This window comes from Paenibacillus praedii (assembly GCF_049725345.1).
Taxonomy (GTDB): domain Bacteria; phylum Bacillota; class Bacilli; order Paenibacillales; family Paenibacillaceae; genus Pristimantibacillus.
The window spans coordinates 1-57,671 of sequence record NZ_JBMWAM010000022.1; the positions used below are offsets into that span (position 1 = coordinate 1).

Genomic DNA, 57,671 nt, shown 5'->3' on the forward strand with positions numbered 1-57,671 from the left:
TAATGGAAAGAGGATCCATTCTTCCATCGGATATTTCACGCCCAATCAATACGAACGTATGTACCGTCCTGCTGTGTAATTTTCTCGATTCTATGTGTCTACTCTATTGACAGAGGTACAGGCAGAATTTACTTGAATAATTTGACGATGACATATTCAATGCGCTGGTAGAGAAGATCACCATTCTCTCGCCAGCGCATTTTATTTTTACTCTGAAAAGCGGGCTGGAGATCGAAGAAATCCTCGACTAATCTCCAGCTCCAAGATAAAATAGCGACAGATGGCATGGAACGTGTCCATGCTGTTTGCTCGTTACAACTCCAAATGACGATGTTTCAGATAATGCTTAACCTCCTTGAACATCCCTATACCCTCTTAACACCTCTCAAATATAACCACTCCTTTTCAGCCGAATGCTGATGTTGAATAGCGTCTTCCCACTCCAATAAAATACCGTGAGCAGATACTTCTGCTGGCCTCCTCATTTGAATGAGTAATTCTACTAGCTTCTCCATTATTCGAATTACCCGATCTTGTTGCTCCGCAGCTGAAAGTAACTTATTTCAACATAGTTCATCAAACTTCAAATTGAAGTTGGAAGGACTGAGGCACATACACCGGCTGTTGTCGTCCGAGTAAGTGAAGAATCAGCTTGGACACGAGAGCCCCAGGCCCAAGTGCCTGACCAACGCTTATGGTCGGGATTTTTCTGCTTTCGATCCATCCGCTAATCTTCTCTGCAGTGGCGTAGGAAGGGAGAATCGAAGAATATTGGGCGGCCGGAAACACTTCTCCCCTCAGTTGTTCAATAGGAGTATCTTCACTAATTCCTATGTATTGTTCAAGTGTTACACCATTGGGGTCGAAGCAAAGCACGGATGTACCAAAGCCGAGGGCTACAGCTGTTATTACCGATTTTTGATGCTTGCGGGCTGCACGATGAAGGGTAACTGAATCAGCAAATGAAAAGTAGTCGATCGCATCAATCACATAATCTGCTTCAGCTACAAAAGACTCCGCATTCTTGGTGGAAATGCCTTCAAGTACTTTTTCGATTCGCAAATTCGGATTAATTTTGAATAAATGCTCAGTGAGGGCTTCTACCTTGTGTTGTCCGACCGTCTGATGATTAGCTGCGCATTGACGGTTTATATTGGAGACATCGAATACATCCAGATCTGCTAGATTTAAGGCGCCAATGCCCATTCTTGCAAGCAGTTCTGCAGAAAATCCGCCGATACATCCACAACCAGCAATTGCGATTCTGCTTGATTGCAAACGATCTATCTCTATTTCGGTCATGATGCCGAGGTTGCGTTCAAATTGCTCGTTCATTATAAGCTCACCTCTACGGAAGGAAGTTCAAATGAAACAAAATACTCGTAAAGGGAAGGTCGCAACTCTTTTAAAGTCGAAAGACACTCTCCAATATCCAACAAGCATGGAATGGATGTAGAGCCTAAGTACACTTTAGGTTCTCCGATAACTTTAAAAGGAAACTTGAACATCCGCAGCATATAATTGTAAACCCTCTCGTCAATACAGCATACCCAGTGGGTCAAACCTTGCTGATAGGAATATTCGATTGCAGATTTAATCAGTCCCAGACCTACATCGTGAGCCTGCATTTTTGTGAATGCACTGATCTCAGCGATTTTGGATGGTTCAATTAGCTTAATTCGTGCACGTTCAATATCATAAATGTTGAAATATCTAATAGTTGGCAGTTCTTGAGGTTGATTCAGTATTAATCGGGTTAGACCTACGACTTGATCCAATAGTTCGGTTTGAGCAATAAAGTACTCTGAAGTTTCCTCATATGGATCGACTTCATTTTTGTTGAAAAAACCTACTTCTTCATAACGTTGATGGTGAAGTTTTACAGCCTTTTCACGCATGTTCCCATTTGCTACTTTGTATACATAATTCATTTGGCTTTTCATAAATCGTCGCCTCCCAAATATATAGTAATAAATATACTATATAATATATTTTCGGTTTAAAGAAGAAGAGTCATAAAGTATAGAAATATCACAAGTCCTGTAGTAGAATCCTCATTATAGTGTTAAAATAGCAATTAATAATTGTCGGTATATTCCGATAAAAAGGCGGGCCTAGTGAACGAAGAGCGACAAAAACTCTTAAGGGAATACTTTCAGCAGCATCAGCAAAGATTGAGTCTAAAAATATTAAAAATTGCTCTTATTTATTTATCTCTAAGCATTATTTGGAATCTGATTTTTTATTGGCTCGATTTGCAATATTCAAGAGCAAACATCTCATATTTGGCTGGATCGTTATTGTTACTATTAGGTGCAATGATTTGGAATCGGTTAAAACCAATTACAACCGCGGCCATGTTGCATGTAGTCCTCTGTTTTGTATTAATTGTGGTTTGTTCCCTGTATTTCGGTTCCGGTTATCACGAGGCCTGGGCATTTTTTCTTACGATTCCGCTTCTAACAGGACTTTATGGAAAAAGAAAAATTATGCTGGGCTACATCGGTCTTGGGCTGGGGATAATGCTTTGGCTGAGCATTCGATATCCTTTAACGAGTAATATTGTTGACTTTATTGACATCTCTAATAGAACTCTACTCTATATCATCATCGCTACGTTCAGTTTTATTCTGGTTGAACAGCTTATCCAGTTGTATAACAATCAAGTGAATACCATTATTGAATCAACTGATAATACTATTGAACAAGTTGTCAAAAGCTTCATTATATCCATTGAAGCCAAAGATGCATATACATTCGGACACAGTGAACGGGTAAGCCGTTACGCCCTGGCTTTAGCACGCCTACTTCCCGAATTTCAAAACGAACAACGTTTGAAGAGACTTAGTTTGGCTGGTCTCTTACATGATATCGGAAAAATCAACATCCCTGAATCTGTACTAACAAAACCCTCAACGCTAACCGAGGAAGAATACGAATTAATCAAGACACATCCTGTTGTCGGAAGCAAAATGGTAGAAAAAATCCACAGTCTGAGTGCATTGAAACCCGGGATATTGTATCACCATGAACGTTGGGACGGTCGAGGATATCCTGCCGGCCTGTATGGGGAAGAAATTCCTTTAGAGTCGAGAATATTGGCCATTGCCGATGCTTTTGATGCTATGACCTCAAGCCGGGCATACCGTCAGGCATTAACCTTTCAAGAAGCCTTCAAGAACCTTTATCTAGGAGGTGGGAATCACTTTGATCCGCACTTGATTAATCATTTGGAAGCTATTCAAATTTCCTGGAGAGTAATCTATAACGAGTATAATACTGGATTTGATGAATTTGAACGAATGACTAATTTGTTGTAAATTTACCTGCGCTAAGAACCCAAAACTTCAGTATGGAATTTTGAAAAAAACTATTATATTCCTTTCACCGTCTCCACACATGTGGAGTGCGTAGTAAGGATATATCGGGAAGATGTAACCAACGATTAAACCCGTGCTATAACAAATAATGCCGTGACAAAAATCGGATAAAAACGTGATAAAATCGGGTAAATCACTGTTTTGTAGCATGAGTTTATTTATGAGGGCATCACAAATCCAGCCCCATAACACAGCCCTAACGTTATGGGTGGCATGATGTAATAAGGGCGTAAATTCCTTATACATCAAGGGTTTCCGCATGAGGAAACGCCGTTTGAGGCTAATTGAAGAAGCTTCTCATCAGTGTGTGCTGATGGGAAGCTTCTTTGACTTGCCATTTGGAGCAGTTGATTCTTCAACAAATTAAACAAATTCAATCATGTTTACTAAACAAGTCATATCATGTTAAAATAAGTTGCAAGCGCTTGCAAAATAAATATTTAACAGTCAGGAGGCAATGATCATGAGGCTACGAAAAGCAATACTCCTCTTCTTGACAATTGTTATTGTATGCATCACAATTTCGATTCAAATTACTCCCCGTGTATCCGCAGCACCAATTAACCTCGCCTACGGCAAAACGGTATTCGTATCCAGTACTGAGAGTCCCAGCTATGCGGCATCCTATGCAGTTGACGCGAACGGGAATACACGATGGTCATCCGCGTATGCGGATCAGCAGTATATTACCGTGGACCTTGGAAGCTTGCAGACGGTATCGAGTGTGAGAATCAACTGGGAAGCCGCTTACGCACGGCAATTTCAAGTGCAGGTTTCTTTGGATAATAGCTCCTGGAGCACGGTTTATTCCAATTACAATGCAACCGGCGACCTGCAAACGATCAATTTCTCGTCTACAACGGCCAGGTATGTAAAAATTTATTTGATCCAGCGTGCATCAAGCTACGGGTTTTCGTTATGGGAGTTTGAGATTTATAATACGAACCCCGATGCGCCCGTAAATTTGGCCTATAACAAAAGCGTCTCCGTTTCTTCAACAGAGAACGGTTCTTATTCGGCCGGCAACGCGGTGGATGCCAATGGCAATACAAGGTGGTCTTCTTCGTATGCCGATAATCAATTCATCACTGTCGACCTGGGCAGCGCGCAGACTGTGTCCCGTGTCGTTCTGAAATGGGAGGCCGCTTATGCAAGGCAATATCAGGTCCAAATATCGAGCAATAATTCAACGTGGACGACGGTTTATTCCAATTACGATGCGGCAGGCGGAAACCAGACGATCGATTTCGCACCTGCTGTTGCGCGGTACGTGAAAGTATATCTGATCCAGCGCGCGACCAGTTACGGTTTCTCGCTGTGGGAGTTCGAGATATACAATAACGGCAATGGAGGAGGCGGAGCAGCGATCGGCGTGCTGGATTATTTGAAAGGAGTAGGCAGGAGCGGAACGATTATCGGTCACCATAATCGGGAGCCTAATTCGAATCCGTCATATTACACGAACCAGATGTATAACATTACGGGCAAGTATCCCGCCTTGTGGAGCGGAGATTTTCTGTTCGCGCAAAGCGACGTCGACCATCGATGGACCATGATCTATGAAGTGGAGAGACAATGGAATAACGGCGCTTTAATAAATATCATGCTTCATGTTACGAATCCGAAGCAGGGGGAAGTCGGCTCCTGGAACGGGGGCGTCGTCAGCGATCTGACGGATGCGGAGTGGAACTCGCTCATCACGAATGGCGGAAGCTTGAACACCGCATGGAAGAACCGGCTTAATACGTATGCCGCTTATTTACAATACCTGGAGGACCGTAATGTGCCGGTGTTATTCAGACCGTTCCACGAGATGAACCAAGGCATCTTCTGGTGGGCCGGCAGACCGGGTCCGAACGGGACAGCTGCATTATACCGGTTAACCCATGATTATTTGGTGAATACGAAGGGGCTCAGCAATCTGATTTGGGTATGGGATATGCAGGATCTAGCTCCTCCATCCGGGCAGACATTTGCTTCCGATTGGGCTTCATATAACCCGGGGAATAGTTACTGGGATGTGTTTGCCGTTGATATTTACGAAGGACTGACGACAGCGAAATATAATGCGGCCATAGCGGTAGCGGGAGATAAACCGATTGCAATCGGAGAGTTCGCCAAGATGCCGACGCCAAGCCAGCTGCAGCAAATGCCTAGGTGGGCTTTCGCCATGGGATGGGCAGAGTGGGTTTATGCTGTCGTGCCGGGTCAAAATAACAATCAACCGTTTAACACGACTGCAGAGATTCAAGCGACCTATAACGCCTCGAATGTCATCACGTTGGATGAGTTGCCCGATTTGCAATAAATGAGAACTAGGCTGCAAGCTTCGTGCTTGCAGCCTTTTTTATACGAGTATACTTTTAATAATTTCAACAAAATTCAATTTTATAAATATGTTTACAAAAAATAATTATACAATTATAATAAAGTTGAAAATGTAAGCGCAAACAGTTGAAAAGACAGAACGAAGCCGCGATTGCATTTATCAACATATTGGGGGATTGGGATCATGAAGCGGAAAATGTCCATTACAGCTTTGCTCGCATTAACGCTTGCCGTGTCGGCCTGCTCGGGCAATTCTGGCGGGAGGATGGGAGACGAGGCGTCAAGCACAAACACGACGCAGGCGGTCAGCGATGATGGAACGAACAAGTCAGTCGAACCGCTAAATATCAGCATGGCGTTGATGGCTGGCTCTAAGACGCCGGACTCCTGGGCGGAGAAGGCGCTTGAAGGGGAGCTTGCGGCGAATCTCGGCCGCGACGTTAATGTGGAGCCGGTGTTCCTGCCGGACTGGTCGGAGCTCAATACGAAGATCAACCTGCTTATGAGCGGCAAGGATACGCGTCCGAACATTCTGTGGACGGGCGATACGAAGGAATATTTGAAATGGGTGGACGCCGGCATTATTCAGGACGTTACGCCGTCTCTGCAGAAATACGGCAAGGAAATTATTAATTACTATACGAAGGACACCTTGTTCTACCATTGGGATTCAAGCGGCAAAATGTATCGTATTCCGGGGGACGTGCCTGAAGCGAGCTATATGACGACCATTATCCGCAAGGACTGGCTGGATAAGCTCGGACTGCAAGTGCCGAAGACGCTCGACGAATATGTAGAGGTGCTGAGAGCGTTCACGAAAAACGATCCGGACGGCAATGGCAAAGACGACACGTATGGCTTGTCCGGCGACAACTACTACCGCTCACTCATTCCATTCTTCTATGCATACGGAGTCGATGTAGAGAATTTTATCAGACAGGAAGACGGCTCCATCAAATTCGGCTCGGTCATGCCTGAAGTGAAGACGGTGCTGGAGCTGCTGCAGACGCTGTATAAGGAAGGCGTTATGGATCCGCGCATGTCGACAGCGGCGAACAGCAGCGACCAGGTGGTTAACGACATTTATGCATCAGGCAAAGCGGGTTCCTTCTATCGCTTCGTCGATTATTTCAACCCAGGCAACACGGCCGCCGTTTCGTTCAAGAAGCTGAACCCGGACGGCGAATACATTTCGATCGACCCCGTCGTCGGTCCAAGCGGCTTCGGCTCCGATCAGCCTGATCCGGGCATCGGCTGGTGTTATCTGGTCATAACGGACACGACGAATGCGGATGATGCGGTGCAGGTGCTCAATACGATGGCGACGCCGGAGACATTCAAGCTGTTCACGTTCGGCAAGGAAGGCGAGCATTACGAAATGAAGGACGGCATCTTCACGCCGACGGTTACGCCGGACGAAGGCAGCAAGCTCGGACTCGGCAACTTCGGCTGGTACATTCAGCGCAAGGATGCCGCGAATATCAAGAACACGCCTGAAGTTACTGCGCTGTTCGAAAGCAAAAAAGCGACTTCGCAGCCGATGCGCGACAAAATCGTAGTATTCAAGGCGCTGGACAGACCGGAATGGGACAAATATTCGGCGGATATCAGGAAAGAGCGCGACGAAACGTTCTGGTCGATTATTACGGGCAAGAAACCGGCGAGCGCATTCGACGAATTTGTAGCCAAATACGAGAAGATGGGCGGCAAACAAATCGACGAGGAAGCTGCGGGACTGCTCAGCAAGCAGGATGAGGAGCACAAGCAATACGAAGCTTGGTATAGCGAGAATATCGAACCGTTCAAATAAACGCGGCTTAAAGTAGCCGCCAAGCCAATTTATCGAGAGGGTGAATCGGAATGGAGGCATCCACAGAAACGACGGCTGCTGCACATTCATCGAGCGTTGCCTCCGGAAGGACGTTATGGAAGGACCTGGTTAGGGATCGTTATTTATATTTGCTGCTCCTGCCAGGCCTTCTTCTTATCCTTCTGTTCCGCTACGCGCCGATGTACGGCATCGTCATTGCGTTTCAAGATTTTAACATATTCAAAGGAGTAAGAGGGAGTGAATGGGTCGGCTTCGACCAATTCGTCCGCTTGTTCAATTCCCCGGATTTCTACGAAATATTGCGGAATACGATTCTAATCAGCTTATACAAACTGGCGGCGTCGTTCTCAATTCCGATTATATTATCGCTTCTGCTTAACGAGCTGAAGCATGTCGGGTTCAAGCGAATCACGCAATCGATTATTTATTTGCCCCATTTTGTATCTTGGGTTATCTTCTCGGGCATTATCATTTCGTTCTTGAATCCGGTCGACGGCCTGTTTAATATGATCGCGTCGCAGTTCGGCGGATCCAAAATCGATTATTTGGGCAACTCCGCCTATTTCCGCTCCATTCTGGTACTGAGCGACATTTACAAAGAAGTGGGCTGGGGCACGATCATCTATCTGGCGGCCATCTCCGGCGTCAATGCCGATCTGTACGAAGCGGCGCGCATTGACGGTGCGAACAAGGGAAGACAAATGTGGCATGTGACATTGCCAGCCATTCGGCCTGTTATTATTATTCTCGTCATTCTAAGCCTGGCGAACATTCTGGAGGCGGGATTCCAGCAGGTGTTCCTGCTGTACAGCCCGCTGGTATACGATGTCGGGGACATTATCGATACGTATGTGTACCGGGTCGGCATACAGGAGGCGAATTATAGCTATGCGACGGCAGTCGGATTGTTTAAGTCGCTTGTGGCGATGGTGCTCATCGTGAGCGTTAACAAGCTGGTGAAGATGACCGGCCAAGACGGTTTATGGTAAGGGGGCCCGGATATGGGACTGACAATGGGCGAAAAGGTGTTTTCCGTAGTCAACTATTTGTTTTTTATCGTATTGATACTCGTCATGATCTATCCGTTCTGGTACATGATTATGGGCTCGCTGAGTGACCCGGTCTATGTTGCGGACGGCGGCTTCTTCCTGAAGCCGGCGGGCTTCTCGCTTTCGGCGTACGAAGCGGTGCTGAAGAACGTGTCCATTCTGACCGGCTTCAGGGTGACGCTCATTTCCACCATCGGCGGTACGGTGATCGGTACGTTCCTGACGGCGACAACGGCATATGCCATTTCGAAAAAAAGGCTGCGGGGCCGCATGTTTTTTGCGTTCCTCGTCTTGTTTACCATGATGTTCAACGGCGGGTTGATACCTTCCTACCTGCTGATCAAAGAGCTGAACATGATCGATACGTATTGGGCGCTTATCTTGCCTTCGGCCATTGGGGCTTGGAATATTTTCGTCATGCAAAGCTTCTTCCGGGGTATTCCCGACGAGCTTGAGGAGGCAGCTAAGATTGATGGCGCAAGCGATCTGACCGTCTTCTTCCGTATCGTGCTGCCGTTGTCGAAGCCGGTGCTCGCCACAATCGGCCTGTTTATCGCAGTGTGGTATTGGAACGATTTCTTTTCGTCGGTACTATATGTGTCGGAGAAGGATATGTGGCAGCTGCAGATGGTCCTGAAGGACCTCATCAGCAATACCTCCAACGCCATTGCGCAGGCGGGCATATCGATAAGCTATCAAAGCGAAGTGAATGAATTTACGATCAAGATGGCTTCCATCATTATATCCAGCATTCCGATCCTGCTCGTCTATCCTTTCCTTCAGAAGCATTTCGTAAAAGGAGCTTTGGTTGGTTCGGTAAAGGGGTAAGCGGAAGCGAGAGCAAAAATGAAGAAGGAGGACAATACAGTGTACAAAAAGAAAATATCGCTGCTTGCGATTGCCGCGCTGCTGCTGCAGATGCTGGCGGCTGGCGGCGTCAATGCGGCGAATGAGCCGGATAACAGCGGCTGGATGTCGATCTTGAACGGCTACGTTACAGTCGACCCCGTAGCCAAGGATAAGCTGCTGGAGGGCGGCGGGGAATATCGCTTTGCCTCTCTCAACTATCCAGGCGGGGTAGCGGACACACCGTTCGCGCAAGAGGATGCGATTCGCACCATTGCCGCGATGGGCGGCAAGGTCACACGGGTGTACGTGCTGTCCGTGAAGAGGTACGACAACTCCAACGCGGGTACCGCTCATGTGCAGGGGCCGGATAGCAGCGGCGTCATGCAATTTAATGAAGAAAGCTTCCGCAAGCTCGATCATCTTCTGGCGGTTGCGAATCAATTCGGCGTGCGCGTCATTCTGCCGTTCGTCGATCAATGGCAGTGGACGGGAGGAATCGAAAGCTACGCCGCGTTCCGGGGTTACCCGATCAGCGGCGACGCGGCGAACGATCCTGATGCTTGGAATTTCTATACGGATGAAGAAATCAAATCCGATTTCAAGCAAGTCATCCATTATACGATGAACCGTATCAACTCGTATACGGGCGTACCGTACAAGGACGATCCCGCCATTCTGGCATGGGAGACCGGCAACGAGCTTGGCGGCTATCATCAGGATCGTTTCCCGCAGGCGTGGACAACCGAGATGGCGGCGTATATCAAGTCGCAGCAGCCCAAGCAGCTGGTGCTCGACGGACGTTTCGCGATTCATCCGGACTCGCTGACCGATCCTAATATCGATATCGTAGGCAATCACTTCTACACGGGCAATTTCATCGACAAGGTGAACGCGGACCGGGCGTTGTCGGCGGGCAAGAAGCCTTACATCCTCGGTGAATTCGGTCTCTATACGAAGGCTGCTCCCGTCGACGGGCTGTTTAACGCGGCGCTGCAGAACGGAGCGAGCGGAGCGCTCATCTGGAGCCTGCGACCGCATAAGGACGACGGCGGCTTCTACTGGCATGACGAGGACCCAGGCAATTGGTCTTCGTATCACTGGCCCGGCTTCTCCTCGGGCGACTGGTATGACGAAACCAATATCATTCGCACCGTCTACAAATACGCGCATTACATGAACGCGAACGATCCTGACAAAACGACGGCAGTACCTCCGATCAAGGCTCCGGAGACGGCGCCGGTGCTGTTCCCGATCGAATCGGTAGGACATATCAAGTGGCGCGGCTCGGTAGGAGCGGCAGGCTATGAGGTGCAGCGTTCGGAGAACGGAACGGACTGGCTCATCGTCGCGGAGAGCTTCTCTGACGGCGGCCGCGCGGGCACGCCTGCCTTCCATGACGAGAAGGCGATTACAGGCGTGACGTACCAATATCGGGTCAGAGGCGTTAACGAAAGCGGCCATTCCGAGTGGTCGAACGTCGTGCAGACAACGGCGAGCCATATCGTTACCGACGAGCTGAGCCTGCAGTACAATGATGTGGAGAAACGGAAGGTTTACGCTTACGATCATTCCGCTAATCTGACAACACAAGCGGACTTCTGGAACGAGCTAGGCATCGGCTATAAGGCTTTTGTGTCCGGCAATGATTTTGGTTATTTGACGTACGGCTCTCCGGTACCGATCCATAAGCTGACGGTGAAGACGCTCGGAACCGGCATACCGCAATTTGCGGCGTCGGCGAGCAACGGCAGCTTTGCTTCAGTCGCAGAGTCCAGTATCAGCGTGACCGACGATGCGGAAGGCAAGGTGTACATGCTGTCGAATCTGCCGGAAGGCACGCGGTTCGTGAAGCTGCTTATTCCAGGCCAATCCTCGCTGCGGATCGACCGTGTTGATCTGGAATACCTGTACGCAGGGGAAGGACATATGCCGCTGGAACCGATCCAGCGCAGCGGCTTTATCGTGGACAGCGAATTTGACAGTCTGCCGGACGACATTAGCGGAAATCTGGGGCTGATGGATAACGGACTGGCTTCCTCAGACGAAGCTGGCGGCTACGTGCTGTACCGTACGGGAGGCGATATGAATTCGTACCGCGTTGTGAGCCATGAGGCGGGCGAAGCGGCTCCGCTGCAATTCGCCGTATCTCTTGACGGCGTCCACTACACTGACACGACGCCTGCGGTTCAGCGCAATGTCGGCGGAGAAGGAAGCGGCATTGCCATTTATTCCGATTTTGCAGTGAAGGCGGGCACACGTTACTTGAAAGTGTTGTTTCCGGCCGCGACCGATGGGCCGGCCGTCTCCCGAGTGGAGCTTGGCTACGGCGTCAATATGATTCCGCTGACCGACAAACCTCCCGTCAACGTGCTGGAAGATGCGGAGTATTATTTTGGCAAGGATGAGGAATTGAAAGCTTCCTACACGCGCAATACGAACGGCGATGTCATCGTGCCGTCTATTACTACCGAATTCAAGAGCAACGGCAGCTACGGCATGAAGCTGGATTATGCGTTCGGTTCGAACTACTACGCGGGTCTGACGAAGGCGCTGGATCACGCCGATCTATCCTCCTTTGACGCCCTGCAGGCATGGGTGAAGCCCGACGGCTCCGGCAATAAGCTGACCTTCCAGTTCCGCCTTGCCGACGGTTCCGTCTGGGAAGCGGTCAAGCTCTTGCAGGGGACGGAAGGAAAAACGATTCAAATCAAATTTGAGGAGTTCTTGCAGCCTTCCTGGGATACGAAGGTAGACGATATGGATATAAGCGATGTGCAGGAATTTTCCTTGTATGTGAGCTCGGATTCGGATGCAACCGCGAACGCTGGCGCCGTCTATCTGGACAATATTCGCGTCGCGAGCTCCACGAAGCTGGACAACTACGAAAGCTACGGCGGATACGACACGCTGGTGCAGAAGGCATACAGCCGCAATACCGGCGGCGGACGATTCGACGTGTCGCTGACGGGAGAATTTAAGCTGGAAGGCTCCTACGGACTAAAACTGGACTACGATGTGGCCGCAGCGGGTTATGCAGGCGCCACGCTTAGTCCGAACTATTTGAATCTGAACGGCTACGACGGTTTCTCGATGTGGTTCAAGCCTGACGATTCGCGTAACAAGCTGGTTATTCAATTTACGACGGAGGACGGCAAGTACTGGGAGACGTCGACGACGATTAAAGGAACGGATATGCGACTCATGTATGTGCCTTTCTCGAAATTCAGGCATCCGGGCTGGTACGGCGGCGATCCGAACGCGACGCCGGACATAAGCAAAAACATTATTGCGTTCTCGATCTATATTAATAAAGACGAAGGCGTTACGCGGCAGACATCGGGCACCGTGTATATCGACGAGATTAACGGGGCGAACTTCGAAGACCGTCTGGGGAGTGCGGAAGTTGCCATTACAACCGATGCCGGATCTGCGGTCACATCGTTCCCTTACACCGTTAACGGTACAGGGCCTGAAAATGAATATGTGGCGCTTTCCGTTGGCAAGCAGAAGTTCTATGCATCTGTTAACGGAGAAGGTGTATGGTCGTATAATATTCCACGCATGGTGAACGGCGAAGAACGAATCATTACGGCGGCGATCGAGCTGTACGACGAAACGGCGCTTGCTTCCGACTCCATCACGGTGAACGTGAACGTGCCGGGCAATACGTATCAGGAGGAGACGGAAGGCGGCGGAGGCGAGGAGCCGCCGGTCGATACAACGAATTATGCCGTCAACGGCGGATTTGAAACCGTCACGCAGGAAGGGGTATGGCCGCTGCTGCCGCAAGGCTGGAGCCATGTCGACGCCGACGGGGCTGCCGTCACAGACGGCAAGGTGAAGCTGGAGGGCAATGCACGGACGGGTGCATACAAGCTCGTGCATTACAACGGCGGACCTTATGAAGCCGTGACCTTGCAGACCGTCACCGGACTGCGGGAGGGGATCTATGAAGTGATTGCTTGGACGCAGTCCAAGGCAGGCAATCCGCAACTCGCGGAGATGACGGTTTCCTCGGGTGACGGAGAACCGCTCGTCGAGACGGTCGAACCGGGCGAAAGCACCTGGGTGAAGCAGACGATTACGAATATTGAAGTCAAGAACGGGACGTTGACGATTGCGTTCCGCTCGAAAAGCACGGCCGGAGACTTCTGGATTGGCGTAGACGATGTTGCGTTGAACCGGATTGGCGATATTAATTATGCCGCGAACGGCAGCTTCGAGAGCTTCACGGCCGATGCGGTTAGCGGAGCGCTGCTAGCGGATCATTGGCTCAGCCGCAATGCCGCGCGTGAGCTTGTAACGGACGGTACGGCGAAGGTAGAAGCTTCAGCATCGAGCCGCACCGGAGGTTACCAGCTGGCGCATTGGAACGAGGCAGCTTACGTTGTGACAACCTCGCAGGAGGTAACCGGGCTGCAGGACGGCGTATACGAGCTTAGCGCGTGGACGCGTTCCAAGGGCGGACAGCACAAGGCTGAGCTGACGGCGTCCGGCTACGATGGAACAACGTTGTCCGATGCCATTGAAGCGGGTGAGTCGACTTGGGTGAAGCAGAAAATTAGCGGCATCCAGGTGACGGAAGGCAAGCTTGTGATCGGCCTTCACTCCGATTCGCCGGGAGGCAGATGGATCGTGGTAGACGATGTCGAGCTGGTGCGTACCGGCGATCTGCCGGATGGCGGCAGTGACAACGGTGGCGGTAACAATGGCGGTGACAACGGTGGCGGTAACAATGGCGGTGACAACGGTGGCGGTAACAATGGCGGTAACAATGGTGGTAACAATGGTGGTAACAATGGTGTTGGCGGCGGTACTGCTGAGCCAGGTACAACGAGCGGGTTGAAAGTGTACACGAAGGAGCAGCTTCAAGCCGAGTTGCAGGCTAACGGATTAACGCTGTCGGCGAACGAGGCCGGCGTGCAGATTCCGGCCGATATTGCCGGACTTGCAGGTAATAGCGGGCTGACTATACAAGCGTCCAACGCCGAGCTTGTCATTCCGAGCGCGGTGCTGAAGCAGCTAGGGGGACTGGTGCCGTCAAGCGAGCTTGACGCAGCGAAGATTGACATCACAATGGAGATGCTGCCGAGTGAGGATTTCAGCGCGCTGCTGAATATGGCGGGCAACAAACACGGAGCGGCTATAGCGGCAGCAGGCTTTGTCTACGAGTTCAGTCTTTCCGTTCGGACATCCGCGGGGAATATCGTTAAGCTGTCTGATATGGCTGAGCCTGTTACCGTTAAGCTTTTGACAGACGATGCAGGAACTGGCATCTTTAGGGGCATCTATTACATTAGCGATGACGGGAATGTCGAATATGCCGGCAGTAGAATGGAAGACGGCTATGTAATCGCCGCAGTTCGGCATTTCAGCAAATACGGGGTGCTCAGCTATAACAAATTATTTAGTGATCTCCCGTCCAACCATTGGGCGAGCGCTGCCGTTAAGACGCTTGCGGCGAAAGGCATTGTTCAGGGTGTGACAAGCACAGAATTCCGTCCTGACGACAATGTAACGAGAGCCCAGTTTACGGCGATGCTGGCACGGGCGCTTGGCCTTCAAGCTTCGGGCCTATCCGGCTTCACCGATGTGGCGGCGGACAGTTGGTACGCGGAAGCCGTTGCAGCGGCGGCGGAGCATGGCATTGTTCAAGGACGCAGTCTGACCGAATTTGCGCCGTACGCCAACATTACGCGCGAGGAGATGGCCGTAATGCTGGTTCGATCCTATGAGCTGCTTGGCGAAGGACACGGTGCTTCGGGTACAACGCCGAACAGCGAATCGGCTCCTTTCAACGACAGTGCGCAAGTTAACGCATGGGCGAAGGACGCGGTGAATGCCGCTTACGCGCTTGGGCTAATTCGGGGGGATGAGAAGGGCGGCTTTAAGCCGCAAGGACTTGCAGCTAGAGCGCACAGTGCGCAGGTTATCCATCGGTTGACAGAGTAGGTTTTGAAGGAAGGAGTTGCCGATTATAATGCGGCAGCTCCTTTTTTTGTGAAGGCGAAACAAGGATAAGCTGCGCCTTATCTCCTGTAATTGGGGTTCTCGGAATGAAACTTGCTGTGCTGTCAAAAACACGGCTGCAGAAGATTCATTTTATCCTATATGCAATCATTGAGCTGGATTAAAAAGGGTTATCCTATTTGTTTTATTTAAAAATCAGCGACTTTTCCCTGTACACAGTTGAAATTTGTTTAATTTTTTTATATTGTATAAATAACTAACGTTAATGAAACGGCAATTCGAAATGTTCCATGCAAGCTGCAAGAGCTGCGCTGCCGCCTGGCAGCAGAGAAGAGATGGAGGATGTAAGGATGAACAAGGTTACACTTCAGATGATAGCGGATCGGCTTCATGTATCGAAGGCGCTCGTATCCAAAGCGTTGTCGGGAGATAGCGCCGTTAACGAAGGAACGAAGGAGACGATTTGGAAAACGGCGGAGGAGATGGGGTATCGGTTCAAGAAGGCAAGAAAATTCGGCATGGAAGTGACGAGCGGCATGATGGCGGTTATTATGCCGAGGGCTTACCTGGACGATATGGAATATTGGGGCAATGTCATTCAGGGGATCGAGAAGGAGCTGCTGGAGCATAATTTCAGCATGCTGCTGTCGAGCATTGACATCTCGCTGCCGCCCAAAGAAGGTTTGCTGCCCACAATCGAAGATCAAAGAGTGAACGGCGCTATCGTCATGGGCCATCTGCCCAAAAACTATATCGAGGCGCTGAAGGACAAGCATTTCCCTTTTATTATGCTGGACGCGAACCTGCATGATCCCGAGCTTGATCACGTGCTTGCAAACAATTATCTAGGAGCATACGAGGCGACTGTATATTTGATGAAGCAGGGGCACAGCCATCTTGCATTTGTCGGGGACCCGGACACTTCATGGAGCTTCAAGGAGCGCTTCCGCGGCTTCCGCGAGGCGGTGACGGATTTTGCCAAGGAGTGCGGACACCCGATATGGGCGAAGCAGATCGGAGGCATCGGGGTGTCGGGTACAGGCATGTATACGAATCCCGAGTTGGATAAAGACATTCAGGATAGCGTCAAGCAAAGTAATCCGGTTACGGGCATGTTTTGCGCCAACGATTTGACGGCGTTTGAGACGATCAAACGGCTTGGCGAGCTTGGACTGAATTGCCCGAATGACGTATCGATTGTCGGATTCGACGATACAACGCTTGCGAAGCTGCTGCGCCCGAACCTGACGACGGTAAAGGTGCCAAAGGCGGCAATAGGCGCCCGTGCGGCGGAGCTCATATTAAGACGTATCCGCCATCCGCAGATTACTCCAGGGCTGGTCATGCTCTCCACTGAGCTGGTGGAGAGGGAGTCTGTCCGCCAGCTATCCGCGGTCAAAGCGCAAGTCTGAGCTCGTTCTGCTTTGTTTCAGACCTATATGGCAAGCCAACAAGTCGAGTCGGGCGGCACAGCGCCCATGCGCTCGACTTTTTTATTTCACCGCCTGTTTAAAATAGGAAATGTTGGAGCAGTAAGTGCCGTTGATGTCCGTTAGTCGCAGTTCTCTGGTGCATAAGGAAATGGCCTGCTTACAAGCAGCTTAACGCTCGATTGATAATCTGGCAAAAGACAAGCCGCTCGTATTCGAGCGGTTTTTTGGCGTGCTGAACGACTAGACCGCAAGCGAGCGACCCTTAGCGCTCTAAGCCCAACTCTTCGTATCCCGCGTCCGCGCTGGTAAGAAAGGCCACAACACACATGAAGTTGAATTTAATTGCAATTTTATTGAATTTAATTTTTTTATTTAAAATTTAATTAGTTGAAAGAAAAGTTTCATTATGTTAATATAACGTTGCAAGGCATTCATCATTAATACAAGGGGGATTTACGATGAGAAAGTCTATGTTGACGATGCTTAGCATCGTGATGCTAGCTCTGACGCTGGCGGCATGCGGCGGCAATGACAAAAACAATGGAGGAACCGGCAACGGAGGGCAATCGGCTCCTACTGCGTCGAACGGCGAAGCGGGCGGCGATGAGATCGGCGGCACGATTACATTCCTCACCAACCGGACGGACATGATCGATAAGGAATATGTCGACTATGCCAAACGGTTCAAAGAAAAGTATCCAAACGCCGAAGTGAAATTTGAAGCGGTAACGGATCTCGACAAAACGACGAAAATTCGTATAGCATCCGGCGAATTCCCGGATGTTGTACTGATCCCAACGATTCCGAATTCCGAATTATCCAATTATTTCGCCCCGCTTGACGATCTTGGGTTGAATGACCGTATCTTCTTCAGAGATTACAAGGCCTATGACGGCAAAGTATACGGCATCTCGGCCGGAGCGACGACAACCGGCATTGTATACAACAAAAAAGCGTTCGCCGATGCGGGCATTACCGAAATCCCGACTACGCTGGACGAATTCTATGCCGCAGCCGAGAAGTTGAAAGCAAATGGCGTTGTGCCGCTGGCTTCCAACTTCAAGGATCAATGGCCGCTTTATCCATGGGCTTCCGAGGTGCCTAGCTCCATTGCCGGCAACGCCAATCTGAATAATGAGCGCGTCGATACGGATGCCCCATATCAGTTGGACAATCCGTACGGTCAAGCACTGACGATTATCCGCACCATGTTTGAGAAAGGTTACCTGGAGCCGGACGTCAACTCTACCAACTGGGAGCAATCCAAGAAGGACGTTGCAAGCGGCAAATTCGCAATGTATATGCTCGGCAACTGGGTCATCCCGCAAGTTGCGGATAGCGGTACAACAAGCGACAACGTCGGTTTCTTCCCGTTCCCTTACGACAATTCAGGCAAGGTGAACGTAATGCTGGCTCCGGACTGGGGCTACGGCGTCAATAAAGACAGCAAAAATCTTGCAACAGCGAAAGCGTTTGTGAAATGGATGCTGGAGGAATCCGGCTTCGACGCCTTCGCCGGCTTTATTCCGGTGCTGAAAGATAAAGAAGCGCAAGTGCCGCAGCTGGCCGAATTCAACAGCTTTAACCCGACGTATATCGAAGCTCTATCGGACAACGAAACAGCAACCGAAATCGTGAACAAGGCGCAAATTACGAAGGAAGCGGTAGTGCAGGAATTTGTTCTTACGAAGGACCCGCAATCGGTGCTGGACAAGTACAATGCTGCCTGGGCGAAAGCGAAAAGCGCAGTCGTAAAATAAGCCGTCTTTCCGACAGCAAGATCGTATCTTAGATAATGAGGGAAGTGGATTATCAGGGAGAATGCGCCGGATAATCCACTTTTGTTCAAAGGGGCCCCTCTCAAGCGGCAAGAAACGGAATGGAGTGGATGTATGAATAATTTGTCTTACCACGCGCAGCGCAAACTTATATTGGCAGCGTTCCTGGCGGTCCCGCTCGCGCTTCTATGTCTATTTACCTTTTACCCGGCGATCCGGTTATTGTTTCAGAGCTTCACCGACTGGGACGGCATAAGCGCCTCCAGCGAATGGCTTGGTTTCGATAATTACAAGGAAATTTTTACAAATCCGTCCTTATTCGGCGTATTTATCCATCAAATTCCGTATGTCATTATCGGCGTGATCCAGAATGTGGTCGCGATTCTGTTTGCGGTTATACTGAATTCGAAAATAAGAGGACGAAACGTCTTCCGCGTCATGCTGTTTCTTCCGTTTATTATGAACGCGGTTGCCGTCGCCTTTATGTTCCAATATGTGTTCGACACGACGAACGGCTCGCTCAATGCACTGCTCGGCTTCCTTGGTCTAGAGTCGCTGCAGCAGAGCTGGCTTGGCAATACTTCGATCGTGAATTATACGCTTGCGTCCATCGGCTTCTGGCGGTTTATGGGTTACAACATGGTTATTTATCTTGGCGCGCTGCAGTCGATTCCAAGCGATATGTACGAAGCGGCGAAAATCGACGGCTCGAACCGATTCCAGACGCTGTGGTACTTGACGCTGCCGAACCTGACGAAAATTATTCAGCTCAACATGTTCCTCACATTAAGCGGCGCATTGTCCGTATTCGATTTGCCGTTTGTGCTGACGAAAGGCGGTCCTGCAGGAGCGAGCGAAACGTTCCTGATGAAGACGATCGAAACGGCGTTCCAATTCAACAATTTTGGACTGGCGTCGGCGATGAGCGTCGTTTTGCTGGCTTTTACCGCCATTATTTTGGGCATTCAGAATCTCGTTCTGAACCGGAAAGGGGACTAACGAAGGTATGCAGACAAAAAGATGGGACCCGGTCCATTTGCTGAAATATTTCATGCTGGCCGTGGCGGCATTCGTGGTGTTGTTCCCGCCCTATGTCGTGTTCGTAAACGCGTTCAAAACGGAGAACGAAGGCGGGGCAAGCCCGTTCGCGCTTCCGGAAAGCTTCCTGAATTTCGACAACTTCGCTGCGGTGATGGAGCGGGCCAGTATTGTGCAGGCGTTCTCTAATACGTTCATCATCGTCGTTGTGTCGTTAATCGGTAACGTTATTTTGGGTACGATGGTCGCATATGCGCTGGGGCGGATCGAGTTTAGAGGGAAAAATGTCATTCTCGGCGCTTTCCTAGTCGCTACGATCATTCCGACTATTACGACGCAGGTTGTCGTGTTTTCGCTCATTCAGTCCATGGGCCTGTACAATTCGTTGTCCGCTCCGATCCTGCTGTTTATCGGCGCGGATGTCATTCAGATTTATATTTACTTGCAATTTATCCGCAATATCCCGTACGAGCTCGACGAAAGCGGCATGATGGACGGGGCGAGCCTATTCCGCATTTACCGAAGCATTATTTTCCCGTTGCTCGGCCCTGCGACGGCGACGCTTGTTATTCTGAAGACAATTAATATATACAACGAGCTTTATATCCCGTTTCTGTATATGCCTAAGCAGGAGCTGGTTGTCGTGTCGACGTCGATCATGCGCTTCGCGGGCAATAATCAGGCGCAATGGGGCAATATATGCGCGGCCATTTTAATCATTATGATCCCAATGACGCTGATCTATTTGTTCCTGCAGAAGTATATCTTTTCGGGCGTTATGAACGGCGCGGTGAAAGGGTAGGCGCAATGCAAGGCCGGTCGCTGCAAGTCCGGAATCAATACAAAATTAAACAGCAAGGATGGATAGAGATGGCTAACATAACCTCATCTTTTGTGACAAGAGAGAAATCTAGACTGCTGCTGGACGGCAAGCCGTTTCGATTCGCAGGACCGAATATTTATTGGCTTGGCCTCGACGAGAATGTGAACGGGGTAGATTGGCCGACGCCTTTCCGGGTAATAGACGCGCTCGATACGGCGGTGGAGATGGGGGCGAATGTGGTGCGCTCTCATACGATCGGTGCATCACAGGGCAGTCCCAAGTCGATTATGCCGGAGCCCGGCGTATTTAACGAGGAAGCGCTTCGCAAAGTGGATTTCGCTATCCACGAGGCGGGCAAGCGGGGGCTCAGGCTTATTATTCCATTCGTCTGCAACTGGGATTATTATCATGGCGGACGGCTGACGTTCACCAGATGGCAAGGCTCCGAGGACCCGCTGGATTTTTATACTAATCCGGAATGTATCGCCTTGTTCAAGCGATATATGAAGATGCTGGTCAACCGGGTCAATACATACAGCGGCATTGCATACAAAGACGATCCGGCAATCATGGCATGGGAGCTCGGCAACGAGCTGAACGATTCGCCTGCGGATTGGGTGCGGAACATTACCGATTATATCAAAAGCATAGACGGGAACCATCTTGTCGCCCACGGCAAGCAGTTTGGTCTGGACCGCGACAAGCTGGAGATAGCCAGTCTTGACATTCTCGATGTACATTATTATCCGGCCAATGCCGAGAAGACCATTGCAGACGCGCGGGAGGTTGAGGCCGCCGGAAAGGTGTATATCCAGGGAGAATACGGCTGGCCGGACGCCGACTTGGCATCATTTACAGCTGCCGCAGAAGCGGAGCCCGCCGTGTCCGGTACGCTGTTCTGGTCGTTGTTCTCGCATGGCGACAGCGGCGGTTATGTCCAGCATTACGACGGTTTTTCCGTACATTATCCGGGTACCGGCGTCAATGACGATCTCGCGGAGCGGATCGGCCGATTGCGTTCTCACCTCTACAGGATGAGAGGGCTGTCGGTGCCGGAGCATTCCGTCCCTGCGGAGCCGGCGATCATCCGGGCAGAAGGAGAAATTTCGTTTCGCGGCGCCGTAGGCGGAGCTTATTATACGGTGGAGCGGGCCACAGAGAGCGAGGAAGGACCGTGGGTGATTGTTTACGACCGGCGTCCGGCGGATCATGCCGAATATTGGATCGACCCGTCCCGTATCCATTCAAAACCTGCGTTTTACCGCATCAAGGCGCATAATCCGGTCGGCATTGCCGGCAAATACTCCTCCGTATACCGTTCGGAGCCGTTCTGATTCGCAACGCGCGCCGTGAGCTGGCATCCGTGCTTCTAAGAGGGTGAATCAGAGGGCGATGGACTCATTCGTGTTATTGGGCATATTTTTGTCGATGTTTGGCGCGGGCTTGCTGCTAGGTTTCGTAGGTGCGGGCGGATCGGGTTCTAATCGAAAGGGGAAGAGGAATATGGCTTTTATGCAAGTGGAGTTCTATTCCAATACGCTGTCGCTTGCCAGCACCATTCAAGTCATAGCGCCCGTGCGGCCTAATCCGATAAACACGGCTCGTGGTGAGGCGGAAGAAAGTGGAAGGCCAGCCGCTTATCCAGTGCTGTACCTGCTGCATGGCGGGTCCGACAACCACACGAGCTGGCACCGATTCAGTTCGATCGAGCGGTATGCGGCAGACAAGGACATCATCGTCGTTATGCCGTCGGTACAATACAGCTTTTATGCCGATCAGAAATTCGGCTTTCCGTATTTCACTTATTTGACCGAAGAGTTGCCCGCAGTCGTCAAGGGGCTGTTCCATGCGTCGGACCGGCGAGAGGATACGTTTGCGGCAGGCTTGTCTATGGGCGGCTACGGTGCCTTCAAGCTTGGTATACGTTGCCCTGGCCGGTTCGCGGCCGTGGCAAGCTTGTCCGGCAGTCTCGACCAGTGCGACCGGCTTGGCCCTTCGCCTACTATTCAAAACCAAATGATGCTGCAAATGGCGCATTATACGTTCGGCTCCGCATCGGAATATAAGGGTAGCGGAAACGATCTCGCATATGTGCTTGAGAATCATTTGCGAGCGGGCGTGACGTTGCCGAAATTTTATCAAGCCTGCGGGACTTTGGATCATAATTTCGGCATGAACGAGAGCTTCTACCGGCAATTCAATGGACGGCTTGATCTGACCTATTCGGTCGACGAGGGCAGAGGACATGAATGGAATTATTGGGATGAGCAGATTCGCCTCGTTCTGGATTGGCTGCCGATTAATGGAGGAGATGGTAAGTAATCTGTTTGGACGATTGAAGGGAGACAGGCGGAGTGGAGGGGAAGAATGTAATCGTTATAGGAGCCGATCACTCGTTCGCGGACAGGATGTGCCGGATATGGCTGGACGAAGGCAGAGTGGTACTGGCCGCCATGACCGGCAGCGGGTTGGCTTCGCAAGTCGATAGTAAGCATCGGATACGGTTCGATCCGCTTGAGGAACAATCCGTCCAAGAGATGGCCATGAAAGCAAGCGAAGTGATGGAGCGGATCGATATGGCGGTGTGTTGCTTCTACAGGCGAAAGGAATCTCGGCTGCGGGACGGAATCGATAGCCGCGATGTGATGGAGATGTACGACTACAATGCGCTGGCGCCGCTGCGCGCGATTGAAGCGCTCTTGCCTCACATGACCGGAGGATGCAAACGAATCGGATTTCTGTCCGATGTGCGCGGTAGCGTGACCGAACCAAGAGGGGCCCGGCATATCGGGTACGATATGTCACTTGCAGCGAGACAAATGTCGATTAAAATAATGTCCAATGCATTGTTCAGCGAGGGGTATACTTTCAGAATTGCGCTGATGGACATGGAGAGGGAGAATGCAATGCCGGAGGATGAACTGGCTAGAACGGTATGCCGCCGCTTGTCCGACTTTGCCGATCAGGAGGCGTTAAAACTATTCATAGCGGAATAACATCATCTCGAACGATTCCCTTGGTTTCGTACAAAAGCAGTAAGGAAGGTGAACAGGCATGTACACGGCATTCGTAACCGGAGCGGATCGGGGCTTGGGGCTGTCATTGTCGGCGCAACTGCTGATGAAAGGCTGGCGCGTCATTGCAGGCCGTTACTTGGAGGATTGGCATCAGCTGACAGAATTAGCCGCTTGCTACCCGGACCGGACAGTCGTTGTCCCGCTCGATATCGGCTCCGACATTTCTGTGAGAGAAGCCGCGAAGCTTGCTGCGAAGGAGACTGATGCCGTCGATCTTGTTATTCACAATGCAGCCGTATCGACTCGGCTCAAGGATCTGGACATTGTTGGCGGGCTGGATTATGAAGATATGATGAGAATGTATAATGTTAACGCCGTGGGAATGCTTCGTGTGACCGAAGCATTCCTGTTCTTGACGGATGCAGGCTCCATGAAGCGGCAGTGCATCGTCTCGTCCGAGGCGGGCAGCATCGAACGTTGCGAACGCCGGGCATGGTATGGGTATTGCATGTCGAAGGCAGCGCTTAATATGGGAGCATTGCGTCTGTACGAGCAGCTGCGGCCGCAAGGCTACACCTTCCGGCTCTTTCATCCGGGGTGGATGAAAACGTATATGTCCGGAGTCAAGAATGAGGACGGGGAGTTGGAAGCTGACGAAGTGGCGGAAGCGGCCGTGCGTTTTTTTGTTGAGCCGAGAGAAGCGGACGACCGTTTAATGATGATGGATTGGTCGGGAAAGGAATGGCCGTGGTGAGACCTTCTTCTCTCATCCATTTAAGAACTGGCCGAACCTCCAGCTCAGTCCCTTGCCGCCTGGCTGCCTCCGCGAGTCGGGCAGCGCCCTCAATGTTATCGAAGCCGAATGAGAGCGCTGTTAGGCGCGTGCGTATTTTACCTTATTGCCCATACGCATTTATCCCTGAAACATAAGATAAGATGTACCTTTACACAAAGGAGTTGAAAAAATGAGCTATGGAGTAGCTGGAGCCGGCGGAGGAAACTACGGACCTAATCCGGTGGCAGGAGTTGCTGCAGGAAACTGCGCGCCTTATCCGGTGGCAGGTGTCGGAACTGGACCATGCGGAGGCGGAATATTCCCAAGCCTGGGTGTTATTTTGGTCCTTTTCATTCTGCTTGTCATCGTATCCCGTTCATGGTGGTAAACTTGAACGAAGCTTACTTGTAGATTGGAACAATTGCGTTTCCACTTTTTTAAATGAGCACTCACAAAATCCCCGAGCGCGCTTGGGGATTTTTGTGATGAATGAACGTAATAGTTACGATATAATAGAAACAAGCAGCAAGCTGCTTAATAGATGTACATATAGGAGAATACGCGATGAATAAGACACAACAAATTATCCCGGTGCATCTGCTGTCGGGATTTCTGGGAAGCGGCAAGACGACTCTACTTCAGCGGCTGCTTGATTACTATAAAGCGAGCGGGAAGAAGCCGGCCGTTATTATGAATGAGCTGGGCGATATTAATCTGGACGGACAGCTGCTGGGCAATGCGGTGCCGATGGCGGAAATGCTGAGCGGCTGCATCTGCTGCACGATACGCGGTGATTTGGGAATGGAAATAAGCATGCTTATAGATCAGCATCAGCCCGATGTTATTTTTATTGAGTCGACAGGCGCAGCCAATCCGATGGAGACGCTTGATGGGGTATTGGAAGCGGCCATGTATAAGCCGGTAGACCTTCACAGCGTCATCACTGTCGTGGATGGACCGGAGCTGCTGGAACGCGGCCGAACCGGCAAGGGCCGCACCTTTAAGCTGATGCAAGAGCAAATTCGCTGCGCTTCGATTTTACTGCTCAATAAGGTGGATAAGCTGGAGCCGGAGCAGCTTGTCGAGTCGCAGCAGCAGCTGCGGGAGCTGAATGCCCATGCCCGGATTATCGCTACCGTACGCTGTGCGATAGATGACTGGAGTCTATTGGAGGATGACGGGACTCGAGCGCTCCAGCATAGGGTGGCTCATGCTCCTGGCGGCGATGAGCCTGAGAGTCTTGGGCAAAGCGGCGCCGGTCATCATCATAGCCATGATCATGTCATGGCTGTTACTCATTATTGGCGCAATCCTGTGAACAGCGAGGATTTTGAGGCGCTGCTGAACCGGCTGCCGGATAACGTCTACCGGGCGAAAGGGATCGTAACTTTTAGCGACACGAGAAGCCGGTTTTTGTTTCAATATGCATATAGGGAATCGGACTTGATGAAGATCGAGCCGCAAGGCCCTGTGAATGATGTAGCCGTATTTATTGGAGAGCGTTTCTCTAAGGAGTGGCTGCTGCGGGAGCTTATGCTGGTGGAGAAAGCGGGGCTTGCGGAGCTGAAATAACGGCAAGACAAATAAAGGCCGCACCGCAGGTCAGTGTCGAATTTTGCTGACAGCATGTCTATTCGCGCAGCTGCATGGGTAAAATAATCCAGATGAGGCCAGCGCCTCTGCACGAAGACGCAATAGAAAGGTGTGACAGCAGATGTTACGAAATTGGTGTGCGGCGGTTGCAGCGCTTACGGTGCTAACAGTACTGTTCACGGCTTCCCCCGTTTTGGCGACTCAGCCGGAAACGGATTTACGCGAAGCCTTATACGTCGTGCAGCACCCGAAACCATCAGATGAGGACAGTTTGGACAAGCATCATAAGGGTAAAATGACGCGTAAGGATTTCGAAGCGTACCGACTCCAGAAGCTGAAGGAGATTGCGGCATACTTCGGGATCCAAACGGACGGCAAGTCAGCCGAGCAGTTGAAGAAGGAAGTAGAGGCTGCGAAGCTGGCGAATAAAGACAGATGGGAAGCATTCAAGGCGGAGTATAAAGTAAAGCGGCTGCAGCATCTGCGGAAAATTGCCGAAGAGCATGGCATCAAGACAGAAGGCAAGACGGGGGAGCAGCTGCGCGAGGAGCTCTACCGCCTGCACGGCTCAAAAGGAAAACGTCCGCATCGCCTGGAGGATCACGATCGGGCGGGCGAAGACGACGGGAAGCAGCAAACCAAAGAAAAGCAGAATCAAGTATAGAATGCGAGAGGAGGAGCCGCGCATTATTCGCGAGCACAATTGTGACGACATGCAGGGCTATCTGTACAGCCCGCCGGTGCCGGCCCCCTTTTCGTACAAATTTTTATGGAGCACCATGCCGTTGGCAGTTGATCAATATTACGTCCCTCCTTTTGGGCAGGAGGAGACGTTTTTTTATTTTCAGAAAAATATATTTTTTGCCTTACGGTGTTGCAAAATGACAGGACTCGTCGTGGACAATCGTCTCCGGCTCGATAAATCTTTTATCTTGTATGAGTTTCAGCTGTCTGATACACTGTTATTATTTAGTAAAATTATTAACTAAACATGGAGAGTGGAATGGCGACCATAAAAGATATTGCGCTTGAGGCGGGCGTGTCGGCGGCTACCGTATCGCGTGTGCTGAACAATGATGCTACGCTGGCCGTCAGCGAGGAGACGAGAGTACGCATATTTAGTATTGCCGAGCAGCTTCAATATAAGCCTGCGAGATTGCGAAGATTGAAGAAGGAAGAAGAACTCTCGCGCCAGCAAATCGGCTTGTTGATGTGGTTAACGCTGGAGGATGAGTATAGCGATCCTTATTTCTCCTCGATTCGTAGAGGCGTCGAGCTGCGCTGCGAGGAGCTTGGAATCAGCATATCGAAGGTGCTGCGCGGGAACAGCCGTGCGGAGCTGCAGCCGTTTCACGAGCTGGACGGCTTAATTGTGGTGGGCTCAATTGATGACTGCGATGTCGGTGCGCTTTACGAGCGGTCTAATCGGATCGTATTTGTAAATCACTCGAATGAGCTGGATGAGTTTGATACGGTGAAACTGCATTTTGAGCAGGCTACGCATGCGGTTATAGCCCATCTCAGGCAGCTGGGACATGATCGGATCGGCTACATAGGCGGAAATGACTACATTCACCGGCTTAATCGGCAGGAAGAGGATATTGCCGGCAGCGAGCCTCGCCGTTTTTACTTTGAGAAGGAGCTGGGGAGACTCGGAATCTATGAAGAACGGTTTGTTATGCAGGCGGATTGGTCCTCGAACGGAGGGTACGAGTCGATGAAGCGGCTGCTGCAGCTGGATACACGGCCGACGGCGTGTTTTATCGGAAGCGATCCGATGGCGGTCGGGGCCCTGCGGGCCCTTCATGAGCATGGTGTGAAGGTGCCTCAGGAAATGGCAATCGTCGGTTTTGACGACATCGAAATATCGGCTTTCTTGACACCGCCGCTGACAACCGTTCGTGCGCATACAGAGCATATGGGCAGAGCGGCGGTACAACTGCTGCTTGAGCGGATTGAAGGCAGAGAGGCAGCCGTTCATATGACGCTCAATACCACCTTAGTCGTCAGGGAAAGCAGCGGTAGTACAGTGCTCTAGTGTTATAAATGATAAAGAAATCAGGAGGCGTTTATTTTGGCCATATTTTTTGATCAGCAGCGTTCCATATTTCATTTGCAGGCTCGCGATACGAGTTATGTGATTCATATTACGAAAACAGGCTATCCCGCGCATTTATATTGGGGAAAAAAAATCCGCGGTACCCAGCTTGATCGGCTGCTGGAGCTGAAGGAGCGGGCCTCCTTTACGCCGAGCACCGAGCTTGATCAGCTGGAGCTATCGCTCGATACGCTGCCGCAGGAATATCCGGGCTACGGCAATTCCGATTTCCGCATGCCGGCCTATCAAGTGATGCTTCCAAACGGGACGACCGTAACCGACTTGCGTTATGAGTCGCACAACATTATTAACGGCAAGCCCGGGCTTCCGGGACTTCCTGCAACCTATACGGAAAGCGACGATGAGGCGCAGACGCTGGAGCTGATATTGAGAGATGGGCTTACGGGATTGACCGTTGTCCTGTCCTATACCGCTTTTGAAGCTTTTGACGCGATTACGCGCTCCGCCAGGTATATCAATAACGGAGATGCCGTGCTGCAATTGCAGAGGGCATTCAGCTTAAGTCTTGATTTCGCGCATGACAGGTTTGACATGCTTCAGCTTTCAGGGGCGTGGACGCGCGAGCGCTATATTCATAAACGCAAGCTGGAGCCTGGCATGCAATCGGTCGAAAGCCGCAGAGGCTCGAGCAGCCATATGCAAAATCCGTTTGTAGCTTTGCTGTCGGAGGGCGCGACTGAGGACCATGGCGACGTATATGGGGTGAATCTCGTATACAGCGGCAGTTTTGCAGCAGGCGTAGAGGTCGATCAATTTCATACCGCGCGTTTGTTCATCGGCATTAATCCTTTCGATTTTAATTGGAGGCTTGAGGCGGGCGAACAGTTCCAGACGCCGGAAGCGGTTATGGTGCATTCCGAGCACGGGCTCGGCGGAATGTCGCACAGCTTTCATGATCTCTATCGCTCCCGCTTGATACGAGGAACATTCCGCGATCAGACGCGTCCGATTCTCGTAAATAACTGGGAAGCGACTTATTTCAATTTCAATGCGGACAAAATCGAAGCGATCGCCCGGACCGGCCAGGAGCTTGGCATTGAGCTGTTCGTGCTCGATGACGGCTGGTTCGGCAAGCGTGACGATGATACGACCTCGCTCGGCGACTGGTTCGTGGACCGGAGCAAGCTGCCAAGCGGCTTGGAGGATCTGGTCAGCCGGGTTAAGCGGCTGGATATGCAGTTTGGGCTATGGTTCGAGCCGGAAATGATCTCGCCGGAAAGTGAGCTGTACCGTGCTCATCCGGATTGGTGCCTGCATGTCGAGGGGCGCAGGCGCACACAGGCGAGACGCCAGCTCATCCTCGATTTGTCGCGCAAGGATGTTCAGGACTACATTGTGCAGTCGGTATCGGATATTTTATTGAGCGCGCCGATTACTTACGTGAAGTGGGATATGAACCGGAATATGACGGAGATCGGCTCGGCGCTGCTTCCTCCGGAGCGCCAGCGGGAAACGGCGCATCGCTATATGCTCGGCCTATACGATGTGCTCGAGAGAATCACGTCAGCATTCCCTCATGTGCTGTTCGAGAGCTGTTCCGGCGGCGGAGGCCGATTCGACGCAGGTATGCTGTATTACATGCCGCAAACGTGGACGAGCGATAATACGGATGCGGTATCCCGGCTCAAAATTCAATACGGGACCAGCATCGTCTATCCGGTAAGCGCTATGGGCGCGCATGTGTCGGCTGTGCCGAACCATCAGGTTGGCCGGATTACAACGCTTGAGACGCGCGGCAACGTCGCCTTGTCCGGTAACTTCGGCTATGAGCTCGATCTGACCCGCTTTACGGATGAGGAGAAGGAGACAGTCAAAGCCCAGGTTGCGCTGTATAAGGAAGTGCGTCATCTGGTTCAATTCGGTGATTTCTACCGCTTGCTTAGTCCCTTCGAGGGCAATGAAACGGCATGGATGTTCGTCTCCAAGGATCAAGCAGAGGCGTTTGTCGTTTATGTATCCGTTCTTCAGGAGCCGAATCCGAAGCTGAACCGCTTCCGGCTGAAAGGTCTTGACCCGAAGCGGGATTACAAGCTTGAAGGCCAGGAGTCCGTATTCGGCGGCGACGAGCTGTTATACGCGGGACTGGCAGTGCCGCAGTTCCATGGTGATTATGCGAGCAAGGTGTATCGCTTCCGCGCAATGGAATAGCAGCATGATAATACAAAGGCTGCAGCCGGTCAAATGATCGGTTGCAGCCTTTTCTTGTTGCAGCTTGGCAGGATCAGAGTCTGTCATCGCCTACTCTAGTAGTTGTATGTGTTCAATTTATTTTCTGTAATATTCGTCCATTTTACAAAAGAAAAAAACGCTTGCTCTTGACGTATCGTCAAGGGGTATACTTGGTTGCAAAGGGAGATGAGCAGCATGAAGTTAACGAAGTTGATGGATACTGCAGCACAAACGAAATATCCTATTGCTTTTATTACAGGGGCTTCCAGCGGATTTGGACTATTGACAGCTATCGGCTTGGCGAAGGAAGGCTATCACGTCATTGCCACGATGCGAAGCATAAGCAAGAAGGAAGCACTGCTGACGAAAGCAGCTGAGGCCGGCGTATTGAACAACATTGAAACGATGCAGCTAGATGTAACGATTTCCTCTCAGGTGGAGACTGCTGTAGGAGAGGTTATTCAGCGCTGGGGACGGATTGACGTATTGGTCAATAATGCGGGTTATGCTGTAATGGGCGTCGTCGAGGAAATACCGATGGAGGATTGGCGTGCGCAGTTTGAGACGAACTTTTTTGGCATGGTATCCGTTACAAAGGCCGTTCTGCCGCATATGCGCAAGCAGGGACAGGGGAAGATGATTAACATCAGCAGCGGTGCAGGAATCATAGGTTTTTCTAATACGGGACCTTACTCGGCATCCAAGTTTGCGATGGAAGGCTTCAGTGAGGCGCTCCGGCTAGAGCTGCTTTCGTTCAACATTCCGGTCGTGCTCGTTCAGCCGGGAACCTATGATACCGGAATATCTGCTAAGCATGTTTACCATAGCCAACCCCATTCGCCCTATCAAGCGATGATCAATCGATTCAATCAATTCAATAAAAAGTCCGAAGAAAATGCGCCTGATCCGATTCATGTCGCGAATACGATCGTGAAGATTAGCAAGTCGCGCAGGCCTAAGCTCCGTTATACCTGCGGCAGAGATGCACGGATGATTTTCCTCATGAAAAAGTGTCTGCCGTGGCGTTTAATCGAATGGGCTCTCCGAAAGGCTCTTCATTGATCCTATCGGACGACAGCGCATTGCGTCAAAATCACTCAATCGGGGTATAATAATTTGTGGTTTGAATAACGAGAGGAGTGAGCAAAGTATGACGAAGGCAAAGAAGGTAGCTTTTCTGCTGGCAGACGGCTTTGAGGATTCCGAGATGAAGAATCCATTTGATGAAATGGTGAAAAATGGTCATGAGACCGTTATTATTAGCTTAAGCAGCAATGAGGAATTGAAGGGCAAGAAAGGGACCGTGTCCTATAAATCGCATATGGGAATCAAAGAGGCGAATGCAGATGACTATTCCGCAGTGATTATTCCTGGGGGGAAATCTCCTAGCCACCTTATGAATAATGCTGATGTGCAAGCTTTCGTGCGTGAGGCGGACGAAGCCGGCATAACGATCGCAGCCATTTGTCATGGTCCGCAAATTTTAGCGGCAGCGGGTCTGTTGAAAGGGAGAACACTTACATCCTATCCAGGTATTTCCTCTGAGGTTGAAGCGGCAGGAGGGAAGTTCGTGGACAAGGAGGTTGTCGTTGACCGCAATCTCATTACATCCCGCACGCCGGAGGATGAGCCGGCCTTCATTCGGGAGACGATGGATAAGCTGGGCGTAAACGCTTGGTAGTGGTGCATAGGACCAGCGCAGAGCGCTGCCTGCAAGGTACGCTCAATTTGTGTGAATAGCTGTTAAGAAGGGGCGTTCCCGCCAGGTCTGATCAGGCCTGGCGGGAACGCCCCTTTGTATGGCTTGCTTACGCTTAGCCTTTAATAGCGCCCTCTGTCATGCCCTTCTCAATAAAGCGTTGAATGAACAGATAAATAATAAGTACAGGTATAACCGTAAGGGATACGGCGCTGGCCATAAGCCCAAAGTCCGTTCCATACTGTGAGCTGATCTCGTTCAGCAAAGCGACAATCGGTCTTACGCTTTCCTTATTCACGAAGATTAAGGCGGAGAACAAATCGTTATAGGACCATAAGAAGACGAAGATGCTGGCAGATGCGAACACCGGTCTTGCGATCGGCAGAAATATACGGGTAAACATATTGGCACGATTACAGCCGTCGATAAAAGCGGCTTCCTCCAGCTCCTTCGGTATTGTAGCCATATACCCCGCAATAACTAAGATAGCAAAGGTCAGATTACCCGCGGTATGAGGCAAAATCAATCCCCAGTACGTATTAACCAAATTCCATTTAATCAGAATTTCATAAACAGGCACAACCGTAGCGAATGACGGAATCAGCAGGCTTGCCACGAGAATCGAATAGACCGCCGAACGGCCGCGGAATTGAAATCTGGCGATAACATAGGCGGCCAAGCCCCCGATTATCAAGACGAGCAGCACAGCGCTTCCGGACATGATTAGGCTGTTGATATAGCTGCTGCCAATATTGATCCGGTCAAATGCTGTTGTATAATTAGTCATCACAGGCTCCGTCGCGAGCTTGAACGAGTTGTTCATGACATCTCTGGACACCTTGAACGAGTTATTCACAATCCAAAATAAAGGATAAATCGTTGTGAGAGACCACAGTATCAAGCAAGCATACGTAAATATCGTGCTGATTCCGACTCTTTTTTCAGATGTGGGTTTTTGAGCCTTAGGCGCTCTTATTTTGATTTGCTGCATTTCCTTACACCCCTGTAACAGCTTAGTATGAGATCTCTTCTTTTTTCAGCAAGCGGTTGGTAATAAGGGATAATACGACGCCAAACACGACAATGTACACCGCTATAGTGGAACCATATCCGAAGTTTAGATCGACCAGCGCTTTTTTGTACATGTAGGTCCCGAGCACCTCGGTGTCATTCTGCCCTCTTGCCAGAATCCAAATAAAGTCGAATACCTTCAACGTACCGGTAATTGCCAAAATCAGAACAACCTTTATATCGCTTATAATGAGCGGAATCGTCAGATAAAGCGTCTTCTTGATTCCGGTAATGCCTTCAAGCTTTGCCGCTTCGTAGAAATCGGAAGGAATCTTAGACATCGCCGTTAGAAACAGGATGAAGTAGAAGCCGACATAGTGCCACACTGTTGGAACCGCAACCGCGCGCAGAGCGCTGGACTCGCTTAGCCACAATATCTTCTCGTAGCCCAGATTGGACAAGGCCCCATTCAGCAAGCCGAATTGAAAGTTGTATATGAGTACGAACAATAAGGAAATGGCAGCGCCGGATATGACGATCGGGAAAAAAAATACGGTCCGGAAAAAAGCTTTTCCCCATTTGATGCTGTCGACCATCACGGCGAGGATCAATGCAATGCCAACCTGAAAAACGATTACGTACAGCATAATCTCCAGTGTGTTCAACGATGCTGCGCCCAGCATGCTGTCCGTAAACATCCGTTCATAGTTCGCGAACCCGACATATTTTTTCTCGAAAAAGCCGGACGTCCTGTAAAAACTCAAATAGAAGCTTTTGAAAAAAGGATAATACACGAATATAGACATCATTACGGCTGCCGGAAGCAAAAACAAAACGATATACTTCTTATCACCCTTCATACAATCACCTTTGGTGTTAAATTTTTTCTTATGCTGCCGAAATGAATTCGCCGCCCGTGAGACCAGAGGGGCGGCGAGCTTCAGACGGTGTGTTCAAATCTTGTTTTTATTGTTTATTGGTTTGCTCGATTTTTTGGGCTTCCTCAAGCGCTTGAGCCGGCGTTTTCTCGCCCTTTACAACAGCTTGAATGCTCGCACGGATCGTAGTGAATGTTTCTTGATGAACCTTACTGTCTACAGGTGCGCTGATGGATGCCGCTTTAGCGGCCATTGCGAAGCCGTCCAGGGCCACTTGCGCAAGACCTGTCGCTTCTACGTCAGCAGCAGGAGTACCGCCGTTAGCTGAAGCAATTTTCTGAATGGATGCCGGTGAAGTTAAATGCTTAAGAAGAGCTATAGCCATATCCTTCTTGGAAGTATCATCAAACGTTTTTTGTGCCATGTAGAAGCCCGTTCCGAAGCCGCCTACAATGTCCGTGCCGCTGCCTGCTCCGCCAGGAATCGCTGGGAAAGGCAATACGGTCGTTGTTTCCTTCACACCATCGGACATGCCGCCGATGGCCCATGAGCCTTCAAGAATCATAGCTGCAAGACCTTCGGAGTAGTAGTTCGCAGCCATCGAAAGATCGATTGTAGCCGCATCTTGAGGGAATGCGCCTAGATCGTAAAGCTCCTTCATGCCGGCAAGGCCCTTTTCCCAGTTCGGATCAATACCTTCCAGCAAGCCTTTGTTCTGGCCTTCAGGGCCTGCAGCAGCAAGCACGAAATGCTCGATCAGATAGTGCGATTGGTCGAACGGTGCGGAGAGCGGAATGACGCCGTTGTCTGCAAACGTCTTGACTGCAGTTTTCATCTTCTCCCAGTCTGTAGGCAATTCCAGATTATACTTTTCGAACAGTGCTTTATTTACAAACAGTCCTTCATAAAAACCGGTTAATGGAATTGCGTAAATGTTGCCATCTTTCTGTCTTGTCAGCTCAAGCGCGTCCGGAAGGAAACCGTTTTTCCATTCCTGATCCGCTTCCAGCAGCTCGTTCATCGGTACGACCTTGCCGGCATTGACGAAGCCTTCCGCATCAGCGCCGACAAAGTAGAACAGAAGATCAGGCTCGTTGCCGCTATTCATGTCCGTGTTCACCTTCGTTCTGAAGCCGTCGTCATTCGCGGACATGACATCATTTTCAACCGTTACATTCGGATATTGAGCCTTGAAATCGTCGATCGCGGCTTGGAATGCGTCTCTTGCGGCATCCGTTCCGCCGAAGGTAGAGAACACGCGCAGCGATACAGGATCGGCTTCTTTCTCAGGAGGAGCTTCGTTCGTTGCGGATGGTGCGTTGGTTGCATTGCTGTTGTTAGCTTCGTTTCCGCTATTGTTCCCGCCGCTGCAAGCGGCCAGGAGCAGCATCATTACCATCGATAGAGCCATGAGCATTTTAGAACGTTTTAACATTTTCCATAATCCCCCTTATAGTAATAATGATTCAGGCTGTAGCTGTTTGATGCTGATTGTGCTGTCTATTAAATTTTAAGACGCAAATAAATTTCAGTACATCCCATTTCATAGCCCCTCAGGGGTATATATCTCTGAGCGAGAGGGGGATATTTTTATCTGCGAAGGGGTAATTTCATGTGATTTCCATTTGATAAATTAATTTTGAAAATAGCTGTTTCAAATAATGACTACTAGGGTAATAGAATAAGCAGAGGAATAAAGAAGCTTCAAATCGATGCTTTCACTTCAGATGCGACGTCTATTTACAAGTATTGGATACTGTGGTGATGGCGAATTTTCATATAAACGAAGACAAGTTTTCTTAATGAAGCTTGTCTTCTGTTTGTGTTTAAATACCCATTACGGTGAGTGGGATTCAAGTGACAATCGCTGGCAGTCTAAGTTATGATTTGAACGGTTATGGGAGTTAAATTTGCTGATAATGGGTGAGGAGCAGACGATGAAGATCAAGACGAAGTTTATTATTGGCTATACCATCCTGATGACGGTGCTGCTGATCCTGGCTGCCTCCGGGATTACAAACTTGGCTGCTCAATCTAAACAGCTGGAGAATATTCAAGATGAACGCTATGAGAAAATGCTAAAGTCATATGAAGTCAGAGGGAAAATCAATGTGATGGCAGACGGCATATCCAGTGTGCTGATCGTGCCGACTCAGGAGAACCTGGATCGATACATGCCAATCATGACAGAAGCGGCTAAAACCGCTGCTGCAACGTTTGAAGAATTGAAAGCGCAATCCGATTCGGAGATCGAGGATCAAGTGCTGGGCCGCGTGACGAGCACGGGGGAAAAGTACGTGGCCTATGCGGCGGAAGCCATCGAACTGATTAAGCAGGGCAAGTCCGAAGAAGCTATTTCGCTTCGCCAAGAGGAAGGACTGGGATATCATCAAGAGCTGATCAGCAGCGCTAATCAACTGGCGGATTTTCACCGCAAAGCAATGGATCGCTCTCTGCAGCAATCGCTTGATGATAATCGCTCCACGATGATGATTATGAACATTGCTACGTTTTTTGGGCTGTTAATTGGAATCGGGGCCATGCTGTGGAATATGCGAAGTCTAGGGGACGGGCTGGAGAGCATCTCGGTGATGATTAAGGGCTTTGCGCAAGGCACTGTGGATGCCTATACACGTATTATGAATATTCGAAAAGATGAATTTGGTGAAGTGGCGAAGGTCTTCAACGGTTTAGCGGAGGATTTGGAGAAGAAGGCTGAACGAGAGCTGGTATACAATAAACGGATGGAGGATGATTCCTGGGTCAAGTCCAACCTTGCTGCAATTATGATGGACATTCAGAGCGACAATGATCTTAACAGCTTGAGTCGGACCTTCGTCCGTGCGATGACGCCGCTTGCGGGTGCGCAGTTCGGCGCAGTTTATGTTAGAGAAGGCTTTGGCGAGAAGAACTTCTTGAAGCTTAAAGGAGCATTTGCATTTGAAGAAGAGAATAACTTTGATAAGCAGTTCGTATTTGGACAAGGGCTGGTAGGAGAATGCGCGCAGGATGGTCAAGTTATTTTACTGAATGAGATTCCGGAGGATTACATCAGAGTACAATCGGGGATAGGCGATATTGTACCTCAGTACCTGCTGCTCGTGCCGGTAAAATATCAGGAGCAGATGCTTGCCGTAATCGAGCTGGCCTCCATCCGGAAGTTCACAGCGCTGGAGCGCAAACTGCTGGAAGCAACAGCTGACAGCCTTGGTATTGTGCTGAAAAATCTTTTCGGACGAATGAAGGTGGAAGAGCTGCTGCGCGAGTCGCAGGCATTGGGTGAAGAGCTGCAGGCCCAATCCGAGGAGCTGCTGTCGCAACAGGATGAGCTGCGACGATCCAATGAGAGGCTGGAGCATCAGACGAAGCAGTTGAAGAAATCGGAGGAGATGCTGCAGAGTCAGCAGGAAGAACTGGAACAGAGCAATGAGGAGCTTTTACAGAAAACTCATATGCTTGAGCTGCAAATGAAGCAGACTGAACAGAAGAATGAGCAGATCGAGAAGACGAGGGCCACACTTGAGAAGCAGACCGTTCAGCTGGCGCTCTCCTCTAAATACAAATCGGAATTTTTGACCAACATGTCACATGAGCTGCGGACGCCGCTTAACAGCCTGTTGATTCTCTCGCAGATGCTGATGGACAACAAGGAAGGCAATTTATCAGGCAAGCAGGTTGAATTTGCAGGCACAATCTATTCGTCAGGCAACGACTTGCTGAAGCTGATCGATGAAATTCTCGATTTGTCCAAGATTAGCGCAGGAAAAATGGATATGGTGACCGAGCACGTACCGCTGGAAGAGCTGGATCTATACTGCCGCCGGAACTTTACGCCAATCAGTCTGCAGAAGGATGTGACCTTTGAGACGAAGCTTGAGACAGGACTGCCGGAAGAGATCTATACGGACAGCCACCGTGTGAAGCAAATTCTGAAAAATTTATTGTCTAATGCCTTCAAGTTCACCGAGCAGGGCTCGGTTGAATTAACGATACGCAACGCCCGCCCAGGTGAATGGGATTTGCCGGAACACAACAACGCGATCATTGCTTTTGAAGTGAAGGATACAGGGATTGGAATTCCGAAAGAGAAACAGCAGCTTATTTTCGAAGCTTTTCAGCAGGCGGATGGCACGACCAGCCGTATCTATGGCGGGACAGGCCTGGGGCTTGCCATCAGCCGAGAGCTGGCGGCTCTTCTAGGAGGAACGATTAAGCTGGAGAGCGTGGAAGGCAGCGGAAGCACCTTCACGCTCTATCTGCCGGAGTTCCATGTCACAGGCGAACAGTCCTCACGCGAGCTGCACGATAACATTCTCAAGGCAACGGCTTTTCAGGAGGTAGCCTCCTCGGCGCAGAAGCCAGACAATTTCGAAGATAGTCTTCATGTTTCAAGCCGCTCTCAGCCTGTAATTGAGGACGATGCGAACCGGATTGAGCCAACGGATCGGGTTGTGCTCATTATCGAAGACGATGTGAGCTTCGCGAAAGTACTGCTGGATATTGCCCGCTCGCGCGGCTTCAAAGGCATTGTGGCGCTGCAAGGCGATAAGGGCTTGTCCTATGCCAGGACCTATCATCCCGATGCGATCCTGCTGGATATCCAATTGCCGGTCATTGACGGCTGGACAGTGCTGAATCAGCTCAAGCATCATTCAGAGACCCGGCATATCCCGGTGCACGTCATTACCGTGGTGGATGATATTCAGCATGGTCTGTCTATGGGCGCGATTGCTTACCTGAAGAAGCCGATGGACAAGGACAGCCTGGATAAGGTGTTTACTCAGATCGAATTCTTCCTGGAGCACAATCTCAAGCGGCTGCTGATCGTTGAGGATGACGCGGCTCAGCGCAACAGCATCGTGGAGCTGATCGGCTACGACGATATTCTGATCACCGCAGTATCTACGGGCAGAGAAGCGCTGGATCTGCTGAAGGAGCATCGATTTGATTGTATGGTGCTTGATCTGGGTCTTCCGGATATTTCCGGCTTCGAGCTGCTTGACGAGATTCGCAATGATGAGGATATTCAGGATCTTCCCATTATCATCTATACCGGCAGAGACCTGGATGTGAAGGAAGAGCTGCGGCTGAAGAAATATGCGGGCACGATCATCATCAAGGACGTGAAGTCGCCGGAGCGCTTATTGGATGAGACGACGCTGTTCCTGCATCGTGTAGAAGCCAATATGCCGGAAGACAAACGCAATATGCTGCGCAAGCTGCACAGTATCGAGACGATCTTTGAAGGCAAGAACATTCTTATCGTCGATGACGATATCCGCAACGTGTTTGCTCTCTCTAGCGTACTGGAGAGCTACAAGATGAATATTACCTTTGCCGAGAATGGGAAGGAAGCATTGAGTCAGCTGGAGCAGAATTCAAATATAGATTTAGTATTAATGGATGTTATGATGCCGGAGATGGATGGTTATGAAGCGATGCGGGAAATACGCTTGATGTCGAAATACGACAAGCTGCCGATCATAGCTGTGACCGCGAAGGCGATGAAGGACGACCGGGACAAATGCATCGAAGCCGGAGCATCCGATTATATCGCCAAGCCAATCAACACCGAGCAATTGTTGTCCTTGATGAGGGTGTGGTTGTATAAATAAGCTGGATAAGAAACAAGAAGAGGAACGGGAACGGATTGAGATCGAGATGCTGCTGGAGGCGGTATTTCGGCTGTATGGCTATGATTTTCGCAATTATGCCTATGCGTCGGTGCGGAGGAGAATCTGGCACCGAGTTCATGCTGAGCGGCTGTCTACCGTCTCGGGATTGATGGAGAGAATTCTGCATGACCATTCTTGCATGGATCGGCTGTTGTCGGATATGACCATTCATGTAACGGAAATGTTTAGGGATCCGGAAATATTCAAGTCATTCCGTGAGAACGTGGTTCCCGTCCTCCGCACCTATCCCTTCATTCGCATCTGGCATGCCGGATGCTCGACAGGGGAAGAGGTGTATTCTATGGCCATTTTGCTGCAAGAAGAAGGACTTTACGAGAAATCGCGAATTTATGCGACAGATACCAATGCGGATGTCTTGAAGATTGCGAAGGAGGGCGTCTTTCCGATCGACAAAATGAAGCAGTACACCCGCAATTATCAGGAATCGGGGGGGCGCTCTTCATTCTCGCAATATTATACGGCTAAATATGATTCCGTTATCTTTCAAACAGAGCTGAAGCGAAATATTGTATTTGCGCAGCACAATCTGGTTACGGACAGCTCGTTCAATGAGTTCAATGTTATCTTTTGCCGCAATGTGATGATCTACTTCAACAAGCAGCTGCAGGATCATGTTCATGGGCTGCTTTACGACAGCTTGAACATATTCGGCATGCTTGTGCTCGGAACCAAAGAGTCGATTAATTTCACCCGGCATGCGAACGCTTATGAGGAACTTGATAATCTGAACCGACTGTACCGCAAGGTAAGATAATGTGAAAGGCAGTTGAACGGCGGATGAATACGATGGAGACCCCCATTAATATATTATTGGTTGATGATAATCCGGATAATCTACTGGCTCTGGAAGCGGTACTGGATAACAAAAACTATCATTTAATCAAATGTTTGTCGGGCGAGGAAGCGCTTCGAAGCCTGCTCAAAAATGATTATGCTGTCATTGTATTGGATGTCCAGATGCCTGGAATGGATGGCTTCGAGACCGCGCGTCTCATTAAATCGCGGGAGAAGACCAAGGAGATTCCCATTATTTTTATCTCGGCGACCAGAAATGAAACCGAGCATTTTTACACCGGCTATTCCGTAGGTGCGATTGATTATATGCTTAAGCCCTTTGTTCCCCAAATTCTTCGAACGAAGATAGAAGGCTTCGTCAGCTTGTATGTGAGCAACAAGAAGCTGCAATTGCAAACCGAGCTGCTTCATCAGAAGACCAAGGAATTGGAGAAGATGAACAAGGAGCTCATGCGCACCGCTTACAAGCTTAGCAAGACGGAAGCGCAAGCCCGTGTCGTTCGGGAGACCTCTATTGACACGATGATTACCTTTGATGAGAACGGTATGATCCTCACGGTTAATCCGGCTCTCGAGCGAATGTTCTATTACAAGGAAGACGAGGTTGCAGGGAAAAATATTACGATGCTGATCCCCTCCTTCCTTCATATTGACTATAGCCAGGAAGCCAATGTGCCGGAAGCGCTGACCTCTGGGAAGCTGACGGAAGTCTTGCCGCAGCGCAAGGACGGCAGTTCCTTCGACGCAGAAATCCAGATTGGCAAGGCCATGGTGGATGAGGAGCAGATCTATGCCTGCACAATCAGCGATATTACACAGCGCAAGCAGTATGAGCAAGAGATTGTTGCTGCGAAGGAGACAGCAGAGATCGCTTCCCGTGCCAAGACGGAATTTCTTGCTATGGTCAGTCATGAAATCCGTACGCCAATGAATGGCGTGCTGGGCATGACCACGCTGCTGAAGGATACGGAGCTGACGGAGGAGCAGAGTGAATATGCGGACATTATTTACAAGAGTGGGGAAGCTTTGTTGTCGGTAATTAATGATATTCTGGATTATTCGAAAATTGAATCCGGCAAGATGGAGCTTGAGGAAGTACCCTTTCTATTAAAGACGTGTATCGTGGAAACATTTGAATTATTCACGGCAAAATCCAAAGATCTCAATTTGAGAATGAACTATTATACAGATCCCCTGCTGCCGGAATTCATTGAAGGGGATATTACCAAGCTGCGTCAGATATTGATTAATTTAGTTGGCAATGCGGTGAAATTTACGAATGAAGGCGGCATTGACGTTCATGTGAAGCTGATTGCAGACTATGGCTCTTCAATGATGATCGGCTTCTCGGTCAAGGATACCGGAGTCGGGATTCCGAAGGAGAAGCTTCCGTTCCTGTTCGAGCCCTTCTCACAACTGGATTCCTCCATGACCCGCAAGTATGGAGGAACGGGGCTTGGTCTGGCGATTTGCAAAAATCTGATCGAGCTGATGGGAGGGACTATACGCGTAGACACGGATAAAGGCAAAGGGGCAACCTTTATGTTCACCATCCGTGTGAAAGCTCATCAGACATCGCAACACTTTTTAGACTCCGCTAGGGTGATCAATGAGGATGCTGAGGATGCTAATTCTCGCAGGTTGTTCTTTGCAGAGCAGCAGAATGACAGGGAACCAAATGATGAACCCATTGTTGTGGAGTCAATCTCCAGAGAGCAGTGTCGCATTCTGGTGGCAGAGGACAATGTCATTAATCAGAAGCTTTCATTGCGACTGCTAGAGAAGCTCGGATTCACTGCGGATCTCGCCGAGGATGGCAAGCAAGCGCTGGAGATGGCTAAGGGCAAACGCTATGATCTGATCCTGATGGATATTCAAATGCCGGAGATGGATGGTTTGGAAGCGGCTCACCGAATAATAGAGGAGCTTCCAGCTGAGGACCAACCGGCTATTTTGGCAATGACTGCCAATGTGCTGTCCGATGACCGAGAGCGGTGTATGCAGGCAGGTATGAGGGATTTCATTAGTAAGCCGATACGATTCGATACCTTGAAGGAAATGATAGAACGCTACTGCATCAGACGATCAGATCATCCTACACAGTCATCCTCCTGAACAGTGGATTGGCTGTATAGGATGAATATTGCTACTTCTCCAAAAATAAGTGGAGCTCCTGATCAAACTTGTCCGGCTCATCGTAGAGTATGCCGTGTCCGCTTTGTTCGAAGGCGATAAGCGTGGAGCCGTCAATGCCGTTCAACAGCAGCTTTGCGAATTCCGGAGGACAGATCTTATCGCGCATGCCGTGAAAGATTGTCGTCTCCGCTTTAATCTGTTGCATGTCCGACCGCAAGTCCTCGTCTCGAAGCGACTGAAACGTGCGCACAGTACCCCAGGCGGACGCCTCCAGACCTAGCTGCTGGAGCCAGTCCATGAAGGGAGCGCTGATGACGTCGTCTTTATGGCGCGCCAGAAACTGCTCCCCGAAGTCGCGCAGCAGCTGCGGACGATCCTTCAGCACCGCGGCGATTTGGTCATTAGCCGCCTCCATCGTCATCCCGTGAGGATAGTCGTCACGGCTTGTGAAGGATGGCGCGGCCGCGCCAAGCAGCGCAAGCTTGCGCACTGCGTACCCGCCATGACGCGCCATGTACCTGACGGCGATAGCTCCTCCGACAGAGAAGCCGACAAGGGCAATTTGATCGAGGTGCAAATAATCAATAACCGCTCTAACGTCATCGGCCAATCGATCATAGTTGTATCCTTCAGCGGGGGCGCTGGATTTGCCGAAGCCGCGTTGGTCGATTGCGATACACCGGAAGCCTTGTCTGGACAGCTGCGTAAATGGGCGTTCGAACATCCGTCCGTTAAGCGGCCAGCCATGAAGGAACAGGACAGGCTCTCCTGCACCGATATCCTCGACGTACAAGCGAACTTCCTTTTCAACCTCAATATAATGTTCCATAAAATCTCTCCTCTCCTCTCCTCTTCATTCTTTTTCTTACCCTATAAAACCAGTTTTGAAAAAATTCGAATGGCGGACCGGTCGACGGCGAACATATCCTGTTAGGCTGAAGCGGGAAATCATGCAACGTCAGGAGCAGCTCATCGTAATAGGAGGTAGCTAAAGGCATCTTAGAATAAGATTTAGGGGGGATACCAATGATGTCTTGGGTAAGAATGGCTGTCATTCTTGTCATTACTGCCTTTTTGACACGTTTCATACCGTTCTCCGCTTTCTTCGCGAATGTAAATACACTCGTGCACGAGCTGGCACACGCGCTCGTTGCCTTGCTGCTGCAGGGGAGCGTTATGCATATTTATTTGTTCGCCGACCAAAGCGGGGTAACCTATACAGCATTCTCGGAAGGCTGGATGTCGATTCCGATTGCCTTGGCAGGCTATATAGGCGCTTCCTTGTTTGCGGCGGCGCTTTTCATGTTATTTGCACGGGACAGAGAGAGGCTCGGATTGGGTATAATCGCTACCGCTGCATTGCTAGCGCTGGCCTTGTTTGTTCGCAACGGCTATGGCATGGCCTGGTGCGCGGGCTTCGCGGTGCTGACGCTGTTTATTTGTGTGCTCGCCCCGAATTGGCTTCGCCGTGCTTATTATTTGCTGCTGGCGTTCATTTGTTTGGTAGAGTCAGTCATCAGTTCATTTGTACTGCTCTATCTGTCCGTCACCAGTCCCTCTGCCGCTGGTGATGCGGCAGGCTTGAGTGAATCCACTTTCATCCCGGCATTTCTGTGGGCGCTGTTGTTCACAATATTCTCCTTGTGGTGCGCAAAGATGGCATTAGGCCATTTATTTAAGCGTTAACCTAACCCGCTTTTGATAAAACAAAATTAGCACTTTTCCATACGATCAACGGTTCACGATTAGGTCAATCGGTGTATATAGCTTGTAAGCAGTATCATAAGAACATGAGGTGATCGCATGAAAAGAGAACAGCAGAGTATTTCTTTCTTCGGGCTATTGGCGCTAATGGCTTCTGTAATTGTATTGATGGGTTGCGGAGTGGGGAATTTATCCGATGTGAAAGTCGAAGCTGCTGTAAGAAGCGGTACCGGCACTTATACCGGAATGGCGGACAGCCACACCATAGAGGTTATGATGAACGGAGAAGCGAGAACCTATCAGTTGAGTGAAGGATTAAGCGAATTTGTAGAGACGCTGGATACAGATACTCGCATCTGGTTTGATTATACAAGTGTAAAAATGGAATGGGACGATACCGTCATCTTGCAGACACTAACTTCGATTCAAACGACTGATCCAATCCACATTGCCCATCATACAGCAGATTAGACGGGTATCATAATGCTCCTATTTGGCAAGAAACACTATTATGAAAATTCAAATGAGGAAGCCGGCTGTAAGCTCTGCTTGTCATGCTTGTCAAACTAGTCCGCATAATTGGTCAAGTCCCCTCATAGACATGTTATCAGCCAGTAAAAAAACATTGGGATGAGGGGATGATTACATGCGTCGCATGACATGGACCGCGGCAGTTTTATTATGCTTGTCATTAGTGTTAGCCGCTTGCGGAACGAAGGACGCCGAGTCCGTGGTGAAGGATCTTGACCACAAGGTGAGCAGCATGGAGAGCTATAAAGGCAGCGGGACGATGACGCTGCATACCGGTCAGCAGCCACTCGAGTATAAGGTTGAGGTGTCTTTCCAGAAGCCGCAATATTACCGGATCAAGCTTACGAATGAAGAGAAGGATATTACACAAATCGTGCTTCGCAACGATGATGGTGTTTTCGTACTCACGCCGAAGCTGAATAAGGTATTCCGTTTCCAAAGCGATTGGCCGCAAAACCAAGGTCAGGTTTATTTATACCAAACGCTCGTCCAAAGCATAATATTAGATAACTCCCGACAATTCGTTGTAGACGAGAATGCTTATGTATTTGATGTTATGGCCAATTATAATAACGGTTCACTAGCCCGCCAGAAAATTTGGTTGAATAAATCCGACTATAAACCGGTACAGGTTGAAGTGAGCGACACGAACGCCGCTGTTATGGTGCAAGTGAAATTCGACAGCTTTGATTTCGGGCCGAAATTTGATAAGGCGGTATTCGAGACAGAAGCGAACATGAAGGCCGCTCCTTCCAATCCATCGCAGGATAAACCCACGATGACGGTGCCTGAGCAATCGGGCAATGATGCGGCAGCAGGCAATGCTGACGACGACGCAGCAGCCCCGGATAATGAGGCAGCAACGCCGGATGACAGCGCTTCGGCACCAGACAATGATGCGGGTGCAGACGGCAATGAGCAAGCTGGCAACAGCGCCGTAGACGGTGATGGTTCAGCGAATAACAGCAATAATAGCGATACAGACACGGACGAGGATGCTTCAGCAGAAGCGGAAGATCCAGCGGCTAAACCTTTTACAGCGATGAAGCCTTCCTATATGCCTGATGGTGTAGCGGAGCAGGATATGGTCGATATCGTGTTTGGTGGAAACCCGGGTCTAATGATTCGATATGCAGGCGATTACAGCTATACACTTATTCAGACGGAACCGAAAGATCAAGCGGCATCTTTAGGAACAGGCGGTTATATGGTTGACCTGGGCTTCACGATGGGACAGTTCAGCGAAGACCAGCTGACGCTTACTTGGACCTATGAAGGGCATCAATTCCGTTTGACAAGCGCGAATTTGCCGGATTCTGAAATGATCATGGTGGCGCAATCGGTACAGGGCGAAATCGGGAAATAAAGCGGGATAACAACCGAATTTCCAAGACGTACTAGCCATTTCCGGGGCTCCTTTCATTGACAGTCTCAGCAGCAACGTATAACATTATTTCTATTGATGTTTGCTGCTCGGACTTTAATGGTTGCGACAATGAGGAGAAGGTGAAAGGCTTGGATTCGTTTTATCGCCCGACCAGGGTTGAAATATCTTTAGATGCTCTACGACATAATTTACAAGCATTTCGGAATGCAATACCGCAGAATACAAGACTGATGGCCTCGGTGAAAGCAAATGCCTACGGTCATGGCGCGGTGGAGATTGCGCGTGAAGCGGAGCGCTTCGGTGTTGATTATCTAGGCGTCGCTTTTTTAGATGAAGCATTGCAATTGCGCAAGGCAGGCATCCAAACCCCGATTCTCGTGTTAGGCTTCGTAGCTGCGGATGCCCTGTCTGTCGCAAGAGATTATGACATTACGATTAGTTTGTTTCGAGAGGATATCCTCGATGCTGCCTCACGTTTGCAGATTGATGCGAACGGGCGCAAGCTCAAGGCGCATATCAAGATTGATTCAGGCATGGGGCGCTTGGGAATTATTGGCCAGGATGCTGCTATTCATTTTATTAAGCGGGCGATGGCTATGCAGCAGCTTGAGGTTGAGGGAATGTTCACGCATTATGCCCGCGCGGATGAAGCCGACAAGAGCTATACGAAGCTGCAATATAACAGATTTCAGGCCATTGCTGATGAAGTGAAGCAGCAGGGGCTCTTTATCCCCATAGTCCACGCTGCCAACAGCGCGGCGGGTATTGATACACCAGAATGGGCTGGAAGTATGCTGCGGCTCGGAATTAGCATGTATGGTTTATATCCGTCAACGGAAGTTAATCAGCAGCACATTAAGCTAGAGCCGGTAATGTCGCTGAAAACAGAAGTTGTCATGGTCAAAACAGCGCCTGCCGGCTGGGGAATAAGCTATGGCACTCGGTATGTGACCAAAGGTGAAGAGCGCATCGGTACGCTGCCTATTGGTTATGCGGATGGCTACAGCCGTATGCTGACAGGAAAGGCTCATGGACTTGTGCGCGGCGTAAAAACACCGATTCGCGGCACGATTTGCATGGATCAATGCATGATTTCGCTAGATCCAGCGGTTTCGGACGACAATTCATTACCTGTAGTGCCTGGCGAAGAGGTCGTTTTAATTGGTCGCCAAGGCGAAGAGGTTATCACCGTGGAGGAATTGGCTGAGCAGCTTGGGACGATTAACTATGAAATAACGTGCATGGTTGCCGCGCGAGTACCCCGCATATATGTCAATGACGGTCATACGATTGCAGTCAGCAACCTCTTGATCTAGATCAAACGATTGCTGGTATTTTTTTCAACATACAATTTTTCGTAAATGAAGAGGATTTTCGCCAATTATCACGAATGTAGTATGTCAGTTAATCTATAGAGGCTATACATGTGCGCATACAGCATATTTGATATACGGCGATCATAGATATGTTGAAGTATAGTTGCGGCAATATATTGTCATAATGTGTATGAGGGTTGTGGAAAAGTTTTGGGGGTGCGAGTTCGGTGGCCAATGTACAAAATACCAAAAGAATCATGATTAGCTTGCCCGATCATTTGCTGGAGGAGGTCGACGGTATCGTTGCCAAGGAAAATTCCAACCGCAGTGAATTTATTCGGCAAGCCATGAAGCTGTATTTAGTGGAACGGAAAAAGCGTCAAATTCGAGAATCGATGCAGCGTGGGTATATGGAAATGGCGAAAATTAACCTGAACATGGCTTCGGAGGCATTTCAAGCGGAGGCAGAAGCAGACCACACGTTAGGCCGTCTCGTAAGCGGGGTGTAGAGCTTGATTGTAAAACGCGGAGATGTGTTTTTTGCGGATTTGTCGCCAGTCGTCGGATCGGAGCAGGGCGGTGTTCGTCCCGTTCTGGTCATTCAGAATGATATCGGAAACCGTTTCAGTCCGACGGTAATTGTTGCAGCAATCACGGCTCAAATCCAGAAAGCAAAGCTTCCAACCCATGTTGAGATGGATGCGGCTGCACATGGCTTCGATCGCGATTCCGTTGTGCTCCTGGAGCAGATTCGAACCATTGATAAGCAAAGGCTAACCGACAAAATTACACATCTTGATGATGAAACGATGCGCAAGGTCGATGACGCCTTGTTGATCAGCGTCGGCTTAATTGATTTCTAATCGAGGCGGCAGCAAGCTATTTGGTTTCGAGAGTGGTCCGCTCTCTAGACCGGATAGCTTTTTTGTCGACATAAACCGAATTTTGATAAATTTTGAAAAAAAGGATAGACAAACGAATTATGCTTTTGCTATTATGTACTCAATTGATTAAAGTAATTAAATAACTGAGCTCTATTATGCGAAGAACGCACGAAGCAAGCCTTAGATGGCTGCTTGTGCGTTCTTTTTTTATGCTCGGGGAGGAGCAGCGATGAACAGAAGACGTAATGTATTCATTAGTTTAACAGCGGCCATGCTGTCAGGCTGTCTGGTTTATGGCATGTATAAGCTGCAGCGGATGGAGATTGAGCAGCAGGAGACAGTCGCGGTCATTGTGCCGAAGCGTTTTATTGCTGTGGGGGAACGGCTGAAGGAGACAGATTTAGAATATAAAATGGTTCCCCATGCCGCGCTGATGCCGGAGATGATCGTGGACGCCAAGGATGCCGCCGGCAAGGAGACCATTATTCCTTTGGGAAGGAACGAGCCTATCCTTGACTGGAAGGTTAGCCGGTACTATTTACAGCCGAAACGTACAGAATCGACCTTTCAAATTCCGAAGGAATATATTCGTTCGATTTCGAATGGCATAAGAGCCGGCGATAAGGTGCTACTGTACGTATCGGGAGATGCTTCGCCTTCTAAGCGATTATTTGAGAACTTGGTTACTGTCGCTTCGGTAAAATCCTCTGGCAATGTTGAGATCGACAATATCGAAAATCCGAATTTACTGTCGTTGGCTGAAGGTAACAAAGAGCAAATGTATGCTTCGAGACGTGAGGCGAACGGCATGATCGATTACTTGAACCTAAACTTGTCCGAAACGCAATGGTTGGAAATAGACAGTCTGTGTAAGGGCGGGGAGCTAAAACTGGTTGTTGCGTATAGTCCACAATCCTTGGATCTGCTTGTGCAAGAGGAGGTCGAGGAGCCGTGAGCGGAGCTGGCGCCCAACTGACTGCCTTTGTCGGCACTACGCCGAATATCGGTACGACTGCCGCAGCATTTGCGGCTGCCTACCGCATTGCGGAAGCTACCGGTAAATCGATTGGTTACTTATGTCTTAACCTGAAGAGCGCCAAGATTCATCGTTATTTAGGAGTGGATGAGCCGGCTGTTACGCTGGATAAGCTTCGCCCGGAGCTGCGCTCCTGCAATTTGACGCCGGATAAGCTGCGAAGAGCCGCTTATTCTGTACCGAATCAGCCGAATTTGCAAGTGTTGTTCGGAAATTTTATGCGAGATCAAGCGGAGTTTTTCACACCGGATGAGGCAGAGCATTTACTTACGATAGCCGAGCAAACCTTTTCGTTTGTTGTTGTGGATGTAGGAGCTTATTGGGATAATGCGGCAACGATCTGCTCTCTGCGAAGGGCCAGCACACGGGTTCTCCTGACGACGCCAGCGCTTTCCCACTTTGGCGAGGATGGACGTCGCTGGATAAGGCAAGTATCTCCCTTATTCGGTATTACTTCGGAGCAATACGAATCGGTTTTAATTACTCATTCGAATAGAACTGGAGGCTATCAGATGAAGCATATATGCAAGGAATTGGGAACATCAGCGCTCGGGCAGTTTCAATTAAGTGAATCGTTGTTCAGTCAACTCGACAATGGGACGTTTGCGGATTGGCTGCACGCCGATACAGCTGGCAAACGAGCGATGCATGGTCCCGCAAAAGCACTGATGCAGCGGCACGGCCTGCGGGTTATGCCATCGACGATTCAGGTGCAGCCTTGGTATCGCAAGCTAATGACGCATCGCAGCGGGACAAGCTCATGATGGCAAGAGACAGCCGGTTCTCTCCAGCGGAATTCGCTGCGCAGATGCATTCGGAGCAGCTCGAACGGGAGGAGCGTGAGTCGACTGTTAATACGGCCAGTGATGCGAGCAGTGAATTTGCCAGATTGGCAGACGATATTAGAAGCTATTTAAGTGCGCCGCATGGACTGGGTGAGGACGAGCGCAGGCAATACGGCGAGACCTTGAATCGTGCGGTGCTTGGTTATTCGCAGGAGCGGGAGCAGGTGCTTGCTGTCATTACAGACCGCTTGATTCGGCTTCGAATCCACGGCGTGCAAAGCCATCAGCATCCCTATGAATCGCTTGCAGAAGCGTTGTTTGCTGAAGTCATTGGTCTGAATGTTCTTGAGCTGATCCTTGCGGGAAAGGAAAGCCTGGAAGAAATACAGGTAGTTGGCGAGCGGATTTTTGTCGTACAGAACGGCTTTACAGCTCCATCTGTTCACCGCTTTAACCATATACGCGAGGTGGAGCGTATACAGCAAAATCTCGTGCTCTACAACAACGATCGAATCAATCCGCGCAAACGCTGGGCGGAGGTCATGCTGCGCGACGGCTCGCGCGTCACAATGACTGGCTTCGGATTCACATCTTGTCCGACACTGACCATTCGCTTCTATACGGTACGAAGCTTTAGCTTAGAAACTTTGTGCAAGCCAGCTTACCGGACCATTAATAACCGGGTAATGCATATGCTGAAAGCGATATTAGACGCAAAATTCAATATCGTCATTATTGGTCCTACGAATTCAGGAAAAACGAACCTTATGAAAGCTTTAATAGCCGAGCTGCCGGATGAGGAGCGCATTATTACGATCGAGAGCAGATTTGAAATGATGCTTGCGCGTGATTTCCCATGCAAAAATATTGTGGAATACGAAACAGAAGAGGAGGATCCTTACCATCGCTCCGATCAAGCGTTTAAGCTCGCCTTAAGGCAATCTCCGCAGCGTATCATACATGCTGAGATTCGGGATTCGGACGCAAATATTTATGTACGCTCATGTACACGCGGACACTCGGGAAGTATGACGACCGTACACGCCAATAAACTCGAGGATGTCCCTGAAGCCATTACCGATATGTGCATGCTGGATGGGCGAGGCATGAATGCCGAACGGCTGACAAAGCGCATTACCGAATATGTAACGGAGATCGGCATTGAAATGTGCTACCGGAACGGACGGAGAATTGTTTGTCGGATAGGCGAGCTGTACTGGGAAAAGGGGCAGACTGCTGTGAGGGATTGGGCTAGATTCGATGAGAAGCTGGATGATTGGATTTATCCCGTTCAGCCATCCACTAAAGCAGCTGTCAAATTGGCTGAACAGGAGGTCTGATATGAATGGGCTGTCCATGATCGCCGCTATCGCTTTACTATTTTGTTTATTGTTTATAGCGTTCTATTGCTTATTTCTGATTTGGTCGCAGGAGCAGCGCTTAAGAAGAAGGCTTACTTACCGGACAAAGGCCGGGCTGCGCTATCGGGTAAGCGAAAGCTTTAAGCGCTTTGAGCGGCTACATCGCCATTTGTCTGACTTGCTAGAAGCGCTTCAAGTGAAAATGAAGCCTAGCACCTTCGTCTTGGTGTCCGTATTACTTCTTCTAACAGGGATTGCAGCTGGCGGCGTCTTCTTTCAGAGCGTAAAAGGTACGCTGTTGTTCGGGGGGCTGCTCTGCTTACTGCCCTATACCGTGTTAAGAGGAATGCTCGTCCATCGCCGCATGCAGGCACAATTGGATTTTTTGCCTGCCGTAGAGCTATTTTATCAATGCTACCTGGTTACCGGAGAGCGGCAGGTACGTGTGGCGCTGCAGCGGACGGTGGAGGAGCGGCGACTGCTGGGGCCGATGCAATCGGTATTTGAGCAGCTTTACCGCAATCTATCCGTTCGCGGTGACGATGAAGCAAGTCTACGCTTGCTTTCGGCCTCGCTAGGGCATTTATGGGCGGATTATTTTGTTAACATCTTGCGTGTTGCGCTTGTGGAGGGAGTACCTATCACCGACAGCTTGAAAGAGCTGATGAAGGATATGCGCAAGGCAAGGAGAGTGAATGAGCAGGAGAGAAACCGACTGCTGGAAATTCGTGTAGCCAACTTCTCGCCGCTGCTGTTTCTCGCCTTATTTATTGGAATTAATTTTCGTTATAACAAAGACAATGCTTACTATTATTATGTACTCGATCCGCAGGGGCGTGACATGCTGCTTAATGCGATGGTATTCATATTCGCTTCATTTCTAATGGGCTTATGGCTTTCACGTAAAAAAATGTAAAGGGAGGACGAGCATGTACGAAGGGATCGAAATGGGCATCCGTATAGCCTTGACAGCTGGCCAATTTGTATTTGGGGTGGCAGCAATCTATGCGCTCCTTCAGCTGCTGCCGCGGCGTCCGGCCAGGTGGAGACATCTGGCCATAGTAAGCTGGCGAACAAGACAAGCGCCGGATCGCTGGCTGCGGCTGCTTGCGATTTCGAGACAGAGTCCCGTCTTCTTGGAGCGGGAGCTGCTGCTTGCCGGCTGTGGGGTAACGGCCGATGCGGCATGGTATGTAGTGGCAAGAAGAGTTCTCCTAATGTTTGTCACAGCGGCAGTCATAGCGGCTGCTGCATTTTATAATCAGTTGAAAATATTTATCCCGCTTACTTATGCTGGTCCAGGCTTGCTTGTTATGTTGCTGCTGCTTTATTTCGACTTAGTCTGGCTCCGCTCGATACATAGATTCCGCGCTCTGCAAATAACGAAAGAAATTTTCGTGGTCAGCAATCAGCTGCTGTATTTGTCTGAATCCTCGCTGCATATTCATGCGAAGCTGTTTCGGTGCGCCCCGTTTACGAGAGTGCTGCGAGCGGACCTGGAGCGGCTGCTGGCTGAATGGTACCACGATGCGGGCGGAGCGCTGCAGCGCTTCAAGCGGCGAATCGGCACGGATGAGGGGCTCAGCTTTGTGGAGACGCTGGATGCTCTGCGGCTGCATGAAAGCGAGCAATACTATCAGCTGCTGCGGGTGAGGATCGACGATTATAAGGAGAAGATCGAGCTTGCCAAGGAAAGCCGCAAAGAATCGACGTCCTACATTTTATTTGTTATAGCTGGAATTCCTATATTATACACCTTTCAAGTTTTTATTTACCCTTGGGTACGTGAAGGCCAGAAGCTGTTCCAGTCGCTCAGTTAGTAAGCCATATTTTATGGAGGGAGGTGTTAGCATGCGAAATATTTTGATGGCCGTCATGATGCTTGTTGTTGTAATCGTCCTCTTTAACACGATTATCGCTCAGGATACGACAGGCACACGCAGTCAAATCGAATCGCAAGGAACGTCTGCGAATACGAGAATTAGCCAGCTGCTTCCTTAGGCCTCAATGTAATCGTGTGAAAATAATGCGGGAGGTGCTCATTTATGCGCGCAATACTTGTATCGACGCTGCTGCTTATAACTGTCATCATCCTCTATCAAGCGGTAGCGGAAGGCGATGCGGGTATGAAGGGGCAAATTAATGGGGCTGGCAGCGCCATTCGTGAGCATATTAGGGGAATGAGTCCGTGAAGCAGATTTTAATTTTCATCATGTTTGCCGCTCTGCTCTGCTGGCTCATGTTTTCACCCATTTATAAGCATGTGCTGATTGTCAGGCAAGCTGTTCTGCAGCAGGAGGTTAATTATTTGCTGGAGATAGGCGCCAGCGGTAGCTATGGCTATATCAGCAAAGCGATGCAGGAGCAAACCAGAGAGCGATTGGCGCGCTTCGGCATGAAGCCTGATGATATCGTATTCGAGCTTACGACAACGACTGGCGCGGATGCATCCAACCCAAGTGAACCGGTGAGCCGCGGGGTCGGCATAGCGTTAACGATGAGCTATCCGTATGAAGATCTGTTCGAAATCGACCGTCTTATCGGCTTGTCGCCTCCGCCGTCTAGTGAGAGAATGCGGGCATTCGGAATGAAAATGAGCGAATATGTGCCATAAGCTAGGAAGGGGGCGAATCGGTGTACAAGCTGCTGCTCATCGTTGTAATGATGTCGGTGTGGCTCTCGATTCATTTGCTGCAGGTGGAGGAGGAGCTTGCGATGCAAACGTTGTTTCAAGGCAAATACGCGGTTAATCGAGCGGCGCACGCGGCCGCTCAGCAGCTTGACGCCGAGGCGCTAGGGAATGGAGTGACTCAAATTGCGCCGGCCGCGGCAGTCGAAACGGCTGCCCGCTATTTGCAGGAGAATCTGCGACTGGATGATAAAGGGGTACCGCTGCCGGAATCCTTTTTGAAGCAGCCTGTGGAGGTCATGGTCTTTGAAATTATTAATGCGGATAAGACATTCCCTTATACGTATCGTAACGATACATACCGATATAAGGTCACGCTGAAGCGCCCTGGCGTCATCATAATCGCTCATATTGTCTATCCGCGAGCATTTCAAATTATAGATTCTATCGAATGGCATATAAAGGGGGCGGCCGAGCTCGTAACAGGTTGACGAAAAATTGATAAATTGGTGTAATAGGGGAGGGAGTTTGTAAAGCATAGGAGCTGATCATCATTGTCATGAGCATCATACCTGATATTCCTGCTGCGCTTGTCAGGCAGCGTATTGAACGTTTGCAGGAAGTTATGAAGACAGAGCGTCTTGACGCATTTCTTATTACGCAAAATATAGATCTTTATTACTTTACCGGATCGATGCAAAATGGATATCTGTTCGTTCCAAGCACGGGGGAGGCTACTTTTTACGTTCGGCGCAGCTCTCAGCGTGCGAGCCGGGAGACGATAGTTCGGGTTGCTGAGCTAGGCGCTTTTCGTCATTTTGGGCAAACCCTGCTTCATGATTATCCAGCGCTATTTCAGCTTGGGAAAGAGCTGCGGGCTGCCGCCGACCTGGATGTGCTGCCGGCCCAAACCTATTTAAAACTATTAGAGGTGCTTGGAGCGACTGGGCGCTGTGAGCTTATTGATGGCTCTGCGCCTATTCGCAGGCTTAGGATGATTAAAGCCCCTTGGGAGATAAGCAGGATCGAGGCAGCCGCTGATGTTATTTCTGCAGCGCTGGAGGAAGCGTTAGGCTCTCTTCGGGAAGGCATCAGTGAGCTGGAATGGATGGCGCGTGTAGAATATGAGCTGCGTATCAGGGGGCATATGGGTCTAATGCGCCTGCGCGGCTATAATCAAGAAATTGCAACGGGAATGGTTATAACCGGTGCCGCCGCAGCCGTACCTACCTATTTCGATGGGCCGGCAGGAGGACTTGGTTTGGGAGCTGCATCACCTCAAAGCGTGAGCAGATCGATTATTAATAGAAATGAACCGATTCTGATAGATGTAGGCTGCTGCATCGATGGTTATGTCATTGACCAGACAAGGACAGCCGTTATTGGCGAGCTGCCCGAGAGGCTTCAGCATGCGTATGAGACGAGTGAAGCTTTGATTACCGCAGCAGAGAAACAGCTGATACCGGGCGTTCTTTGTTCGAAGCTATATATGGACGCGCTGGAGAGCTGTGCCAAGGCGGGGCTTTCTGCGCATTTCATGGGCTATGGCACGGACCAGGCGAAATTTCTAGGGCATGGTATCGGGCTGGAGGTTGATGAGTGGCCCGTGCTTGCAAGAGGCTTCGATATGCCGCTTGAGCAAGGGATGGTGCTTGCAGTAGAGCCGAAGTTTACCTTTCCTGGGCAAGGCGTGGTAGGAATTGAAAACAGCTACCTGATTACGGAAAAAGGAGCCAGAGCACTGACTCGCACGAAGCCGGAGCTTATTGTGCTGCCTTGACAATTGGAGGAATGAAAGCGTGAACCGGGAGCTGACGAAGAGACTTCATCGCGACTATATTAAGGTGTATCGTATTAGTGAGCTTATATCGCATGGCATCGGACTTGTTCTAATTATTGCTTATTTTACTGCAGCATTGTGGAGAGAGTGGACGCTTATACCTGGCTGGATCGCGCTGGCTATAGCAGTGGTGACGTTTATATTATTTACATGGGTATATCCGGAATGGAAATATAGGAGCTTCAAATATGAGCTGTTCGAAGAAGAACTGGAAATTAAATCCGGCATTATTTTTATGAGCAATGTTCTCGTGCCTATGGTGCGTGTACAGCATGTCGAGCTGGAAAGCGGTCCGTTAATGCGCAAATATGACCTGGCCAGCGTATCGATTGTGACAGCTGCGACGACCCATCGGATCAGCGGACTTAAGCAGCTGGAAGCGGAGCAATTGAAGCGTCAGATCGGTACGCTTGCTAAGGTGGATGATCAGGATGAATGAGCGCCGCAAGCTGCACCCTGTCTATGTGCTATTTGGCTTGCTAAATACGATCCAAGGTTTTCTGCCTCTTATACTGATCGCATTTTTTAGGGGCACGAATTGGACGAAGCTCGACTGGTATTGGTACGCTGGCGCAGGTGTACTAGTAGCAGGTGCTTTAATTCTTAGTTTTCTCGATTGGAAGCGGTTCGGCTTCTGGCTGGAGGAGGACCGGATTATTATTCGGCGGGGCGTGCTCTTCCGCGATGAGAAAACGATTTATTACAGCCGGATTCATTCGGTAAATGTGGAGCAGCCTCTCATTCAGCGTCTGCTTCGAGTGGCGCAGGTCAAAATTGAAACGCCCGGCGGCAACAAGAAGGCGGACGGCATATTGCCCGCGTTGTCCTTGAAGGAAGCCGATGCCATTCAACTAATGCTCAGAAGGCAAGCAGGGGCGAAGGCTCAGGCCAGTGACCAGCCTTCGGCTGGGAGGCAGGAGGGAGCTAAGCTTGATGCTGCCAAGCTGCAGCCGCAAACGAAGGAACAGACAATTTCTTCAACTGATGCCGAGACTGCGGAAAGCGGTACATTCTTTCGTCTTCATTCAGCGCGGCTGATGCAGGCGGCTGCGACATCGATGAATTTCGGGCTTGTCGCCGCATTTATTGGGGGCTTGTACTCGTTTGCTGATGATTTCATTGACATGCTGCTGCCGGATCATTTTTTTGAAAATGTCGTGGAAGACTCCGTGAGCTTGTTGCCCAGCTATATCATCGTCGTGGTTATCATTATGTTAGGACTTGGGTTTGCATGGTTTCTTTCTATAGCCTTGTATGTATTGAAATACAGCGGCTTCTCTGTCAAAAAAGAAGGAAAGCAAATTTCTGTTTCGTATGGGCTGCTCGAGAAAAAAACCTTTGTCTTCGATCCCAAAAATGTGCAAGCCGTTATTATTAAAGAAGGCTTGCTGCGGCAAGCTATAGGTTATGCAGAAATACAACTGCAGGTGATTTCCTCCGATAATAAAGAGCAATTAATGCTCCATCCGTTTATTAAACGAACCGAGGTATCAAAGGTGCTGGCCGGTTTTGTGCCTCAGCTTAAACTTCCGGAAAATAATGATTTGACGGGTGCCCCGAAGCGGGCGCTGCTTTATTACGTTAGAATCGTGCTGCTGCTGACACTCATAGGATGTGTCACATTAATCGTAATTCTAAAGACTGCCGGATTGTCGTCGCTTATCCTTATTCCTCTAGCTTTATGGTGGAGGAAAAGCTGCCATAAAGCCGCAGGCGTTAGGCTTGCGGACGGGCAATTAACGCTTCGACGCAGATTTATATCCAGATCGACCTTCTTGATCCGGCGGCCTCAAATTGTAACGATGCGCGTCAATCGTTCGACAGGCCAGGA

The 57,671-nt window shown here is 49.9% G+C and carries 48 protein-coding genes (1 of these 48 running past the window's edge); 42 read left to right on the forward strand and 6 right to left on the reverse strand.

Features of this window, described 5'->3' with window-relative positions; genetic code table 11:
- Positions 1-576: 576 nt before the first annotated feature.
- Positions 577-1,335, reverse strand: coding sequence for a ThiF family adenylyltransferase (locus ACO9K6_RS17315; RefSeq protein WP_424768803.1), 759 nt, complete (start codon positions 1,333-1,335; stop codon positions 577-579).
- On the reverse strand, positions 1,335-1,943 hold the full coding sequence (locus ACO9K6_RS17320) for an N-acyl amino acid synthase FeeM domain-containing protein (RefSeq protein ID WP_424768804.1): 609 nt from the start codon (positions 1,941-1,943) through the stop codon (positions 1,335-1,337). Before ACO9K6_RS17320 ends, ACO9K6_RS17315 begins: the two co-directional genes overlap by 1 nt.
- Before the next feature lie 174 nt (positions 1,944-2,117).
- Between ACO9K6_RS17320 and ACO9K6_RS17325 the strand changes: the two genes are divergently transcribed.
- The 21 genes from ACO9K6_RS17325 to ACO9K6_RS17425 all read left to right on the forward strand — a co-directional run bounded on the left by ACO9K6_RS17325 (position 2,118) and on the right by ACO9K6_RS17425 (position 31,833).
- Positions 2,118-3,320, forward strand: coding sequence for an HD-GYP domain-containing protein (locus ACO9K6_RS17325; RefSeq protein WP_424768805.1), 1,203 nt, complete (start codon positions 2,118-2,120; stop codon positions 3,318-3,320).
- Positions 3,321-3,843: 523 nt separating this feature from the next.
- Entirely contained in the window at positions 3,844-5,688 is a 1,845-nt protein-coding gene (locus ACO9K6_RS17330; RefSeq protein WP_424768806.1) for a discoidin domain-containing protein, read from the forward strand.
- A gap of 204 nt (positions 5,689-5,892) precedes the next feature.
- Positions 5,893-7,518: a type 2 periplasmic-binding domain-containing protein gene (locus ACO9K6_RS17335; RefSeq protein WP_424768807.1), complete on the forward strand. Its 1,626-nt coding sequence runs from the start codon at positions 5,893-5,895 to the stop codon at positions 7,516-7,518.
- A gap of 50 nt (positions 7,519-7,568) precedes the next feature.
- Positions 7,569-8,528, forward strand: a complete 960-nt coding sequence (locus tag ACO9K6_RS17340) for an ABC transporter permease (protein WP_424768808.1) — start codon at positions 7,569-7,571, stop codon at positions 8,526-8,528.
- 12 nt (positions 8,529-8,540) lie between these two features.
- Positions 8,541-9,416: a carbohydrate ABC transporter permease gene (locus ACO9K6_RS17345; protein ID WP_424768809.1), complete on the forward strand. Its 876-nt coding sequence runs from the start codon at positions 8,541-8,543 to the stop codon at positions 9,414-9,416.
- Between the two features lie 39 nt (positions 9,417-9,455).
- Positions 9,456-15,389: an S-layer homology domain-containing protein gene (locus ACO9K6_RS17350; RefSeq protein WP_424768810.1), complete on the forward strand. Its 5,934-nt coding sequence runs from the start codon at positions 9,456-9,458 to the stop codon at positions 15,387-15,389.
- A gap of 368 nt (positions 15,390-15,757) precedes the next feature.
- A complete protein-coding gene (locus tag ACO9K6_RS17355; RefSeq protein WP_424768811.1) occupies positions 15,758-16,819 on the forward strand; it encodes a LacI family DNA-binding transcriptional regulator in 1,062 nt (353 codons plus the stop codon).
- A 479-nt stretch (positions 16,820-17,298) separates the two neighbouring features.
- Positions 17,299-18,600 (forward strand): ABC transporter substrate-binding protein, encoded by a 1,302-nt coding sequence (locus ACO9K6_RS17360; RefSeq protein ID WP_424768812.1) that lies wholly within the window; start codon positions 17,299-17,301, stop codon positions 18,598-18,600.
- Positions 18,601-18,732: 132 nt separating this feature from the next.
- On the forward strand, positions 18,733-19,617 hold the full coding sequence (locus ACO9K6_RS17365; protein ID WP_424768813.1) for a carbohydrate ABC transporter permease: 885 nt from the start codon (positions 18,733-18,735) through the stop codon (positions 19,615-19,617).
- Positions 19,618-19,624: 7 nt separating this feature from the next.
- Complete coding sequence (locus ACO9K6_RS17370; protein WP_424768814.1) at positions 19,625-20,458, forward strand: carbohydrate ABC transporter permease; 834 nt, start codon at positions 19,625-19,627, stop codon at positions 20,456-20,458.
- Positions 20,459-20,526: 68 nt separating this feature from the next.
- Positions 20,527-21,813 carry a glycoside hydrolase 5 family protein gene (locus ACO9K6_RS17375; RefSeq protein ID WP_424768815.1) on the forward strand — a complete coding sequence of 429 codons (1,287 nt, stop codon included), beginning with the start codon at positions 20,527-20,529 and terminating at the stop codon, positions 21,811-21,813.
- Between the two features lie 58 nt (positions 21,814-21,871).
- On the forward strand, positions 21,872-22,801 hold the full coding sequence (locus ACO9K6_RS17380) for an alpha/beta hydrolase (protein WP_424768816.1): 930 nt from the start codon (positions 21,872-21,874) through the stop codon (positions 22,799-22,801).
- A 32-nt stretch (positions 22,802-22,833) separates the two neighbouring features.
- The gene (locus tag ACO9K6_RS17385) at positions 22,834-23,475 is read left to right on the forward strand and encodes a hypothetical protein (protein WP_424768817.1); all 642 of its coding nucleotides are present in this window, start codon (positions 22,834-22,836) and stop codon (positions 23,473-23,475) included.
- Between the two features lie 58 nt (positions 23,476-23,533).
- Positions 23,534-24,250: an SDR family NAD(P)-dependent oxidoreductase gene (locus tag ACO9K6_RS17390; RefSeq protein WP_424768818.1), complete on the forward strand. Its 717-nt coding sequence runs from the start codon at positions 23,534-23,536 to the stop codon at positions 24,248-24,250.
- 301 nt (positions 24,251-24,551) lie between these two features.
- Positions 24,552-24,659 carry a sporulation protein YjcZ gene (locus tag ACO9K6_RS17395; RefSeq protein WP_424768861.1) on the forward strand — a complete coding sequence of 36 codons (108 nt, stop codon included), beginning with the start codon at positions 24,552-24,554 and terminating at the stop codon, positions 24,657-24,659.
- Positions 24,660-24,835: 176 nt separating this feature from the next.
- Positions 24,836-25,843, forward strand: a complete 1,008-nt coding sequence (locus ACO9K6_RS17400; protein ID WP_424768819.1) for a CobW family GTP-binding protein — start codon at positions 24,836-24,838, stop codon at positions 25,841-25,843.
- Positions 25,844-25,985: 142 nt separating this feature from the next.
- Positions 25,986-26,528, forward strand: a complete 543-nt coding sequence (locus tag ACO9K6_RS17405) for a hypothetical protein (protein WP_424768820.1) — start codon at positions 25,986-25,988, stop codon at positions 26,526-26,528.
- 339 nt (positions 26,529-26,867) lie between these two features.
- Positions 26,868-27,902: a LacI family DNA-binding transcriptional regulator gene (locus ACO9K6_RS17410; RefSeq protein WP_424768821.1), complete on the forward strand. Its 1,035-nt coding sequence runs from the start codon at positions 26,868-26,870 to the stop codon at positions 27,900-27,902.
- Between the two features lie 36 nt (positions 27,903-27,938).
- Entirely contained in the window at positions 27,939-30,131 is a 2,193-nt protein-coding gene (locus ACO9K6_RS17415) for an alpha-galactosidase (protein WP_424768822.1), read from the forward strand.
- 216 nt (positions 30,132-30,347) lie between these two features.
- Positions 30,348-31,214, forward strand: coding sequence for an SDR family oxidoreductase (locus tag ACO9K6_RS17420; protein WP_424768823.1), 867 nt, complete (start codon positions 30,348-30,350; stop codon positions 31,212-31,214).
- Positions 31,215-31,302: 88 nt separating this feature from the next.
- Positions 31,303-31,833 carry a type 1 glutamine amidotransferase domain-containing protein gene (locus ACO9K6_RS17425; RefSeq protein WP_424768824.1) on the forward strand — a complete coding sequence of 177 codons (531 nt, stop codon included), beginning with the start codon at positions 31,303-31,305 and terminating at the stop codon, positions 31,831-31,833.
- A 133-nt stretch (positions 31,834-31,966) separates the two neighbouring features.
- On the opposite strand, the gene ACO9K6_RS17430 is transcribed toward ACO9K6_RS17425, so the two are convergent.
- The 3 genes from ACO9K6_RS17430 to ACO9K6_RS17440 all read right to left on the reverse strand — a co-directional run bounded on the left by ACO9K6_RS17430 (position 31,967) and on the right by ACO9K6_RS17440 (position 35,175).
- Positions 31,967-32,842, reverse strand: coding sequence for a carbohydrate ABC transporter permease (locus ACO9K6_RS17430; protein WP_424768825.1), 876 nt, complete (start codon positions 32,840-32,842; stop codon positions 31,967-31,969).
- Positions 32,843-32,864: 22 nt separating this feature from the next.
- A complete protein-coding gene (locus tag ACO9K6_RS17435) occupies positions 32,865-33,722 on the reverse strand; it encodes a carbohydrate ABC transporter permease (RefSeq protein ID WP_424768826.1) in 858 nt (285 codons plus the stop codon).
- 106 nt (positions 33,723-33,828) lie between these two features.
- Positions 33,829-35,175 (reverse strand): ABC transporter substrate-binding protein, encoded by a 1,347-nt coding sequence (locus tag ACO9K6_RS17440; RefSeq protein WP_424768827.1) that lies wholly within the window; start codon positions 35,173-35,175, stop codon positions 33,829-33,831.
- A 484-nt stretch (positions 35,176-35,659) separates the two neighbouring features.
- Here ACO9K6_RS17440 and ACO9K6_RS17445 point away from each other — a divergent pair, with 484 nt between their 5' ends.
- The 3 genes from ACO9K6_RS17445 to ACO9K6_RS17455 are packed head-to-tail and all read left to right on the forward strand — an operon-like array spanning position 35,660 to position 42,346.
- The gene (locus ACO9K6_RS17445) at positions 35,660-39,355 is read left to right on the forward strand and encodes a response regulator (RefSeq protein WP_424768862.1); all 3,696 of its coding nucleotides are present in this window, start codon (positions 35,660-35,662) and stop codon (positions 39,353-39,355) included.
- 46 nt (positions 39,356-39,401) lie between these two features.
- Positions 39,402-40,190 (forward strand): CheR family methyltransferase, encoded by a 789-nt coding sequence (locus ACO9K6_RS17450; protein WP_424768828.1) that lies wholly within the window; start codon positions 39,402-39,404, stop codon positions 40,188-40,190.
- Between the two features lie 23 nt (positions 40,191-40,213).
- Positions 40,214-42,346, forward strand: a complete 2,133-nt coding sequence (locus ACO9K6_RS17455; protein ID WP_424768829.1) for a response regulator — start codon at positions 40,214-40,216, stop codon at positions 42,344-42,346.
- A gap of 31 nt (positions 42,347-42,377) precedes the next feature.
- On the opposite strand, the gene ACO9K6_RS17460 is transcribed toward ACO9K6_RS17455, so the two are convergent.
- Positions 42,378-43,196: an alpha/beta fold hydrolase gene (locus ACO9K6_RS17460; protein WP_424768830.1), complete on the reverse strand. Its 819-nt coding sequence runs from the start codon at positions 43,194-43,196 to the stop codon at positions 42,378-42,380.
- Between the two features lie 200 nt (positions 43,197-43,396).
- On the opposite strand from ACO9K6_RS17460, the gene ACO9K6_RS17465 reads away from it, so the two are divergent.
- The 18 genes from ACO9K6_RS17465 to ACO9K6_RS17550 form a co-directional block, all read left to right on the forward strand.
- Positions 43,397-44,053, forward strand: a complete 657-nt coding sequence (locus ACO9K6_RS17465; RefSeq protein ID WP_424768831.1) for a M50 family metallopeptidase — start codon at positions 43,397-43,399, stop codon at positions 44,051-44,053.
- Positions 44,054-44,170: 117 nt separating this feature from the next.
- Positions 44,171-44,542: a hypothetical protein gene (locus ACO9K6_RS17470; protein WP_424768832.1), complete on the forward strand. Its 372-nt coding sequence runs from the start codon at positions 44,171-44,173 to the stop codon at positions 44,540-44,542.
- Positions 44,543-44,717: 175 nt separating this feature from the next.
- A complete protein-coding gene (locus ACO9K6_RS17475) occupies positions 44,718-45,968 on the forward strand; it encodes a LolA family protein (RefSeq protein WP_424768833.1) in 1,251 nt (416 codons plus the stop codon).
- A 149-nt stretch (positions 45,969-46,117) separates the two neighbouring features.
- The gene (gene alr, locus ACO9K6_RS17480) at positions 46,118-47,305 is read left to right on the forward strand and encodes an alanine racemase (protein ID WP_424768863.1); all 1,188 of its coding nucleotides are present in this window, start codon (positions 46,118-46,120) and stop codon (positions 47,303-47,305) included.
- Positions 47,306-47,532: 227 nt separating this feature from the next.
- Positions 47,533-47,814 (forward strand): CopG family ribbon-helix-helix protein, encoded by a 282-nt coding sequence (locus tag ACO9K6_RS17485; protein ID WP_424768834.1) that lies wholly within the window; start codon positions 47,533-47,535, stop codon positions 47,812-47,814.
- 3 nt (positions 47,815-47,817) lie between these two features.
- Complete coding sequence (locus ACO9K6_RS17490; protein ID WP_028609438.1) at positions 47,818-48,168, forward strand: type II toxin-antitoxin system PemK/MazF family toxin; 351 nt, start codon at positions 47,818-47,820, stop codon at positions 48,166-48,168.
- A 250-nt stretch (positions 48,169-48,418) separates the two neighbouring features.
- Positions 48,419-49,144 (forward strand): SAF domain-containing protein, encoded by a 726-nt coding sequence (locus tag ACO9K6_RS17495; RefSeq protein WP_424768835.1) that lies wholly within the window; start codon positions 48,419-48,421, stop codon positions 49,142-49,144.
- The gene (locus ACO9K6_RS17500; RefSeq protein ID WP_424768836.1) at positions 49,141-49,989 is read left to right on the forward strand and encodes a hypothetical protein; all 849 of its coding nucleotides are present in this window, start codon (positions 49,141-49,143) and stop codon (positions 49,987-49,989) included. The genes ACO9K6_RS17495 and ACO9K6_RS17500 overlap by 4 nt, the downstream gene beginning before the upstream one ends.
- Before the next feature lie 44 nt (positions 49,990-50,033).
- The gene (locus tag ACO9K6_RS17505; protein WP_424768864.1) at positions 50,034-51,350 is read left to right on the forward strand and encodes an ATPase, T2SS/T4P/T4SS family; all 1,317 of its coding nucleotides are present in this window, start codon (positions 50,034-50,036) and stop codon (positions 51,348-51,350) included.
- 1 nt (position 51,351) lies between these two features.
- Complete coding sequence (locus tag ACO9K6_RS17510) at positions 51,352-52,287, forward strand: type II secretion system F family protein (RefSeq protein ID WP_424768837.1); 936 nt, start codon at positions 51,352-51,354, stop codon at positions 52,285-52,287.
- 13 nt (positions 52,288-52,300) lie between these two features.
- Entirely contained in the window at positions 52,301-53,191 is an 891-nt protein-coding gene (locus tag ACO9K6_RS17515) for a hypothetical protein (protein ID WP_424768838.1), read from the forward strand.
- Positions 53,192-53,222: 31 nt separating this feature from the next.
- Entirely contained in the window at positions 53,223-53,372 is a 150-nt protein-coding gene (locus tag ACO9K6_RS17520) for a hypothetical protein (protein WP_424768839.1), read from the forward strand.
- A gap of 44 nt (positions 53,373-53,416) precedes the next feature.
- On the forward strand, positions 53,417-53,563 hold the full coding sequence (locus ACO9K6_RS17525) for a hypothetical protein (RefSeq protein WP_424768840.1): 147 nt from the start codon (positions 53,417-53,419) through the stop codon (positions 53,561-53,563).
- Complete coding sequence (locus ACO9K6_RS17530) at positions 53,560-53,985, forward strand: hypothetical protein (protein WP_424768841.1); 426 nt, start codon at positions 53,560-53,562, stop codon at positions 53,983-53,985. The genes ACO9K6_RS17525 and ACO9K6_RS17530 overlap by 4 nt, the downstream gene beginning before the upstream one ends.
- Before the next feature lie 20 nt (positions 53,986-54,005).
- On the forward strand, positions 54,006-54,491 hold the full coding sequence (locus ACO9K6_RS17535; RefSeq protein WP_424768842.1) for a hypothetical protein: 486 nt from the start codon (positions 54,006-54,008) through the stop codon (positions 54,489-54,491).
- Positions 54,492-54,559: 68 nt separating this feature from the next.
- A complete protein-coding gene (locus tag ACO9K6_RS17540) occupies positions 54,560-55,780 on the forward strand; it encodes a M24 family metallopeptidase (RefSeq protein ID WP_424768843.1) in 1,221 nt (406 codons plus the stop codon).
- 19 nt (positions 55,781-55,799) lie between these two features.
- On the forward strand, positions 55,800-56,279 hold the full coding sequence (locus tag ACO9K6_RS17545) for a PH domain-containing protein (protein ID WP_424768844.1): 480 nt from the start codon (positions 55,800-55,802) through the stop codon (positions 56,277-56,279).
- Positions 56,272-57,671 carry the 5' portion of a PH domain-containing protein gene (locus ACO9K6_RS17550; RefSeq protein WP_424768845.1) on the forward strand. The gene runs 133 nt beyond the window's last position, so the window shows 1,400 of its 1,533 coding nt (coding positions 1-1,400); the start codon lies at positions 56,272-56,274; its stop codon lies off the right edge, out of view. Before ACO9K6_RS17545 ends, ACO9K6_RS17550 begins: the two co-directional genes overlap by 8 nt.

Coding starts and splice junctions, on each gene's coding strand:
- ACO9K6_RS17425 (WP_424768824.1), top strand. CDS start 31,303: ATGACGAAGGCAAAGAAGGTAGCTTTTCTGCTGGCAGACGGCTTTGAG.
- ACO9K6_RS17365 (WP_424768813.1), top strand. CDS start 18,733: ATGAATAATTTGTCTTACCACGCGCAGCGCAAACTTATATTGGCAGCG.
- ACO9K6_RS17510 (WP_424768837.1), top strand. CDS start 51,352: ATGAATGGGCTGTCCATGATCGCCGCTATCGCTTTACTATTTTGTTTA.
- ACO9K6_RS17540 (WP_424768843.1), top strand. CDS start 54,560: ATGAGCATCATACCTGATATTCCTGCTGCGCTTGTCAGGCAGCGTATT.
- ACO9K6_RS17515 (WP_424768838.1), top strand. CDS start 52,301: ATGTACGAAGGGATCGAAATGGGCATCCGTATAGCCTTGACAGCTGGC.
- ACO9K6_RS17315 (WP_424768803.1), bottom strand. CDS start 1,335: ATGAACGAGCAATTTGAACGCAACCTCGGCATCATGACCGAAATAGAG.
- ACO9K6_RS17380 (WP_424768816.1), top strand. CDS start 21,872: ATGGACTCATTCGTGTTATTGGGCATATTTTTGTCGATGTTTGGCGCG.
- ACO9K6_RS17470 (WP_424768832.1), top strand. CDS start 44,171: ATGAAAAGAGAACAGCAGAGTATTTCTTTCTTCGGGCTATTGGCGCTA.
- ACO9K6_RS17405 (WP_424768820.1), top strand. CDS start 25,986: ATGTTACGAAATTGGTGTGCGGCGGTTGCAGCGCTTACGGTGCTAACA.
- ACO9K6_RS17320 (WP_424768804.1), bottom strand. CDS start 1,943: ATGAAAAGCCAAATGAATTATGTATACAAAGTAGCAAATGGGAACATG.
- ACO9K6_RS17465 (WP_424768831.1), top strand. CDS start 43,397: ATGTCTTGGGTAAGAATGGCTGTCATTCTTGTCATTACTGCCTTTTTG.
- ACO9K6_RS17390 (WP_424768818.1), top strand. CDS start 23,534: ATGTACACGGCATTCGTAACCGGAGCGGATCGGGGCTTGGGGCTGTCA.
- ACO9K6_RS17435 (WP_424768826.1), bottom strand. CDS start 33,722: ATGAAGGGTGATAAGAAGTATATCGTTTTGTTTTTGCTTCCGGCAGCC.
- ACO9K6_RS17410 (WP_424768821.1), top strand. CDS start 26,868: ATGGCGACCATAAAAGATATTGCGCTTGAGGCGGGCGTGTCGGCGGCT.
- ACO9K6_RS17345 (WP_424768809.1), top strand. CDS start 8,541: ATGGGACTGACAATGGGCGAAAAGGTGTTTTCCGTAGTCAACTATTTG.
- ACO9K6_RS17420 (WP_424768823.1), top strand. CDS start 30,348: ATGAAGTTAACGAAGTTGATGGATACTGCAGCACAAACGAAATATCCT.
- ACO9K6_RS17440 (WP_424768827.1), bottom strand. CDS start 35,175: ATGTTAAAACGTTCTAAAATGCTCATGGCTCTATCGATGGTAATGATG.
- ACO9K6_RS17505 (WP_424768864.1), top strand. CDS start 50,034: ATGCATTCGGAGCAGCTCGAACGGGAGGAGCGTGAGTCGACTGTTAAT.
- ACO9K6_RS17475 (WP_424768833.1), top strand. CDS start 44,718: ATGCGTCGCATGACATGGACCGCGGCAGTTTTATTATGCTTGTCATTA.
- ACO9K6_RS17400 (WP_424768819.1), top strand. CDS start 24,836: ATGAATAAGACACAACAAATTATCCCGGTGCATCTGCTGTCGGGATTT.
- ACO9K6_RS17340 (WP_424768808.1), top strand. CDS start 7,569: ATGGAGGCATCCACAGAAACGACGGCTGCTGCACATTCATCGAGCGTT.
- ACO9K6_RS17525 (WP_424768840.1), top strand. CDS start 53,417: ATGCGCGCAATACTTGTATCGACGCTGCTGCTTATAACTGTCATCATC.
- ACO9K6_RS17520 (WP_424768839.1), top strand. CDS start 53,223: ATGCGAAATATTTTGATGGCCGTCATGATGCTTGTTGTTGTAATCGTC.
- ACO9K6_RS17335 (WP_424768807.1), top strand. CDS start 5,893: ATGAAGCGGAAAATGTCCATTACAGCTTTGCTCGCATTAACGCTTGCC.
- ACO9K6_RS17360 (WP_424768812.1), top strand. CDS start 17,299: ATGAGAAAGTCTATGTTGACGATGCTTAGCATCGTGATGCTAGCTCTG.
- ACO9K6_RS17445 (WP_424768862.1), top strand. CDS start 35,660: ATGGGTGAGGAGCAGACGATGAAGATCAAGACGAAGTTTATTATTGGC.
- ACO9K6_RS17460 (WP_424768830.1), bottom strand. CDS start 43,196: ATGGAACATTATATTGAGGTTGAAAAGGAAGTTCGCTTGTACGTCGAG.
- ACO9K6_RS17430 (WP_424768825.1), bottom strand. CDS start 32,842: ATGCAGCAAATCAAAATAAGAGCGCCTAAGGCTCAAAAACCCACATCT.
- ACO9K6_RS17450 (WP_424768828.1), top strand. CDS start 39,402: ATGCTGCTGGAGGCGGTATTTCGGCTGTATGGCTATGATTTTCGCAAT.
- ACO9K6_RS17355 (WP_424768811.1), top strand. CDS start 15,758: ATGAACAAGGTTACACTTCAGATGATAGCGGATCGGCTTCATGTATCG.
- ACO9K6_RS17455 (WP_424768829.1), top strand. CDS start 40,214: ATGAATACGATGGAGACCCCCATTAATATATTATTGGTTGATGATAAT.
- ACO9K6_RS17375 (WP_424768815.1), top strand. CDS start 20,527: ATGGCTAACATAACCTCATCTTTTGTGACAAGAGAGAAATCTAGACTG.
- ACO9K6_RS17495 (WP_424768835.1), top strand. CDS start 48,419: ATGAACAGAAGACGTAATGTATTCATTAGTTTAACAGCGGCCATGCTG.
- ACO9K6_RS17330 (WP_424768806.1), top strand. CDS start 3,844: ATGAGGCTACGAAAAGCAATACTCCTCTTCTTGACAATTGTTATTGTA.
- ACO9K6_RS17370 (WP_424768814.1), top strand. CDS start 19,625: ATGCAGACAAAAAGATGGGACCCGGTCCATTTGCTGAAATATTTCATG.